General features: G+C 65.6%; 50 protein-coding genes and 1 tRNA gene (2 of these 51 running past the window's edge). 17 read left to right on the top strand and 34 right to left on the bottom strand.

The genetic code is table 11. From position 1 onward, the window contains the following. The 8 genes from ASD94_RS00780 to ASD94_RS00815 form a co-directional block, all read right to left on the bottom strand. Positions 1 to 1084 carry the 5' portion of an aldose epimerase family protein gene (locus ASD94_RS00780; protein WP_056637231.1) on the bottom strand. The gene continues 71 nt to the left of window position 1, outside the view, so the window shows 1084 of its 1155 coding nt (coding positions 1-1084); its start codon is at positions 1082 to 1084; the stop codon falls past the left edge of the window. A 10-nt stretch (positions 1085 to 1094) separates the two neighbouring features. Further along, positions 1095 to 2045 carry a DMT family transporter gene (locus ASD94_RS00785; RefSeq protein WP_056637234.1) on the bottom strand — a complete coding sequence of 317 codons (951 nt, stop codon included), beginning with the start codon at positions 2043 to 2045 and terminating at the stop codon, positions 1095 to 1097. A gap of 82 nt (positions 2046 to 2127) precedes the next feature. Further along, entirely contained in the window at positions 2128 to 3702 is a 1575-nt protein-coding gene (gene garD, locus ASD94_RS00790; protein WP_369818010.1) for a galactarate dehydratase, read from the bottom strand. Positions 3703 to 3747: 45 nt separating this feature from the next. Next, the gene (locus ASD94_RS00795; protein ID WP_056637240.1) at positions 3748 to 5040 is read right to left on the bottom strand and encodes a TRAP transporter large permease; all 1293 of its coding nucleotides are present in this window, start codon (positions 5038 to 5040) and stop codon (positions 3748 to 3750) included. Positions 5041 to 5097: 57 nt separating this feature from the next. Next, positions 5098 to 5586 (bottom strand): TRAP transporter small permease, encoded by a 489-nt coding sequence (locus ASD94_RS00800; RefSeq protein ID WP_056637243.1) that lies wholly within the window; start codon positions 5584 to 5586, stop codon positions 5098 to 5100. A 71-nt stretch (positions 5587 to 5657) separates the two neighbouring features. Next, positions 5658 to 6635: a TRAP transporter substrate-binding protein gene (locus tag ASD94_RS00805; RefSeq protein ID WP_056637245.1), complete on the bottom strand. Its 978-nt coding sequence runs from the start codon at positions 6633 to 6635 to the stop codon at positions 5658 to 5660. Positions 6636 to 6677: 42 nt separating this feature from the next. Beyond that, the gene (locus ASD94_RS00810; protein WP_056637248.1) at positions 6678 to 7559 is read right to left on the bottom strand and encodes an SMP-30/gluconolactonase/LRE family protein; all 882 of its coding nucleotides are present in this window, start codon (positions 7557 to 7559) and stop codon (positions 6678 to 6680) included. A gap of 8 nt (positions 7560 to 7567) precedes the next feature. Then, a complete protein-coding gene (locus ASD94_RS00815; RefSeq protein WP_056637251.1) occupies positions 7568 to 8386 on the bottom strand; it encodes an NAD(P)-dependent oxidoreductase in 819 nt (272 codons plus the stop codon). Positions 8387 to 8508: 122 nt separating this feature from the next. Here ASD94_RS00815 and ASD94_RS00820 point away from each other — a divergent pair, with 122 nt between their 5' ends. The 3 genes from ASD94_RS00820 (at position 8509) to ASD94_RS00830 (ending at position 13179) form a co-directional block, all read left to right on the top strand. Next, positions 8509 to 9237, top strand: coding sequence for a FadR/GntR family transcriptional regulator (locus ASD94_RS00820; protein ID WP_056637252.1), 729 nt, complete (start codon positions 8509 to 8511; stop codon positions 9235 to 9237). A gap of 280 nt (positions 9238 to 9517) precedes the next feature. Continuing rightward, positions 9518 to 10957, top strand: coding sequence for an aldehyde dehydrogenase family protein (locus tag ASD94_RS00825; RefSeq protein WP_056637255.1), 1440 nt, complete (start codon positions 9518 to 9520; stop codon positions 10955 to 10957). Positions 10958 to 11388: 431 nt separating this feature from the next. After that, a complete protein-coding gene (locus ASD94_RS00830) occupies positions 11389 to 13179 on the top strand; it encodes an ATP-binding protein (RefSeq protein ID WP_235510515.1) in 1791 nt (596 codons plus the stop codon). Positions 13180 to 13222: 43 nt separating this feature from the next. Here the strand turns inward: ASD94_RS00830 and ASD94_RS00835 are convergent, their stop codons facing one another. Next, entirely contained in the window at positions 13223 to 14860 is a 1638-nt protein-coding gene (locus ASD94_RS00835; protein ID WP_056637649.1) for an iron ABC transporter permease, read from the bottom strand. A gap of 122 nt (positions 14861 to 14982) precedes the next feature. Here ASD94_RS00835 and ASD94_RS00840 point away from each other — a divergent pair, with 122 nt between their 5' ends. Then, positions 14983 to 16047: an ABC transporter ATP-binding protein gene (locus tag ASD94_RS00840; protein ID WP_056637259.1), complete on the top strand. Its 1065-nt coding sequence runs from the start codon at positions 14983 to 14985 to the stop codon at positions 16045 to 16047. An 84-nt stretch (positions 16048 to 16131) separates the two neighbouring features. Here ASD94_RS00840 and ASD94_RS00845 read toward each other — a convergent pair whose 3' ends face one another. From ASD94_RS00845 to ASD94_RS00875, 7 genes are all read right to left on the bottom strand, one after another. Further along, complete coding sequence (locus tag ASD94_RS00845) at positions 16132 to 17364, bottom strand: Yip1 family protein (RefSeq protein WP_056637261.1); 1233 nt, start codon at positions 17362 to 17364, stop codon at positions 16132 to 16134. A 186-nt stretch (positions 17365 to 17550) separates the two neighbouring features. Continuing rightward, the gene (locus ASD94_RS00850; protein ID WP_056637263.1) at positions 17551 to 18288 is read right to left on the bottom strand and encodes a 1-acyl-sn-glycerol-3-phosphate acyltransferase; all 738 of its coding nucleotides are present in this window, start codon (positions 18286 to 18288) and stop codon (positions 17551 to 17553) included. A gap of 39 nt (positions 18289 to 18327) precedes the next feature. Beyond that, on the bottom strand, positions 18328 to 19623 hold the full coding sequence (locus ASD94_RS00855; protein WP_056637264.1) for a dihydroorotase: 1296 nt from the start codon (positions 19621 to 19623) through the stop codon (positions 18328 to 18330). 76 nt (positions 19624 to 19699) lie between these two features. After that, complete coding sequence (locus ASD94_RS00860; RefSeq protein ID WP_056637266.1) at positions 19700 to 20662, bottom strand: aspartate carbamoyltransferase catalytic subunit; 963 nt, start codon at positions 20660 to 20662, stop codon at positions 19700 to 19702. 2 nt (positions 20663 to 20664) lie between these two features. Beyond that, positions 20665 to 21186, bottom strand: coding sequence for a bifunctional pyr operon transcriptional regulator/uracil phosphoribosyltransferase PyrR (gene pyrR / locus ASD94_RS00865; RefSeq protein ID WP_056637269.1), 522 nt, complete (start codon positions 21184 to 21186; stop codon positions 20665 to 20667). Further along, a complete protein-coding gene (gene ruvX, locus ASD94_RS00870; protein ID WP_056637272.1) occupies positions 21183 to 21614 on the bottom strand; it encodes a Holliday junction resolvase RuvX in 432 nt (143 codons plus the stop codon). The genes pyrR and ruvX overlap by 4 nt, the downstream gene beginning before the upstream one ends. Continuing rightward, positions 21611 to 22210 carry a YqgE/AlgH family protein gene (locus ASD94_RS00875; protein WP_056637274.1) on the bottom strand — a complete coding sequence of 200 codons (600 nt, stop codon included), beginning with the start codon at positions 22208 to 22210 and terminating at the stop codon, positions 21611 to 21613. The genes ruvX and ASD94_RS00875 overlap by 4 nt, the downstream gene beginning before the upstream one ends. A 21-nt stretch (positions 22211 to 22231) precedes the next feature. Between ASD94_RS00875 and ASD94_RS00880 the strand changes: the two genes are divergently transcribed. Beyond that, positions 22232 to 23716, top strand: a complete 1485-nt coding sequence (locus ASD94_RS00880) for a deoxyribodipyrimidine photo-lyase (RefSeq protein ID WP_056637277.1) — start codon at positions 22232 to 22234, stop codon at positions 23714 to 23716. Positions 23717 to 23770: 54 nt separating this feature from the next. On the opposite strand, the gene ASD94_RS00885 is transcribed toward ASD94_RS00880, so the two are convergent. The 7 genes from ASD94_RS00885 to ASD94_RS22955 form a co-directional block, all read right to left on the bottom strand. Next, positions 23771 to 24943, bottom strand: coding sequence for a PilT/PilU family type 4a pilus ATPase (locus ASD94_RS00885; RefSeq protein WP_056637280.1), 1173 nt, complete (start codon positions 24941 to 24943; stop codon positions 23771 to 23773). Positions 24944 to 25052: 109 nt separating this feature from the next. Beyond that, positions 25053 to 31289, bottom strand: coding sequence for an Hpt domain-containing protein (locus ASD94_RS00890; protein WP_056637284.1), 6237 nt, complete (start codon positions 31287 to 31289; stop codon positions 25053 to 25055). A 51-nt stretch (positions 31290 to 31340) separates the two neighbouring features. Then, positions 31341 to 33629, bottom strand: a complete 2289-nt coding sequence (locus tag ASD94_RS00895) for a methyl-accepting chemotaxis protein (protein ID WP_056637286.1) — start codon at positions 33627 to 33629, stop codon at positions 31341 to 31343. Positions 33630 to 33650: 21 nt separating this feature from the next. Beyond that, entirely contained in the window at positions 33651 to 34178 is a 528-nt protein-coding gene (locus ASD94_RS00900; protein WP_056637289.1) for a chemotaxis protein CheW, read from the bottom strand. Between the two features lie 15 nt (positions 34179 to 34193). After that, positions 34194 to 34559: a PleD family two-component system response regulator gene (locus ASD94_RS00905; protein ID WP_005796104.1), complete on the bottom strand. Its 366-nt coding sequence runs from the start codon at positions 34557 to 34559 to the stop codon at positions 34194 to 34196. Further along, positions 34559 to 34957, bottom strand: a complete 399-nt coding sequence (locus ASD94_RS00910) for a PleD family two-component system response regulator (RefSeq protein ID WP_005796099.1) — start codon at positions 34955 to 34957, stop codon at positions 34559 to 34561. The genes ASD94_RS00905 and ASD94_RS00910 overlap by 1 nt, the downstream gene beginning before the upstream one ends. Positions 34958 to 35016: 59 nt before the next feature. Then, a complete protein-coding gene (locus ASD94_RS22955) occupies positions 35017 to 35190 on the bottom strand; it encodes a rubredoxin (RefSeq protein ID WP_082576697.1) in 174 nt (57 codons plus the stop codon). A gap of 94 nt (positions 35191 to 35284) precedes the next feature. Between ASD94_RS22955 and ASD94_RS00915 the strand changes: the two genes are divergently transcribed. Both ASD94_RS00915 and hemL read left to right on the top strand, forming a co-directional pair. Beyond that, complete coding sequence (locus ASD94_RS00915; RefSeq protein ID WP_056637291.1) at positions 35285 to 36241, top strand: bifunctional hydroxymethylpyrimidine kinase/phosphomethylpyrimidine kinase; 957 nt, start codon at positions 35285 to 35287, stop codon at positions 36239 to 36241. Beyond that, the gene (gene hemL / locus ASD94_RS00920; protein WP_056637294.1) at positions 36225 to 37535 is read left to right on the top strand and encodes a glutamate-1-semialdehyde 2,1-aminomutase; all 1311 of its coding nucleotides are present in this window, start codon (positions 36225 to 36227) and stop codon (positions 37533 to 37535) included. Before ASD94_RS00915 ends, hemL begins: the two co-directional genes overlap by 17 nt. 103 nt (positions 37536 to 37638) lie before the next feature. Here hemL and ASD94_RS00925 read toward each other — a convergent pair whose 3' ends face one another. Beyond that, the gene (locus ASD94_RS00925; RefSeq protein WP_056637296.1) at positions 37639 to 38418 is read right to left on the bottom strand and encodes an IclR family transcriptional regulator C-terminal domain-containing protein; all 780 of its coding nucleotides are present in this window, start codon (positions 38416 to 38418) and stop codon (positions 37639 to 37641) included. Between the two features lie 260 nt (positions 38419 to 38678). Between ASD94_RS00925 and pobA the strand changes: the two genes are divergently transcribed. Beyond that, positions 38679 to 39863, top strand: coding sequence for a 4-hydroxybenzoate 3-monooxygenase (gene pobA / locus ASD94_RS00930; RefSeq protein WP_056637299.1), 1185 nt, complete (start codon positions 38679 to 38681; stop codon positions 39861 to 39863). A 52-nt stretch (positions 39864 to 39915) separates the two neighbouring features. Here pobA and ASD94_RS00935 read toward each other — a convergent pair whose 3' ends face one another. The 5 genes from ASD94_RS00935 to ASD94_RS00955 form a co-directional block, all read right to left on the bottom strand. Beyond that, complete coding sequence (locus ASD94_RS00935) at positions 39916 to 40392, bottom strand: c-type cytochrome (protein WP_056637302.1); 477 nt, start codon at positions 40390 to 40392, stop codon at positions 39916 to 39918. Positions 40393 to 40433: 41 nt separating this feature from the next. Continuing rightward, positions 40434 to 42035 carry a bifunctional phosphoribosylaminoimidazolecarboxamide formyltransferase/IMP cyclohydrolase gene (gene purH / locus ASD94_RS00940; RefSeq protein ID WP_056637304.1) on the bottom strand — a complete coding sequence of 534 codons (1602 nt, stop codon included), beginning with the start codon at positions 42033 to 42035 and terminating at the stop codon, positions 40434 to 40436. 95 nt (positions 42036 to 42130) lie between these two features. Continuing rightward, positions 42131 to 42364, bottom strand: coding sequence for a Fis family transcriptional regulator (locus ASD94_RS00945; protein ID WP_015015597.1), 234 nt, complete (start codon positions 42362 to 42364; stop codon positions 42131 to 42133). Next, positions 42361 to 43407, bottom strand: a complete 1047-nt coding sequence (gene dusB / locus ASD94_RS00950) for a tRNA dihydrouridine synthase DusB (RefSeq protein WP_056637305.1) — start codon at positions 43405 to 43407, stop codon at positions 42361 to 42363. The genes ASD94_RS00945 and dusB overlap by 4 nt, the downstream gene beginning before the upstream one ends. A 197-nt stretch (positions 43408 to 43604) precedes the next feature. Beyond that, the gene (locus ASD94_RS00955) at positions 43605 to 44183 is read right to left on the bottom strand and encodes a M15 family metallopeptidase (protein ID WP_056637308.1); all 579 of its coding nucleotides are present in this window, start codon (positions 44181 to 44183) and stop codon (positions 43605 to 43607) included. 151 nt (positions 44184 to 44334) lie between these two features. Between ASD94_RS00955 and ASD94_RS00960 the strand changes: the two genes are divergently transcribed. Continuing rightward, positions 44335 to 44817: a YqaA family protein gene (locus ASD94_RS00960; protein ID WP_056637313.1), complete on the top strand. Its 483-nt coding sequence runs from the start codon at positions 44335 to 44337 to the stop codon at positions 44815 to 44817. Between the two features lie 21 nt (positions 44818 to 44838). Here ASD94_RS00960 and ASD94_RS23930 read toward each other — a convergent pair whose 3' ends face one another. The 5 genes from ASD94_RS23930 to ASD94_RS00980 all read right to left on the bottom strand — a co-directional run bounded on the left by ASD94_RS23930 (position 44839) and on the right by ASD94_RS00980 (position 49808). After that, the gene (locus ASD94_RS23930) at positions 44839 to 45195 is read right to left on the bottom strand and encodes an ATP-binding protein (protein WP_235510517.1); all 357 of its coding nucleotides are present in this window, start codon (positions 45193 to 45195) and stop codon (positions 44839 to 44841) included. Beyond that, entirely contained in the window at positions 45104 to 46483 is a 1380-nt protein-coding gene (locus ASD94_RS00965; protein ID WP_235510519.1) for an AAA family ATPase, read from the bottom strand. The genes ASD94_RS23930 and ASD94_RS00965 overlap by 92 nt, the downstream gene beginning before the upstream one ends. Before the next feature lie 255 nt (positions 46484 to 46738). After that, the gene (gene rarD, locus ASD94_RS00970) at positions 46739 to 47617 is read right to left on the bottom strand and encodes an EamA family transporter RarD (RefSeq protein WP_056637315.1); all 879 of its coding nucleotides are present in this window, start codon (positions 47615 to 47617) and stop codon (positions 46739 to 46741) included. 138 nt (positions 47618 to 47755) lie between these two features. After that, on the bottom strand, positions 47756 to 48850 hold the full coding sequence (gene ychF, locus ASD94_RS00975) for a redox-regulated ATPase YchF (protein WP_056637318.1): 1095 nt from the start codon (positions 48848 to 48850) through the stop codon (positions 47756 to 47758). 85 nt (positions 48851 to 48935) lie between these two features. Next, the gene (locus ASD94_RS00980; protein ID WP_056637321.1) at positions 48936 to 49808 is read right to left on the bottom strand and encodes an MOSC domain-containing protein; all 873 of its coding nucleotides are present in this window, start codon (positions 49806 to 49808) and stop codon (positions 48936 to 48938) included. Positions 49809 to 49900: 92 nt separating this feature from the next. Here ASD94_RS00980 and ASD94_RS00985 point away from each other — a divergent pair, with 92 nt between their 5' ends. The 8 genes from ASD94_RS00985 to ASD94_RS01020 form a co-directional block, all read left to right on the top strand. After that, positions 49901 to 51034 (top strand): FAD-dependent monooxygenase, encoded by a 1134-nt coding sequence (locus ASD94_RS00985; protein ID WP_056637324.1) that lies wholly within the window; start codon positions 49901 to 49903, stop codon positions 51032 to 51034. A gap of 28 nt (positions 51035 to 51062) precedes the next feature. Continuing rightward, positions 51063 to 51791 (top strand): DsbC family protein, encoded by a 729-nt coding sequence (locus tag ASD94_RS00990; RefSeq protein WP_056637652.1) that lies wholly within the window; start codon positions 51063 to 51065, stop codon positions 51789 to 51791. A 57-nt stretch (positions 51792 to 51848) separates the two neighbouring features. After that, positions 51849 to 53660: a M61 family metallopeptidase gene (locus tag ASD94_RS00995; protein WP_056637328.1), complete on the top strand. Its 1812-nt coding sequence runs from the start codon at positions 51849 to 51851 to the stop codon at positions 53658 to 53660. A 73-nt stretch (positions 53661 to 53733) separates the two neighbouring features. Then, a complete protein-coding gene (locus tag ASD94_RS01000) occupies positions 53734 to 54513 on the top strand; it encodes an enoyl-CoA hydratase (RefSeq protein WP_056637329.1) in 780 nt (259 codons plus the stop codon). 25 nt (positions 54514 to 54538) lie between these two features. Continuing rightward, positions 54539 to 54615: transfer RNA gene (locus ASD94_RS01005), tRNA-Met, on the top strand. Positions 54616 to 54783: 168 nt separating this feature from the next. Then, complete coding sequence (locus ASD94_RS01010; protein ID WP_056637330.1) at positions 54784 to 55239, top strand: hypothetical protein; 456 nt, start codon at positions 54784 to 54786, stop codon at positions 55237 to 55239. A gap of 100 nt (positions 55240 to 55339) precedes the next feature. Continuing rightward, positions 55340 to 56686, top strand: a complete 1347-nt coding sequence (gene miaB / locus ASD94_RS01015; protein WP_056637332.1) for a tRNA (N6-isopentenyl adenosine(37)-C2)-methylthiotransferase MiaB — start codon at positions 55340 to 55342, stop codon at positions 56684 to 56686. 47 nt (positions 56687 to 56733) lie between these two features. After that, positions 56734 to 57322: the 5' portion of an ATP-binding protein gene (locus tag ASD94_RS01020; RefSeq protein ID WP_056637333.1), read on the top strand. 875 nt of this gene lie beyond the right edge of the window; 589 of the gene's 1464 nt are visible here — the first part of the coding sequence; the start codon lies at positions 56734 to 56736; the stop codon falls past the right edge of the window.

Here is a 57322-nt window from a genome sequence, read left to right on the forward strand (position 1 = left end):
CGGGGTGGTTGGGCGCGTCGGGGTATTCCATCGGCTCCAGACAGAGGCCGTCGCCTGGCTGCCACTGCCAGGGCGCACCGGGTGTACCGATGGCGCTGCGCCCGCTGTCGCGCAGCGGGTCGGCCTTGAGGCCGTGGCCGGCGTACACCTGCACGCCCGGCGCGGTGGTCCACACCTGCAAGGCGCGTCTGCTGGCTGGGTCGCTGAGCAGCGCTGCCGGGCGCAGGCCTGCGGGCGTGGTGGGCAGCGCTGGTGCCAGTGGCGGCAGCGACCCGGCGGGCTGCGCACCGCGGTGCACATCGCCGCCGACATCGCCCAACACCAGATAGTGGTCCAGCCCGCCTGCGCGCTCCAGTTGTTCACTGCGTTGCGCCACCGCATCGCCCACCCGGCGGGGCTGCTGGAAGTCGAACGGCGTGCCCTGCACCGACTCCAACACGCCGGTGGGGCAAACGTCGGCCGCCAGCGGCACGTAGCGGCTGGCGGGCACCTGCAGCACATGGCCATGCGTGCTCCCCGCCCCGGCCAGGTTGAAGAAGGCGTGGCCGGTGATGTTGACCACGGTCGGCGCATCGGCCACCTCGGCGGTCCAGGCCATGTACAGCGCGTTGTCGGGCGCCACGGCCAGGTCCAGCGTCAGCCGCACCGTGCCGGGCACGCTGTCGTCCTGCGTGCGAAAGATGTGCTGCAGGCGCAGTGCATCGGGCCGCACCTCGGTCACCGTGAACACCTGGAACCGGCTGCCCAGCGGGCCGCCGTGGTGGTGGTGCGGGCCGCTGTTGGTGGGTAGTTGCAGCACCGCACCATCGGGCAGCGCAAGCTGTCCGTGGCGCAGCCGGCCGGCCCAGCGGCCGATGAGGGCGCCCATCGACAGTTGCCCATCCAGGTAGCCCTGCAGGCTGTCGTAGCCCAGCGCAACATCCACCAGGCCGCCCTGCCCGTCGGGCATCGCCACCTGCACCAGGCGGGCGCCGTAGTTGCTCACCGCCACCTGCAACCCGCCGGCGCCGCGCAGGGTGTACAGGTCGGTGGGCTGACCGTTGAGTGTTTGCCTAAAAGCGTCGCGCGAAAGGGAATAAGCCATGGCCGCCAGTTTATTTGGCGGCGGGCGATGCGGCAGGCTGAGTGGCAGGCGCATCGCGCGTCACCAGCCAGATGCCGGCGCACACCAGCACCAGGGCCAGCAGATTCTTCCACTCCCACAGCGCCTCGCCCAAAAACAGCGCCGACAGCGCGGCACCGAAGACCGGCACGGTGAAGTTGAACACCGTGATCTGGCTCACCCGGTTGTGCTTGAGCAAGATGCTCCAGAGCGAAAACGCGGCCGACGACAGCAGCGCCAGGTACACCAGCAGCACGGTCGAGCCCGGCGTGAAGCCTGTGAGCGAGCCCCCCAGCGCCCAGCCGATGGCCAGCAGCGCCACGCCGCCCAGTCCCAGCTGCCAGCCCGTCATCACTACCGAGTCCATGCGCTGTGACACCTGCTTGCCGTAGATGCTGGCCGCGGCCAGCACCAAGGCGGCGATCACCACGAAGCCCTCGCCCAGCAGCGTGAAGTCCAGGTCCAGCGTGCCACGCCCCAGGTTCACCACCATCACGCCCGCAAAACCCACCAGGCAGCCCCAGAGCTTGGCATGGCTCAGGCGGTCGTTGTGATAGACCCAGTGCGCCAGCAGCACGCTGAAGAAGGTGCCCGTGGCGTTCATGATCGAGCCCTTGACGCCCGTGGTGTGCGCCAGGCCCACGTAGAAGAAAACATACTGCAGCGTGGTCTGCGCCAGGCCTAGCACCACCAGCTGGCGCCCGGCCCCGGGCCCCAACCCCCAGATGGCCTTGCGTGTGGCCACGGCCCAGGCCAGCAGGATCAGGCCCGCGCCCAAAAAACGCCAGCCCGCAAACACCAGCTGGGTGGGGATGTCGTCGCGGGCAATGCCGAACCAGGCGTAGCCGGTCTTGATGGCGGGGTACGAGCTGCCCCAGAGCAGGCAGCACAGCAGCGCGAGCGCCACGACGACCTTGCGGTCAGAAAATCGGGAAGGTCCCATGCGAAGCAGTCTTTCAAGGACAACAGCCCTTGCAGGCAAGGGCTGTTGAAGGGGGAACACAAAGGGCGGTAGCCCCGGCGGTTCAGGTGACGGGTGCAGGGTTGAACAGCACCAGCGCGTTGTGCAGCTTCCACTGCTCGGCCCAGGTCTTCTTGCGCCCACTGGCCACATCGAGCAGTAGGTGGAACATCTCCCAGCCCAGGTCTTCAATGGTGGCCTCGCCATCGGCGATCTTGCCGGCGTTGATGTCCATGAGGTCATGCCAGCGGCGCGCCAGGTCAGTGCGCGTGGCTACCTTGACCACGGGGCATTCGGCCAGGCCGTAGGGCGTGCCCCGGCCGGTGGTGAACACGTGCAGGTTCATGCCCGCGGCCAGTTGCAGCGTGCCGCAAATGAAGTCGCTCGCGGGTGTGGCGGCGTACACCAGGCCGCGCTGGTCGCTGCGCAGCTTCTCGCCCGGTGCCAGCACGTGTGCAATGGGCGCGGTGCCGCTCTTGATGATGGAGCCCATGGCCTTTTCGGCAATGTTGGACAGCCCGCCCGCCTTGTTGCCCGGCGTGGTGTTGGCCGCGCGGTCTACGCGGCCCCGGTCCAGATAGCGGTCGTACCAGCCCAGCTCGCGCACGATAGCGTCAGCCACTTCGGGCGTGGCGGCGCGGCTGGTGAGCTGCTCCACGGCGTCGCGCACCTCGGTGTTCTCGCTGAACATCACTGTGGCCCCGGCACGCACCAGCAGGTCGGCGCAAAAGCCCACGGCCGGGTTGGCGGTGACGCCGGAGAACGCGTCGCTGCCACCGCACTGCACGCCCAGCACCAGCTCGCTGGCTGGGACTGTCTCGCGGCGGCGCGCGTTCAGGCGCTCCAGGTGGGGACGCGCGCTTTGCACGATGTGGTCGAGCATGGACATGAAGCCCACATGTTCGTCGGCCTGCAAGCACACCGTCTCGGGGCCCAGCGCCGCATCGCGCTCGTCGGTGATGGGGAAGCTGCCCGGGGGCAGCAGGCGGTCAGGCTGCAGCTTTTCGCAGCCCAGGCTGACCACCATGACCTCGCCCCCAAAGTTGGGGTTGAGACTGATGTTGCGCAGCGTGCGGATGGGAATGATGGCATCGGGCGCATCAATCGCCACGCCGCATCCGTAGGTGTGCTCCAGGCCGATCACATCGTCTACATGGGGGTACAGAGGCAGCAGCTCGGCCTTGATACGGCGCACGGCCTGCGCCACCACACCGGCCACGCACTGCACGGTGGTGGTGATGGCCAGGATGTTGCGCGTGCCCACGGAGCCGTCGGCGTTGCGGTAGCCCTCGAAGGTATAGCCCGTGAGGGGTTCGAGCACCGGTGGCTTCACGGTGGCCATGGGCAGGCCTTCGAGCGCGCGGGCTGATGGAATCTGCAGCAGGCGCTCGTGCACCCAGCTGCCGGCCGGGATGGCCTTGAGCGCATAACCGATGGGCACGTTGTAGCGTCGCACCACATCGCCCTCGGCAAGGTCCTGCAGCGCCACCTTGTGGCCCTGGGGCACCTTGTCGCGCAGCGCAATGCCTGCGCCCGGCACGCCCGGGGGCAGCACCGTGCCGGCGGGCAGGCCACCGTCGTTGGCGACGATGGCGACGTTGTCGTCCGCATGCATGCGGATGGTGAGGGGTTCTCGCATCGGATCGTTCACTTCATGTCCACTTCATGTGCTGCACGGCCGTGCTCAGCCACCCGCCTTCAGCACCAGGTCCGGCAGCCACATCGAAAACTGGGGCACGTAGGTCACCAGCATCAGTGCCACGATGAGCGCACTGTAGAACGGCCAGATGGTCTTCATCACCTCGCCCACGGAGATACCGCCGATGGTGCAGCCAATGAACTGCGTGGTGCCCACGGGCGGCGTGTTCAGGCCCAGCGCGCAGTTGATGAGCATGACGATGCCGAACTGCTCGGTGCTCATGCCGAACTGCTGGCAGATGGGCAGAAAGATGGGCGTGCAGATGAGGATGGTGGCCGCCATGTCGAGGAAGGTGCCCAGCACGAACAGGATGATGTTGACCGACAGGAAGATCACCCAGGGCGAGGTGCTCATGGACTTGAGCGCATCGCCTGTGAGCTCTGCCACGCCGTACAGGCCGATGAGGTAGCCAAACATCGACGAGATGCCGATGAGCAGCAGCACCGTGCCCGTGGTCTTGACGGCTTTGGACGCGGCCTTGAGGAACTGCTCGCGCGTGAGCTTCTTGTAGACGAACACCGAAAGGATCAACGCCCACAGCACCGCCACCGACGCCGACTCGGTGGCCGTGAACGCCCCCGACAAGATGCCCGCAATGATGATGGCCACCACGGCCAGGCCGGGGACGGAGGCGCGGAACGAGATCCACACGATCTCCCAGCCGGGGAAGGTGCCGGCGGGGTAGCCGCGCTTGACGGCCACGAAGTAGGCGGCAGCCAGGTTGCAGATGGTGAGCAGCAGGGCGGGCACGATGCCAGCGAGGATCAGCGCGGCAATGCTCACCTTGCCGCCAGCGGCCAGCGTGAAGATGATGAGGTTGTGCGAGGTGGGCATGAGCGCGCCCACCAGCGAGGCGTGGGTGGTCACGTTCACCGCGTAGTCGGCGTGGTAGCCCTCTTTCTTCATCTGCGGGATGAGCACGGCACCCATGGCCGACACGTCAGCCACGGGCGAGCCCGAGACGCCGCCGAACAGCGTGCAGGCGAGCACGTTGCTCATGCCCAGGCCGCCGCGCACATGGCCCGCCACGCTCTTGGCGAAGTTGACGATGCGGTCGGCAATGCCGCCGTACATCATGATTTCGCCGGCAAAGATGAAGAACGGAATCGCCAGGAACGAGAACGGGTTCATACCCGAAATCATCTGCTGGAAGCCCACGGCCAGCGGCAGGCCTTCGTAGAGGATGGTGGCCAGCGAGGACAGGCCGATCGAAAAGGCCACGGGCACGCCCAGCAGCAGCAGCAGCGTGAAGCTCACGCACAGGATGGTCAACGCCATGATGGTGGAATCTTTGTAAGACGTTAGGGTGCGGAAAAGAGGCTCAGGGGCTGGAAATCAATGCCAGGCAGGCTCGACTTCAACGCCACGCAGGATGGCGAGGATGTGTTCCAGCGAGAACATGGCCACCAGCACGCCGGCCATGGCGGGCGGCACGTACTTGAAGGCTTCGGAGATGCCCAGCGTGGGGATCTTGTAGGGCGCCACGGATTCAGCCAGCACGCCGCAGTTCCAGGCCATGACGATGCCGAACAGCAGCACCAGCGCATGGATCAGCAATTCGAGCTTGGTGCGCAGCCCGTCGGGCGCCAGCACCAGGAAGGATTCGAGGCCGATGTGGCCCGCGTCACGCACACCCACGGCCATGCCCAGCATGGTCACGTACAGCACCAGCAGCACGGCGCCGCTCTCGGCCCAGGTGGGGGTGTCGTTGAAGATGTAGCGGCCGATGACCTGGTAGAGCACGGCACAGACCAGCAGGACGAGCCCCCCCACGCCGAGCTGCAGGCAGGTGCGCGCGATGAAGGCGCAAAGTCGCGTGTACATAGAGAACATTCAGAGGACAAAAAATAGAACCTGCCGCAGCGCACACGGCCCTGCGGCAGGGACCGCCAGGATCACTTCACCGCGTCGATGCGCTTGACCATGTCCTGGAGCTTGGGGTCCTTCAGGAACTTGTCGTACACCGGCTTCATGGCCGCCTTGAAGGGCGCCTTGTCCACTTCCACGATGTCAGCGCCACCAGCCTTGACGACGGCCAGCGACTTCTCCTCCCGCTCGTCCCAGAGCTTGCGCATGTACACCACCGACTCCTTCGCGGCTGCGCGGATCGCCTTTTGCTCGTCGGCGCTCAGCTTGTCCCACACGCGCTTGCTGAACAACAGAATCTCGGGCGCCATGGAGTGCTCGGTCTTGTTGAAGTACTTGGCCACTTCGAAGTGACGCGAGCTTTCGTAGCTGGGGTAGTTGTTCTCGGCGGCGTCCACCAGGCCCGTCTTGAGTGCGGTGTAGACCTCACCGAACGGCATGGGGGTGGCGTTGGCGCCCATGGCTTCGAGCAGCGAGACCCACAGGTCGCTCTGCTGCACACGCACCTTCAAGCCCTTGACGTCGGCCAGGGTCTTGATGGGCTTCTTGACGGTGTAGATCGAGCGTGCGCCGGAGTCATAGAACGCCAGGCCCACAAAGCCCTGCGATTCGCAGTCCTTCAGGATCTCGTCGCCAATGGCGCCGTCCAGCACCTTGCGCATGTGCTCCTTGTCGCGGAACAGAAACGGCATGGTGGGCACCATGGTGGCGGGGCAAATGTTATTCATGGGCGCGACGTTCACGCGCGTCATGGCAATGGCGCCCAGCTTGGTCTGCTCGATAGTGTCCTTCTCAATGCCCAGCGAGCCCTTGGCGTAGACCTTGATGCTGTGCTTGCCGCCGGTGGCCTTGGACAGCGTCTCACCCATGTGGCGCACGGCCAGCACGGTGGGGTAGTCCTCGGGGTGGATGTCGGACGAGCGGAACTCGGTGGCCTGAGCGGCCAGGCTGCCGAGCAGGATGCCGGCGGCGATGGCCACGCGGCCAAAGAGGTGTGGAACGTTCATGGTGCTTTGTCTCCGGGGTTGAATGGGGTTGGCGCGCCGCGCTCACGCGGGCTGGTACGGGGCTTCTGTGAGCCCTTGGGCGCCCGGGCGGGTCACGAAGACCGCGCCACCGTGGGCTGCATCGTTGCCCTGCGGCTGGCCGGGGCGGATGGAGGTGATGAACAGCAGGTCCATGCCGGGCCCGCCAAAACTGCACATCGAGGGCTTGCTGACCGGCACGGGCAGCGAGCGGTCCAGCACGCCCGATGGCGTGAAGCGATGCACCAAGCCCGCGTCGTTGGCGCAGATCCAGTAGCAACCGTCGGTGTCGATGGCAGCGCCGTCGGGCCGGCCTGGCAGCTCGCGCATGTCCACGAACTCGCGGCGCGGCCCCAGGCTGCCGTCGTCGTGCAGGTCCAGCGACCAGATCTTCTGCACGCTGGGGTGGCTGTCGCTGAGGTACATGGTGGCGCCATCGGGGCTGAAGGCCAAGCCGTTCTGGGTGACCAGGCCCTGGACCAGCGGCGCCGAAAGGCCGCGCGCGTCCTGCCGGTACAGGCCGCCCGCAGGCTGGGCCAGCGACATGTCGCGCACCATGGTGCCGGCCCAGAAGCGCCCTTGGCGGTCACATCGCCCGTCGTTGAAGCGCATGCCGGCTTGCGGGTGCTGCACGGCAGAGATAAGGGTGCAAGCCAGGGTGCCGTCATCGGCAGGCTGCAGGTGGAAGACGCCGGTGTCCATGCCAGCAATGAGCCCGCCGCTCGCATGCAGCGCAATACAGGCCAGCCGCTCCGGGGTCGTCCAGCTCGTCAGTTGCCGGTCGGCCCAGCGCAGGCGGCGCAGCGCGCGGCCTTCAATGTCCACCCAATACAGCGCCTGCTCGGCAGGGCTCCACAGCGGGCTTTCGCCCACCTGGTCCTGGTGGTGAGACAGCAAGAGTTCCATGGACTCGGTCACTCGAACGGACCGGTGCGCACAAACGGCCCGCCCTGGTAGATCACGGCCGGGTCGGTCAGGTCGGGCTGCGGGTCTGCGGCCTCCACCTTGGCACGGAAGGGCTCGGAGCTGTCTTGCGGGCGGTAGCCGATGTGACGGGCGAGTGTGTTGTCCCACCAGGTGGTGGTGTTGTCGCCCATGCCATAGATGATGCTGTGGCCTACCACTGGTGCCGTGAGGCTGGCCACCACCAGGCGCTCCAGGTCGTCGTAGCTCATCCACGTGGCCAGCATGCGACGGTTGCGCGGCTCGGGGAAGGAGGAGCCGATGCGCAGGCACACGGTTTCGATGCCGTAGCGGTCAAAGTAGAAGCGCGAGAGGTCCTCGCCAAACGCCTTGGACAGGCCATACAGGCCATCGGGCCGCGCCGGGTCGCGCAGGCCCACCACTTCGTCCTGGCGGTAAAAGCCGGTCACATGGTTGGAGCTGGCAAACACCACGCGCTTGACGCCTTGCTTGCGAACGGCCTCATAGAGGTTGTACGCCCCCACGATGTTGGCCTGCAGGATGGGGTCCCAGGGCTGCTCGGTGGACACGCCCCCCAGGTGCACCACGGCGTCCACACCTTCGAGCAGCGGTAGCATGGCGCTGGCGTCTTCCAGCCGCGCGGGGCGCAGTTCTTCGCCGGGCGCCTCGCTGCCCAGGTCTGCGATGTCGGACAGGCGCAAGGTGGTGCAGTACGCCTTCAGGCGCGTGCGCAGCTCACGCCCCAAGCCCCCGGCGGCTCCGGTCAGTAACAAACGCTGGAAACGGATCGGTGTCGGGTGACAGGGCATGGCTTTTGTGAAGGTTCTTGGTACAGTGGCGTTACAAGCGGTTGAACGTCATCAGTTGTCATACAACGAAGAGGCAATGTACTCCTTTCAACCCCGCCAATACATAGGGATAACACCAAGAGATGAGCACCGACATCGCCCCCCGCCGCAAGCCCCGCACCCTGGCCCTGGAGCTGGTGGACTCGTTGGGCGACCGCATCCGCGACGGCCGTCTGGGGCTGGGCGACAAGCTGCCCACCGAGGCGGCCATCATGGCCGAGTTCAATGTCAGCCGCACCGTGGTGCGCGAGGCCATTTCCAAGCTGCAGGCCTCGGGACTGGTGGAGACGCGGCACGGCATCGGCACGTTTGTGCTGGGCCTGGGGCAGGCCCCGGGTTTCAAGATCACGCCCGACCAGTTCAGCACGCTGCGTGACGTGATTGCCGTGCTGGAGCTGCGCATTGGCGTCGAGACCGAGGCAGCCGCTCTGGCTGCGCTGCGCCGCACCGAGGCCAACCTGAAAGTGATGCGAGAGGCGCTGGACGCTGTGGCCGCCGCCGTGGACGCGGGGCGGGACGCCGTGGCCTCGGACTTCCAGTTCCACCTTGAAATCGCACGCGCCACGCAAAACAGCCATTTCGCCGAGCTGATGGGCACGCTGGGCAGCATGATTATTCCGCGCGCACGCCTGGCCGCCATGGACTCAGCCAACGATGAGCGGCGGCAGTATCTGCGGCGGGTCAACGGGGAGCACGAGAGCATCTACGACGCCATCGTCGGCCAAGACCCGGACGCCGCCCGCGCCGCCATGCGCACCCACCTGGCCAACAGCCGCGAGCGCCGCCGGCGCGCGCAGGCCGAGGCCAGCTGACGCAGAAGGCCCGTGCCGGTACCACCCACCCTGCGCGCCCGCCTGCTGCCCCGTGGGCCGCGCAGGCGTGCAGTGGTCCCATGAGTAATTACCCGCAGTACCCAAGATCTCACTTATGTTGTACGATGACATACAACAATGAACCTGCAGTGGCCGAACCCCGGCGCACGGCGCTTGCCTGGATGGCAGCCGTCTGCGGCGAGCAGTTCTCTCAGCGAAATGATCCCGGCACCGGGGCTTTGATTCGACTTTTCTCAACCACCCACACACCTACACAGCCATGCATGCAAACCTGATCGCCGGCAACTGGACCGAAGGCGTCCGCACCTACCAGAACACCAACCCGTCCGACACGCGCGACGTGATCGGCGACTACGCCGTGGCCAGCCGCGAGCAGGCGCTGGAGGCTGTCTCGGCCGCCCACGCGGCCTTCCCGGCCTGGAGCCTGTCCACGCCCCAGCAGCGCTTTGACATCCTCGACGCGGTGGGCAACGAAATCATCGCGCGCAAGGCCGAGCTGGGCGACCTGCTGGCCCGTGAGGAAGGCAAGACCCTGCCCGAAGCCATCGGCGAAGTGGGCCGCGCGGCCGCCATCTTCAAGTTCTTTGCGGGCGAAGCGCTGCGCCCCGGCGGCGAAATGATTCCGTCCGTGCGCCCCGGCGTGAGCATCGAGATCACACGCGAGCCCCTGGGCGTGATCGGCATCATCACGCCGTGGAACTTCCCCATCGCCATCCCGGCCTGGAAGATCGCCCCGGCCCTGGCCTACGGCAACACGGTGGTGTTCAAGCCCGCCGAAGTGGTGCCGGGCTCTGCCTGGGCACTGGCCGACATCCTGCACCGCGCGGGCCTGCCCGCCGGTGTGTTCAACCTGGTGATGGGTCGCGGCTCCGATGTGGGCGCCGTGCTGCTGGAAGACGAGCGCATTGCGGGCGTGAGCTTTACCGGCTCCGTTGGTACGGGCCAGCGCGTGGCCGCCGCCTGCGTGCCGCGCGGCGCCAAGGTGCAGCTGGAGATGGGCGGCAAGAACCCGTTTGTGGTGCTGGACGACGCCGACCTGAATGTGGCCGTGGGCGCGGCCATCAACAGCGGCTTCTTCTCCACCGGCCAGCGCTGCACGGCCAGCAGCCGCGTGATCGTGACCGAAGGCATCCACGACCGTTTCGTGGCCGCCATGGTCGAGAAGATGAAGACCCTGAAGGTGGATGATGCGCGCAAGGCCGGCACCGACATCGGCCCCGTGGTGGACGACCGCCAACTGGCGCAAGACCTGGAATACATCGGCATCGGCCAGCAGGAGGGCGCCAAGCTGGCCTTTGGCGGCGAAGCCCTGGAGAAGAACGCCGATGGTGCGCCCGGCTTCTACCTGCGCCCTGCCCTGTTCACCGAGACCACACCCGGCATGCGCATCAACCGCGAAGAGATCTTCGGCCCCGTGGTGAGCGTGCAGCGCGCCAAGAACTATGAGGAAGCGCTGGCCCTGGCCAACGACACGCCCTTTGGCCTGGCCAGCGGCATTGCCACCACCAGCCTCAAGCACGCCACGCACTTCAAACGCCACGCCCAGGCTGGCATGGTGATGGTGAACCTGCCCACGGCGGGTGTGGACTACCACGTGCCGTTTGGCGGCCGCAAGAGCAGCAGCTACGGCCCGCGCGAGCAGGGGCGCTACGCGGCGGAGTTCTACACCACGGTGAAGACCGCGTATACCCAGGCTTGATTGGTGCGGGGCTGGTCCAAGACCCTACCCCTGAGTAGCTGCCGGAGCGCGAGCGAAGCCCGGCGTTGCCGCCACGGCCTGCACGCCTCCCGCGCACAGGATTGAAGTAAAACTGGCCGAAGGCGCATGTGAATCATGCGCTTACAGCTATATTTTGTATAGCAAACACAACCACGCCGCCGTCCCCGGCAGACACAAGGGGGCTCATTGTCTGTGGGAACTGGCGGCCCCCGCCAGGGTGTCGCCCGCTGTAGGGCGTTCTGCTCGTTGGGCGGTGCCCGGGCGGGTCGGCAGTGCGCCTGACCAGCGTGGTGACGGAGTCCCGCCGGTGGGGTGCCCAGATCGGCGACTTGCCCCGTGAATCACCGGGCTGCGGTTCGCGCGAGCCGCAGGCCTATGATGGTTGCAGTTGCTTACTTAAACACTCGCCCATGACGGCCCCTGCCTCGCCTTCCGCAGCCCCCCCAGCGCATCAGCCCCCCGACGGCCCGTCCTTGCAACCCAAGCGGCCGTCGAGCCTGCCCTTGCGCACCATGGTGGCATGGGGCACGGCCCTGGTGCTGCTGCTGGCCTGGACCACGGTAGTTGTCCTGCTGAATGTGTCCTGGCGCGATGCCATGAATGCACAGGTTCGCCAGAACAGCAATCTGGCGCTGAGCCTGGGCGAACAAACCGTGCGGGTGATGGCGGCGGTGGACCAGGCCACCATCCGCATGCGCGACGCGGTCCAGGCCAACGACTTTGAAAAGGCCGATTTCACGCGGTTCGCCAATGAAACCGGGCTGGCGCCCCAGATCCTGACCCAGCTCTCTCTGGTAGGACCCGACGGCCGGTTCATCGGCAGCAACATCGACCCCACGGGCGAAAAAACCGGCCACGTCGATCTGTCGGAGCGCGAGCACGTACAGGTGCACCTGAACCCGAAAGCGCCGGAGGCTACGCGCCTGCAGCAGACACCCAACGGATTGTTTGTGGGCAAGCCGGTGGTGGGCAAGGTCTCTGGCAAAGCCACTATCCAGCTATCGCGAAAGATTCCGGATGCCAACGGCGGCATCGCGGGCCTGGTGGTGGCCTCCGTGAACCCCGGCTATTTTGAGGACGTCTATCGGGGTGTGCAGCTGGGGCGCATCGGGGTGGTGACCCTCATCGGCAACGACAGTACCGTGCGCGCCCGGGTCTTGGGCGGGCAGAGCGCGGGCATGGGCAGCGTGATCGCGCGGGCGGCCAACAACAACATGGAGGAACTGGGGAGCAACGGCAACTATGTGCGCTCCAGTGGACTGGACGGCGTCGAACGCATCTATGCCTACAGCCGTGTGGGCGAATATCCGCTGCTGGTTGTGGTGGCCACGAGCACCGACGAATCCTTGCAGGAATGGCGCGCCAGCCGCAACGTAGCCTTGTTCACCATGGCGCTCTTCAGCGTCGCGCTGGTGGGCGCCGCGATCATCTTTGTGCGCAGCGTGCGCCAGCTGGAAAGCACCAATGCTGCCCTGCGCGTCAGCGAGGCCGAAGCCCGCTCGGCCAGCCAGGCCAAGAGTGAGTTCCTGGCGGCGGTGTCGCACGAACTGCGCACGCCCCTCACCAGTATCCGGGGGTTTGCCGAGCTGATGGAACTGCGGCTGGACCAGCCACGATACAAAGAGCAGGCTGGATTGATCCGCAAGGCGGCCGAACACCTCAACGCCCTGCTCACCGAAATCCTGGACCTGGCCAAGGTGGAAGCAGGCGCCATGCCCCACACGCCCACCGAGCAGAACGTGGCAGAGATCGTCCAGTCCACGGCTGATTTCTTCGCCGTCACGGCGGCCAACAAGAACCTGGCGCTCCACGTGCGCATCGACCCCGAAGCCCCCCACACCCTGCTGTGCGACGGACTGCGGCTCAAACAGGTGCTCAACAACCTGCTCTCCAACGCCATGAAATTCACAACCGAGGGCTCGGTCGCCATCGAGGTGGACACCGCCGGTGACACCGTGCGCTTCCACGTGGTGGACACCGGCCCCGGCATCCCGGCGCACCTGCACGAAACGGTGTTTGAAAAATTCCGCCAGGGCAACGACCAGGTGAGCTATCAGCACGGCGGCACCGGCCTGGGGCTGGCGCTGTCGCGGGCCCTGGCAGCGTTGATGGGCGGCACACTCACGCTGTCCTCCGCGGAGGGCCAGGGGTCCCGCTTCACCCTCACCCTGCCCCGCAACCCAGGTACCGCGCCTCAGTAAACAACGCCGCCCAGCGCGATGCGCGCGCCACGGCGTTGTTGGGTCAGTGCCGACTGCGCAGCGTCCGGCTGAGCAGAATCACCGGAACCAGCCCCACCGCCACCAGCGCCAGCGACGGCAGGGCCGCCTCGCCCAGCCGCTCGTCACGCGCGAGCTGGTAGGCGACCACGGCCAGGGTGTCGCTGTTGAAGGGGCGCAGCACCATGGTGGCGGGCAGCTCCTTCATCACGTCCACAAACACCAGCAGCGCGGCCGCTGCGGTAGACCGCTTGAGCAGCGGCCAGTGCACGCGTGCCAGCAGGCCTGCACTGCCCACGCCCAGCATGCGGGCCGAGTCATCCAGGCTGAGCGGGATGCGCGCATAGCCACTTTGCATGGACTGCAGCGCCACGGCACAAAAGCGGACCAGGTAGGCCCACACAATGCCCAGCGCCGTGGCCGTGACCAACGCGCCCACGCCCCACTGGGGCACCGCCGCCTGCAGCCAGCCCACGGGCAGCAGCAGGCCCACCACGATCACGGCGCCCGGTACTGCGTAACCCACGCTGGCCAGTTGCACCACACCGCGCGTCACGGCATCGGGCTGGCGGCGCACGGCAAAGGCCAGGGCCAGCGCAACGGCCACAGCCAGCACAGCGGTGATGCCGCCCAGGCGCACGCTGTGCCAGGCCCATTCCATGAACCGCTCCCACGGCAGCACCGACCAGTCGGACGCGAGCGGGCGCAGCATGAACAGCACCGGCGCCACAAAGCCCATGAGCACGGGCACAGTGCACACCACCCAGGCGGCCCAGCGGCGCGCACCGCGCAGGGCCAGTGGCTGCGCCTCGGCCGAGCCCGCACGACCGCCGCCGGTGGCAAAACGCATGCGCTTTTGTGCGCGGTGCTCCAGGTGCAGCAGCGCCATCACCACCACCAGCAGCATGGTGGCCAGTTGCGCGGCGGCCAGGCGGTTGTCCATGGACAGCCAGGCCTTGTAGATACCGGTGGTGAAGGTCTGGATGCCAAAGTAGCTGGCCACGCCGAAGTCGGCCAGGGTTTCCATCAGCACTAGCGCCACCCCGGCGGCGACGGCCGGGCGCGCCAGTGGCAGGGCCACGGCACGGATGCGGCGCGGCAGCGGTGCGCCCAGCAGGCGTGCGGCCTCCATCAGGTGCGCGGCGCGTTCGCCCAGCGCCGTGCGCGCCAGCAGGTACACATAGGGGTAGAGCGAGAAGATGAACACCCACACCGCACCGCCCAGGCTGCGCACCTCGGGCAGCAGGCGGCCTTCCAGGCCAAAGGTGTTGCGCAGGCCCACCTGCAACGGGCCGCTGAACTGCAGGAAGTCGGTGTACGCATAGGCGGTGACGTAGGCGGGCATGGCCAGCGGCAGCAGCAGCAGCCATTCAAAGGTACGGCGGCCCGGAAAGTCGAACAGCGTCACGGCCGCAGCCGCCAGCGTGCCCACCACGGCGGCGCCCAGCGCCACCAGCACGCTGAGCCACAGGGTGGTCCACACGTAGCCGGGCAGAACCGTGGAAGCCATCTCGCGCAGGATGGCGCCCGCCTGCGCATCGCCCTGCCCCGTGGCCGACAGCGGCAACCACGACGCCAGCACCGCCAGCACCGGCAAGGCCAGAAAGCCTGCAAACAGGATCAGCGGGACGCTGCGAAGGACAGAAGACGGGGTGCGGCGCAAGGCGGTGGGCTCGGCAGAAGGGAAAAAGACGCACACCTGCCGAAAGGCATGGGCGCCACAGCGCCCAGGAATGCAAATGCGAATTTTAAGCATTCACTCCACCCCGCCTAAAATGCACAGATATGTTTCTTGAGGTCTCCCAACTCGAAGTGCACTACGCAGGCCGTGCACAGGCCGCCGTGCAAGGCGTCACGCTCAGCCTGAAGGCGGGCGACATCGGCGTGCTGATCGGCCCGTCCGGCTGCGGCAAAACCACCTTGCTGCGCGCCGTGGCCGGGCTGGAGCCCGTGACGGGTGGCGAGATCCGCCTCACCAAAAGCGTGGTCAGCAACGCCACCCTGAGCGTGCCGCCCGAGCTGCGTCGCATCGGCATGGTGTTCCAGGACTACGCATTGTTCCCGCACCTATCGGTGGGCCGCAATGTGGCGTTTGGCATCCACCAGCTGCCCAGGGCCGAGCAGGCCGTACGCGTGGCCGAGGTGCTGAAACTGGTGGGGCTGGAAGGCAGCGAGCACCGCTACCCGCATGAACTCTCTGGCGGCCAGCAGCAGCGTGTGGCGCTGGCCCGCGCGCTGGCTCCGCGCCCACAGCTCATGCTGCTGGACGAGCCGTTCTCCAACCTCGACGTGGACCTGCGCGAGCGCCTGGCGCACGAGGTGCGCGGCATCCTGAAAGCCGCTGGCGCCACGGCCCTGTTCGTCACCCACGACCAGTTCGAGGCGTTTGCGATTGGCGACGTGATCGGCGTGATGAACGAGGGACACCTGCACCAGTGGGACGACGCGTACACCCTGTACCACCGCCCCGCCACGCGGTTTGTGGCGGACTTCATCGGCCACGGCGTGTTTGCGCCGGCCACGCTGGTGCAGCGCGACCACAACGTGGTGGCTCAAACCCCCTTGGGCGACCTGACCGACCTGGACGAGTGCCCCCTGCCCAGCAGCTACCCCGGTGGGGAATGTGATGTGCTGCTGCGTGCCGACGACATCGTGCACGACGACCATGCGCCCGTGCAGGCGCAGATCGTGCGCAAGTCGTTCCGGGGTTCGGAGTTTCTGTACACCCTGCGCCTGGCCAGCGGCCACACGGTGCTGGCCCATGTGCCCAGCCACCACGACCATGCGCTGGGCGAGTGGATCGGCATCCGCGCCCAGGTGGACCACGTGGTGACGTTTCCGCGTGGCTGAGACCACTATGGGATCAGAATCGGCCGGATGCGCTAGTCGAGCATGCCTGAATAGCTATTGAATCAATAGCAGATACCCATCCGCTCAGGACTTGCCCTTGCGCTGCAGGCCCTCCAGGCCGTTCAGGTCCACCTGCGACATCAGGCTGCGCAGCTCTTTCACGCCGATCTTGTCCCCTTCGATGCTGACCACCAGGCCGTTCTTTAGGATGGTCTTGAACTCGGCGTGGCTGCCGTCCTTGTCGTAGCGCTGGTGCAGGGTGCGGCCACCTTCCTGCCAGGTCTTTTCGGCGCTGGTCTGGTCTTCCTTCTCGCCCTGCACCATGCCCATGGCCATCACCGCCATCTGCCCGAGGCCACCCACATCCACGATCTCCAGGCGCAGCTGCTTGTCGTCGTTGCCGTATTGGGCGCTGGCCTGGCTGGTGGGCAAGCCCAGTGCTGCACCGTCCTGCACATCAAAACCCGTGCGGGGCAGGCCCGCCAGCTTCTCCGGCAGTGCCGCCTTGAGCGACTGGGCCGCGATGGCCTGTCCCCCACCCAGCACACCGGCCGCAGCCTTGGCGGCATCGCCCGTGGCGGCGGCGATAGCGGCCGGGTCCTGGCTCTTCTGGGCCTCTTCCATCTTGCGGGCGGCCTCTTCCATCTTCTTACCCGCAGCTTCCAGGCCTGCGGTGTCGATAGACACCTTGCCGCCGGGCGTGTTCATGGTGATGGCAGGGGCGTCGGCACCGCCAAACAGGGCACCGCTGCGCGGCATGAACAGCGCGCTGACGGCACCGATGACCACACCCATCACGATGGCTGCAATGATGACTACCACCGTGTAGCCCACCGACTTCTCGGGCGCACTGCGCATGAGCACCGGCAGGCCGGTATAGAGCAGGTAGATGGAGTACAGCGCCGCCAGCAGGCCCAGCATGGCCAGCGAGGGCAACAGGCTGAAGATGCCGCCCAGCAGGGCAGCCGTGCTGGCGTACACCGCCACCTTCTGTGCCTGGATGGCATTCTTTTGCCCGCCGAAGGTGGGCGCCAGCGCATCGACGATGAAGCCGAGCACCAGCAGGCCCACCAGGCTCAGCCCGTACGACACGACCATGTTCACCAGCCCCGACACGAAAGGCATGCGGATGGTGACCCCAAAGCCGCCAAAGCCGATCAGCGACATGCCGATGAAACCGCAGACCGCCGGGATGGCTGCCAGGACCATGGCGTAGCGGGTGAACAGGGTGGCGGTGTCGGTGACTTCCGCATCGATGGTGGCCCAGGCCTCCTTGGGTTGCAGAAGAATGCTTTTGGCGCGTTCAATCAGGTTCATGGTGCCCTCCCGGCAGTGTGCAAAGGCCTGCGATGAACCGCAGGCAAATGGAAAGCGCGGACGATACGGGACATTGCGCCGGGCAGACCACCTAGACGACCACCTGCCGGGCTCAAAGCGTGGAATATGCACGCTTTTGCCGCACAAAGACAGCTCGTTGGGAACCCAGGGAACCTGTGTGCGTTCTCAGGCCTTGCGCAGTTGATCGACCGTGTCGTGCAGGTGCTGCGTCCAGGTGCGGCGGTCGCGCTCGCCTGCCAGCTCGGGCGGGCCGTAGTGCACCACGGCCTCGATGGGCGGGGCGCTGAGCGTGCGCCAGATCGAGCCCACCAGGGTTTCGTCGCCGATGTAGCTCGGCGCAAAGCTGGTGGCGCCGGTGGCCTTGTCGGCAAAGCGCAGGCCCACGGGCTGCACTGGCGCCTGCGCGGCCACAGCGGCCTGCAGCAGGTTGGCATGGAAGGGCAGCATCTCGCGCCCGTCACCCGTAGTGCCTTCGGGGAACACGGCCAGCACTTCGCCACGCTCCAGCGCCTCCTGCATCGAGCGCACCATGCGCAGCGCATCGCGGCGCGAGCTGCGCTCGATGTAGAGCGTGCCTGCGGCCGTGGCCAGGGTGCCGATCAGTGGCCAGCCCTGCACGTCGGACTTGGAGACAAAACGGCAGTGCCGCGCCGCATGCATCACGGGGATGTCAAGCCAGGAGATGTGGTTGGCCACCAGCATCACCGGCCCGGTCACCGGGGGTTCCCCCAGGATGCGCAGGCTCACGCCCGCATGGGCCAGCAGCTCCAGCGACCACACCTGCACGCGGGCGTGCTGCTGGTCGGGCGACAGCGCTGGAAAACGCAGTGCCACGATCCACAGGCCTTTGGCAATGTGGCCCAGCAGCCGCAGCAGCCGCCAGCAGGCGCGCAGGGATCTCATCACAAGGCCCGGCCCCGGGCCTGGCTGCAGCGCGCCACGTCAGCCCCGGTCAAAAGCGACCTGTCCGCCGACCAGGGTCATGCGCACACGGCCGGGCAGTTCATAGCCCGAGAACGGCGTGTGCTTGCCCTGGCTGGCGAGCGCGTCGTCCTGCACCGTCCACGCGGCCTGCGGGTCGAAGATGCAGAGGTCGCCCACGCCGCCTTCCACGATCTGGCCCACGCTGGCCTGCAAGGTGCCCAGCGCGTTGCCCAGCACGCGTGCGGGCTCTGCCGTGACCACAGCCAGCGCGCGCTGCAAAGGCACACCGCTGTCCTGCGACCACTTGAGCGCCAGCGACAGCAGCAGCTCCAGGCCCGTGGCGCCGGGTTCGGCCTCAGCGAACGGCAAGGTCTTGGCATCTTCATCGACGGGGGTGTGGTCGGACACCAGCGCGTCGATGGTGCCATCGAGCAGCGCCGCGCTCAGGGCATCGCGGTCGCGCTGCTGGCGCAGCGGCGGGGTCAGGCGCGCGCGGCTGTCGAAGAAGCCGATGTCGTTTTCGGTGAGGTGCAGCGTGTTGATGCTGATGTCGCAGGTGACCTTGAGGCCCTCGGCCTTCGCGCGGCGCACCAGCTCGACACCCGCAGCGCTGCTCAGGCGGCACAGGTGCACACGCGCGCCGGTAGTCTTGAGCAGCTCGAAGATGGTGTGCAGCGCAATGGTTTCGGCTGCCACGGGCACGCCCGACAGGCCCAGGCGGGTGGCCAGCGCACCGCTGGCGGCCACGCCCTTGCCCAGGTGCATCTCTTGCGGACGCAGCCACACGGTGTAGCCAAAGGTGGCGGCGTACTGCAGCGCGCGCTGCAGCACCTGGGTGCTGGCCAGCGGCACCTCGGCCTGGCCAAAGCCCACGCAGCCGGACTCGGTCAGCTCGGCCATCTCGGTGAGCACCTCGCCCGCCAGGTTGCGCGTAAGCGCCCCGAGCGGAAAAAGGCGCGACTGGTGCAGCTTCTCGGCGCGGAACTTGAGCATCTCCACCAGGCCGGGCTCGTCCAGCACGGGGTCGGTGTCGGGCGGGCAGACCAGGCTGGTCACGCCACCGGCCACGGCGGCGGCCATTTCGGATTCGAGCATGCCTTCGTGCTCGTGGCCGGGCTCGCGCAGGCGCGCCGCCAGATCCACCAGGCCAGGCAGCACGATGCAGCCCGTGGCATCCACCACGCGCTTGGGCGCAAAGTCGGGCGGCACGCGGTTCACGCCCACGATGCGGCCCGCCGCGATGGCAATGTCGCAGGTCTGGTCAAGGCCCGAGGCGGGGTCGATCACCCGGCCGTTCTGGATCAGGATTTTCATGATTTCAAGCCAAATTGGCTGCCAGCGCTTACTGGATAAGCGCCAGCAGCTATAAAAACAGGAGTCGCCTTCAGGGTCACGCCTCGTTCCCAGCGACTATGGACATGACAGCCATGCGCACCGCGATGCCGAAGGTCACCTGCGGCAGGATCACGCTCTGCTTGCCATCGACCACGGCGGAGTCGATCTCCACGCCGCGGTTGATGGGGCCCGGGTGCATCACGATGGCATCGGGCTTGGCCAGCTGCAGCTTTTCCTCGGTGAGGCCAAAGCTCTTGAAGTATTCCTGGCTGGACGGCAGCAGCGCGCCGCTCATGCGCTCGTTCTGCAGGCGCAGCATGATGACCACGTCGGCATCCTTGATGCCTTCTTCGAGCGTGTGGCACACGCGCACGCCCATCTGCGCCATGTCCGACGGCACCAGGGTGCGTGGGCCCACCACGCGCACTTCGGCGCAGCCCAGCGTGGTCAGGCCGTGGATGTCGGAGCGCGCCACGCGCGAGTGCAGCACGTCGCCCACGATGGCCACCGTGAGGTTGCTGAAGTCCTTCTTGTAGTGGCGGATGGTGTACATGTCCAGCAGCCCCTGCGTGGGGTGGGCATGGCGGCCGTCGCCGGCGTTGATCACGTGCACATGGGGCGCCACATGCTGCGCAATCAGGTACGGCGCGCCCGACTCGCTGTGCCGCACCACGAACAGGTCGGCAGCCATGGCCGAGAGGTTGGCGATGGTGTCGAGCAGCGACTCGCCCTTGCTGGCCGAGCTGCGCGCGATGTCCAGGTTGATCACGTCGGCCGACAGGCGCTTGGCCGCGATCTCGAAGGTGGTGCGGGTGCGCGTGCTGTTCTCAAAGAACAGATTGAACACGCTCTTGCCGCGCAGCAGGGGCACCTTTTTCACTTCGCGGTCGTTCACGCTCACGAAGTTGGCCGCCGTGTCGAGGATGTGCGTGACGATGTCGCGCGGCAGCCCTTCGATGGACAGCAGGTGGATGAGTTCGCCGTTGCCGTTGAGTTGGGGATTGCGCTTGTGCAGCACGGTCAGGCCTCTTTGACTTGGAATTGGAAGGTGCCGCTATCGTCGCGGGCCAGGGCCAGCGACTGCGCGGCAGGCAAGGCCACGCGTGCGGCGGCAAAGTCGGCTTGCACAGGCAACTCGCGCCCGCCCCGGTCCACCAGCACGGCCAGGCGCACGCTGGCGGGGCGGCCGTAGTCGAACAGCTCGTTGAGCACGGCGCGGATGGTGCGGCCGGTGTAGAGCACGTCGTCGAGCACCAGCACGTCGGCGCCGTTCACATCAAACGGCAGCGCGGTCTGTGCGCTGGCCGACAGGCCGCGCTGCGCGAAGTCGTCGCGGTGCATCACCGACGAGAGCACACCGGCAGGCCCTTCCAGGCCCAGGTCTTTTTGCAAGCGCTCGGCCAGCCAGGCACCGCCCGAGGCAATGCCCGCCAGGCGCGTGGTGGGGGTGAGCATGCTGCGCACGCCGCGCAGCAGCTCGCGGTACAACGCCTCGGCGTCGAGCACCAGGCTGCCGGACATGCCGGGGGAGGGGGTGGTCATGGGAGATTCCTCAAAAACTGTTCCAGGATGATGCAGGCCGACGCTGCGTCGGCATCCTTGGCACCACCCGCAATGGCCTCGGTGGTGCTGTAGCGTTCGTCCACCTCGAACACCTGCAAGCCAAACCGCCCGCGCAGTTGGCGGCCGAACTTGAGCGCGCGTGCAGTGTTTTCGTGGCTCGCGCCGTCGGGGTGGTAAGGCACGCCGATCACCAGCGCGTCGGGCTGCCACTCCTTGATGCGCTCGGCCACCTGGGCAAAACGGGCGTCGCCCTCGGCCTGGATGGTGCGCTGTGGTGTGGCGCTCTTGAGCATGCGGTTGCCCGAGGCCACGCCCGTGCGCTTGAGGCCAAAGTCAAAAGCAAGAAAGGTCTGGAAATGCGCAGGAACGGCTGGCGGCTGGATGGGCTGAGCGGGCGAACCGGTCATGCGTGCCCCGCCTCGGGCGACAGCATCCAGGCCTTCAGGCCCAGCAGCGACAAGGCCCGGTCGTAGCGCTCGGGCACGGGGGTGTCGAAGATCACCGACAGATCAGCCGCCACGGTGAGCCAGGCGTTCTCGGCCAGCTCGGATTCGAGCTGCCCCTCACCCCACGACGAGTAGCCCAGCGTGATGAGCACGCGGCGCGGGCCTGCCCCCGTGGACAGCGCTTCGAGCACGTCCTTGGAGGTGGTCATCTCTAGCCCGCCCGGGATGGTCATGGTGGACGCGTAGGCCGACTCGTCCGTGTCCGCGCTGTTCGTCAGCATTGGCTCGTGCAGCACGAAGCCGCGCTCGGTCTGCACCGGCCCCCCTTGGAAGACGGGCGCCGTGGTGAGGTCCTCACGGCGCAGGGACAGGTCCACCTTGTCGAACAGGCCCTTGAGGGTGATGTCGGTGGGCTTGTTGATGATGAGGCCGAGCGCACCGCGCTCGCTGTGCTCACACAGATACACGACGCTACGCGCAAAAGACTCATCTTCCAGGCCGGGCATCGCGATCAGGAAGTGATGCGTCAGGTTGATGGGCGCAGAATCGAAAGACATCTCGCAATTTTAACGGTGAACATGCCCCCCTCCCCCGAGCCCACTTACCCCCGTGGCCTGGTCTGGTTCCGCCGCGATCTGCGTGCGCACGACCAGGCAGCCCTTTACCACGCGCTGACGCGCTGCGAACAGGTGTTCTGCGCATTTGTCTTTGACAAGGACATCCTCGGCGCCCTGCCCCGCGCCGACCGGCGGGTGGAGTTCATCCGGGAGTCGCTGGTGGAACTGGACGGCACCCTGCGCACGCTTTCGGGGCAGGAACGGGGAGGCCTGATCGTTTGGCACGCCGTGGCCAGCGACGCCATTCCGGCGCTGGCCAGCACCCTGGACGTGCAGGCCGTCTTTACCAACCACGACGACGAGCCCCAGGCACTGGACCGCGACCGCCTGGTCCGCACGCGCCTGGCGGCAGCAGGCAAGGCCTTTCACACCTTCAAGGACCATACCCTGCTGGAGCGCAGCGAGGTGCTGACGCAGACGGGCAACCCGTACAGCGTGTTTACACCGTACAAGAATGCGTGGCTCAAGAAGATCGACGCGTTCCAGCTCAAGAGCTATCCGGTGGAGCGCCACGCCCACCATCTGGCGGCCCGCCCTGAGGCCCATTGCCAGCCCGTGCCCACCTTGCAGGACCTTGGGTTTGAGCCCACAGCGCTGTCCCAGCTGCGCCTGCCCACGGGCGCCCGGGGCGCACAGCAGTTGTTCGACGATTTTCTGGGCCGCATCGAGCGCTATGAGGACACGCGCAACTTTCCGGCAGTGAAAGGGCCCAGCTACCTGAGCGTGCACCTGCGGTTTGGAACCATCTCGCCGCGCTTGCTGGCGCGCACGGCGCACCGCCTGATGCTGGAGGGCAACCCCGGCGCCACGACCTGGCTCAGCGAACTGATCTGGCGGGACTTCTATTTCCAAATCCTGCACCACCACCCGCATGTGGTGGGCCAGAGCTTCAAGCCGGCCTACGACGCCATCGCCTGGGAGACCGGCCCCGAGGCCGATGCGCTGTTTGCCGCCTGGTGCGAGGGCCGTACCGGCTACCCGCTGGTGGATGCGGCCATGGCGCAGATCAACCAGACGGGCTACATGCACAACCGCCTGCGCATGGTGGTGGCCAGCTTTCTGGTCAAGGACCTCGGTATCGACTGGCGGCGGGGCGAGGCCTACTTTGCCACGCAGCTCAATGACTTCGACCTGGCGGCCAACAACGGCGGCTGGCAGTGGGCCAGCTCCAGCGGGTGCGATGCCCAGCCTTACTTCCGCATCTTCAACCCGGTCAGCCAGAGCGAGAAGTTCGACCCGGAGGGCAAGTTCATCCGTCGCTACCTGCCCCAGCTCGCTGCGCTTCCCACCAAGGCACTCCATGCCCCCTGGCTCGCGCGCCCGCTGGAGCTGCAGGAAGCTGACGTGCGCCTGGGAGACACCTACCCCCGACCCGTGGTGGAGCACGATGCCGCGCGGCAGCGCACGCTGGAGCGGTATGCGGTGGTCAAGACGCCTGCGGGCTGATGCCATGCGGCGCCTGGGGCCGGGCCCTGCGCCTGAAGCCGCACCGGGGTAAGGTCAGCGATGCCCCGGTGGTGGCGGATCACTGGGCGGGGGTTCCTCCGGCGCCATCTGCATGCCGTCGCCGCCCAGCGATGCACCCGCAGCCAGCCGCAGCCGCAGGCGCACATCGGTGCGGTTGTCAGCGTTGGCAATGGCTTCTTCGGGCGATATAGCGCCCGCCTCCACCATGCCCAGCAGTGACTGGTCAAAACTCCACATGCCCTGCTCGCCACTGCGGGTGATGGCGGTCTTGAGCTCGTCGATCTGGCCCTTCTGGATCAGTTCGGACACATAGGGTGTGAGCAGCATGATCTCGGTCGCGGGCACCAGGCGGCCCGCCAGGCCTTGTACCAGGCGCTGCGCCACCACTGCCCGGAGGTTGAGGGACAGGTCCATGAGCAGCTGGCGGTGGGCGTCCTCGGGGAAGAAATTCACGATGCGCTGCACCGCCTGATTGGCATTGTTGGCGTGCAGGGTGGACACGCACAGATGGCCGGACTCCGCATAGTGCAGCGCATGCTGCATGGTGGCCCGGTCACGGATCTCGCCGATCATGATCACGTTGGGCGCCTCGCGCATGGCACGGCGCAGTGCTTCGTCGTAGGACAGGGTATCGAGACCCACCTCGCGCTGCGTCACCAGCGATTTCTTGTGCGTGTGCAAATACTCGATGGGGTCCTCCACCGTGAGGATGTGCCCGCCGGTATGAGTATTGCGATGGTCCAGCAACGCCGCGAGGGTGGTGGTCTTGCCCGAGCCAGCGGCCCCCACCGTCAACACCAGCCCCCCTTTGAGGAACGCCAGCCGCTGGATCACGGGCGGCAGCCCCAGCTCTTCCAGCGTCGGAATCCGGGCAATCACGTGGCGGATCACCATGCCGACCTGCCCCCGCTGCATGTGCACGTTCACGCGAAAGCGCTCACCCTCGGCGGTCTGCAGCGAGAGGTCGCACTCCATCGTGGCTTCGAACTCCTTGCGTTGGGCGTCGCGCAAGATGGAATAGGCCATCTCTCGCACATCGCTGGGCGCCAGGACCTGCTGGGTAATGGGCACAAACGCGCCCTGGCGCTTGATGGTGGGCGCCGCGCCCGCCAGCAAGAACAGGTCAGACGCGCGCTCGCGTGCCACCAGCGCCAGACAGGCCAGCAGCCGGGGGTCGGAGGGAGGGGCTGGGTCCAGCGGGTCCATTGGGCAGACTCAGGCCGCAGGGGTCCACGCAGGGGGCGCGGACAAAGTTGGTAGCGGGGCACTCCCCACCCGCGCAAAACTGCCGGGCCGGGAGTAGTCCTGCATGGCGTCAGGCCTCTGCAGCTGCCGCGACGCGGGCGTAGTGCTGGATGAGGCTCAGCAACTCTTCGTCCGAATAGGGCTTGCCCAGGTAGTGGTTCACGCCCAGCTCCATCGCATGCTCGCGGTGCTTTTCAGCAATGCGCGAGGTGATCATGATGATGGGCAGATCACGCAAGGCACCATCTGCACGGATGTTGCGCGCCAGATCGAAGCCGTCCATGCGCGGCATTTCGATGTCGGACAGCACCACCGTCGGGCGCTCTTCCTGCAGACGCTCCAGCGCCTGCAGGCCATCGGCGGCCAGCGCCACACGGTAACCTTCGCGCTGCAACAGACGTTGCGTGACACGGCGCACGGTGATGGAGTCGTCCACCACCAGCACCAACGGCACCTGGCTGGTGCCCGCCAACTGGGGCGACACCACTGCCTTGGCCGTGCCAACCACACCTTGTGCATCGGGCGCCGGCGCCATGTCGGCACTGGCTGCACGCACCTGGTCGCCATACACGGTTGCCAGGGCCACAGGGTTGTAGATGAGCACCACAGCACCCGAGGCCAGCACGGACATGCCCGCCAGGCCCGGCAGACGGGACAGCTGTGGCCCCAGGTTCTTCACCACCACTTCCTGGTTGCCCAGCACTTCGTCCACGTGCATCGCAATGCGCTGTGCTGCGCTTCGGAAGATCACGACCGGCCGGGTCTTGCCTGCAGGTTCGGTGCTGCGTGCAGAGGACTGCAGCAGCGCGCCGGACCAGAAGAACGGGATTTTCTCCATGCCGTCGTCAAACACACCGGTGCGGTAGGCCTCTGCGAGGTCGGGGGCCGAGGTGCGACGGACGATCTCGACCACGTTGGCCGGAACGCCAATCGCCAGGTCGCCCGAGCGCAGCATCACCACCTGCGTCACCGCCGTGGTCAGAGGCAGCACCATGCGGAACGCCGCGCCCTTGCCCGCCTCGGTGGAGGTTTCGATGCGGCCACCGAGCGCGTTGATCTCGGCACGGACCACGTCCATGCCGATGCCGCGGCCTGCCAAGCCAGTCACTTCAGAGGCCGTCGAGAAGCCCGGCATGAAGATCAGGTTGGCAGCATCGGCATCGCTCAGTTCCACGCCAGGTTCCACGATGCCCTGGGACAGGGCCTTTTCGCGGATGCGCGGCAGGTTCAGGCCAGCACCGTCATCACGGAACTCGACCGACACGTCATTGCCTTCGTGGTGCAGGTCCACCGTGATGGTGCCCGACGCCGGCTTGCCGGCCGCCGTACGCACTTCAGGCTCTTCGATGCCGTGGGCCACGCAATTGCGCAGCAAGTGCTCGAAGGCGGGCGTCATGCGGTCCAGCACGCCACGGTCCATTTCGATGGAGCCGCCGGTGATGTCCAGCTTGATCTGTTTGCCGGTTTCCTTGGAGGCCTGGCGCACCACGGCGTACAGGCGTTCGGCAATGCCTTCGAACTCCACCATGCGTGTGCGCAGCAGGTCGCGTTGCAACTCGCGCGCCTGACGGCCCTGGGCTATCAGGTCGTCTTCGGCGCCTTCCATGGCGCGTTGCAGGTTGCGCTGCACCGTGGCCACGTCGTTGACCGATTCGGCCATCATGCGGGTCAGCTCTTGCACCCGTGTGAAGCGGTCGAACTCCAGCGGATCGAAGCCCGCTGCAGAATCCTTGGACAGCGCCAGACGCGACTGCATCTGGGACTCGGCCTGCACCTCGATGTCGCGCAATTGTTGGCGCAAGCGGTCCAGGTTGCCCGACAGATCGACAAGCGAGCTGCGGAACTGCCCCAGGCGCGCATCCAGGCGCGAGCGACTGATCATCACTTCGCCCGCCTGGTTGACCAAGCGGTCCAGAAGCTGCGCACGCACACGCACAGACTGGTTGGCAGCCACCCGCAGGGGCGCCAACTGGGACGGCCCTGGCAGGCGCACTGCCGGAGCGGTGATGGCCTGTGGGCGGACAGAAGGTGCTGCAGGTTGAGAGACCGAGGGCTCGACCGCGTCTGCCACATTGGCACGGGAGGCGGGAACCGTCTCGACCGGCAGGGCGACTACGGTGTCGGAAGGATTCTGACCAATGGCGCGCAGCGCGTCGAAGTTGGCTTGCAACCCGTCGAAACTGCCTTGCAACGGCTCGATCTGGTCGGTGGTGACGGTTTCTACGTCCAGCTGCTCAATCGCAGATTCCAGCCGGTGGGCCATTTCACCGAGGCGCATCGCACCGGCCAGACGCGAGCTACCCTTGAGCGTATGCAGGGCCCGCAACACTTCGCTGCGAGCACTGAGGTTGTCCGGACGCGAAGCCCACTGCCGCAACGCACCACCCAACTGGGGCAGCAACTCGGCCGCCTCTTCCTCGAAGATGGGGAACAGGTCGGGGTCGATGACGTCGATCGCATCAATGTCATCGTCGGCGTCAGGGATCGATGCAATGGCGTGCGCGATGGCATTGTCGATGTGCTGATCGTGGTCATGAACGACCGCAGACAGTGCAGGCGCCACATGGCCCGCCACAGGCACAGGCACAGCGGGGACCGCAGGCTCGACCTCGGGTTCTGCGTCCACCGTGAGCAAGCCAGCCTCCGGCGCTTCGGAGGCAACTTGCTCTGCGGCGTCGAGATAGGCCTGCGCATCTTCCTCGGGCGGAGACTGCGTGCTGACCACCTCGGTTTCCAGAATCTGACGCAGCTGGGCCAGCACTTCAGGGCTGGGCTCTTTGAGGAACCCAGCGGCAAACTGATGCAACAGGCGGCGGATGTCTTCCGCCGCGGCCATGAAGGCCGCTGCCTGCTCCTGGGTTCCACCCGATTGCAGCTGGACATGCTGCAGCGTGTGCTCCAGCATGCGGGCCATTTCGGACAGTGCAGTGAAGCCCACGGTGGCAGAACTGCCGGCCAGAGAATGCGACAAGGCCACGGCCACGTCGGGCAGAGGCTCATGCAGTTCCAGCGCCCACTCCTGCAGGCAGGTGACCAGGCGGCGCGACCACTCATCGGCCTCGTTCAGGTACACGTTGTACAGCGGGATACCGATACGCAGCGTATCAATGACCTTGACGGCATCGTCGCTGCCACCTTCTTCCTGCGGCAGGGCATCGAGCAGATTTGGCACCTCTGGCGCGGGCTCCACATCCGCACCGATGTCCTGTGGCAGTGCCTCGGAACTTGCTGCGGCTTCGGCGACGGGAGCCAGCAATTCGGCTGCCTCGGCCGACTCGGCCTCCAGCAGCTTCTCCAGCTCGGCAACATCCAGGGCCTCCAACCCATCCGACGGGACGTTGGCAGGGGCATCGGCACTCACCACGTCCTGCAGTTCGCCCGCATCGAGCACCAGTTCTTCTGGGAGCAACGGCGCCTCGTCCATAGCGTCCGCCGGAGCTTCCAGCGGCACATCGACGGGGTCTGCATGAGCAATCTCTTGCGCCGGTGTTGCACCCGCCACAGGCTCCAGATCAGGCAGTTCGAGATCGAGCACAAAGTCCGCACTGGACGGGTCGACCACGGGCGCGGGTTCGTGAGCAGACTCGTTCAGCGCAGCCGTGAACACCGAGAAGTCAATTTCTTCGGCCGCTTCCGGCGCTGCGGCAACGGCTTCGGCCGGCTGGTCGGACCCACGCATCGAGATCTCAGTGGCCTGGAAGTCGGGCACCGTGAGCTCGTCGTGGGGCACCTCGGCAGCCGAGGCAGCCACTGGCTCCAACGCTGTCTCGGCAATTTCCGGTTCAACCTGCGGCGCTGCAGGTTCGGGAGACACGCTGCCATCGGACGGCACCACCAGCGGTACCAGGGTGCCATCCATACGCATGGCGTCGGCGGACCGGCGGAAGGACTCGGGGTCCCAGCCGGTTGCGCGACCCGCAGCAATATCGTCCGCCCACCGGCTGAAGGCATGCAGTGCGTCCGTTGACAGTTGCAGCAAGCTGGGCTGCATGGGCTTTTGCTCGGCAAGCCACACGTTGAGCACCTGCTCCATCGACCAAGCCGCCTCACCAAAGTCATTCAGCCCCACCATCCGCGAGCTGCCTTTGAGCGTATGGAACGCGCGGCGCAGCGCGGTCTGCTCGCTCAGGTCACCGGGTTCGCCCCGCAGCTGGTCAATGGCCGCCAAGCCGTTGACCACCACTTCACGCGCCTCTTCGAGGAACACGTCAAGCAGTTCATCCTCCACATCGGGCACTGCGGCGGGCGCAGCCGCGGCCACAGGAGAAGATGCCTCGGCTGGTGCCGGCGCCGGTGCCGCCACGACAGGAGCAGGTACGTCAAAGGAGATATCCGGGGCCAGGCCGGCGGGCTCTGCCGCAGGGCTTGCATCGGCCGCAGGGGCCGATTCAAAATCAGGGAACGGAGCAAAGTCCGTGGGCTCGCTGACAGGCTCCTGCACCGGAAAGCGGGGAATCACGTCGGGCACCACGGTGGCAGAACGCTCTTCCAGCTTGGCCGGAGCTTCTTCCATGGCATCGGAGGCGCGTGCACGGGTTTTTCCCATGAGGATGCGCAGTTCGCCCAGGTCCTCGTCATACACAAAGAGCTTGCGCGCCATGGTGCGCTGGTAGCTCAGCATGTCGATCAGGAAGCCCAGTGCGCCCAGGCTGTTGCCCAGCTTTTCAAACGCGCTCTGGCGTTCCTCTTCGGGCACCTCGTTGATCAGCAGGCGCTCCACCGTGTCGCGCATACGGACCACAGCCAGCGAGGCTTGGTCCAGCCCCAGCACCGACAGCACGCCACGCATCTGCGCGAGGTGCCCGGGCACGGTAGCCAGCACACCGGTGTCCTTGGGGCTGCGGAAAAACTGGTCCATGGCCTTCTCGGCCTCACCCAGGGTCACCCGAAGCTCATCGACCACGCTGCCCATGGTCTGGTTGTCGCTGACCCGGCGGTACAGCTCTTCCATCCATTGTTCCAGGGGCTCGGGCTCAGCGCCCGCCGTGACCGCGTCCAGTCGCTCTGCGAGTCGGCTGGCGCGGGCTTCCATCTGGTCGTCTGCCGCGTCCAGCTCTTCAAAAGCCGCCTGCAGGTACAGCACCGAGGTGGCCACCTCCATCGCCAGCGCGGGCGATGGGGGCTCGCCCGATCGGGTGGTGGAGTCGAGGGCACGCGTCAACGCCTGCGCCAGGTTTTCGCTGCCTGGATGGAGCTTGCGCAGCGAATCGCACACCAGACTGAACTGGTCTGCGGCCGGCTTGAGTTTGTTGCGGTCGCCACCTGCGAGGGCCGACCAGGTTTCTGTCGCCGAAGCAATGCGCTTGCGCGCCTGCGTCAATACTGCGGGGTCAAAACGCCCGAAGCGGGCGGTTTCGTAGTCCACCGGTTTGAACCGGTCCAGCGCAAAAGCCTGGCGAACAGCACGCAGCGAGGGCGCTGCATCCTCTGCCAGATCTGCCACCCGGGCCTGCGAACAAAAGAACAGCAGATCCTGAACCAGCCGGTCGGCGATCGTCGGATCACCCTTGGCCAGCGTGGCGTACTGCATGAGCACACGGGATGCCACGCGTTTGACGTACACATCCGGCGGCAAAAGACCCGAGCCAAAGGCGTCGAAGAAACCTGCGCAGATTTTCCAGAACGCACGCGCCTGCCGATCTGTTTGCGCGGCCACAAAGCCCAGGCAGGTGTCGCGCAAGCTCAGGGCGGCCTTCAGGTCACCCGATTTGACGATGCGAAGCACCGCCGCATCCAGCCGCGCCCGGGCTTCAGGGCCGTAGGACAGCGGGGGGCGCGACACAGCACCTTCGGGTTCACGGAAACGACGCTCCACCGGCCACAGGTCGGCGGGGTGCACCCGGTCGGCTCCTGCCAATGCCTGTGCATCGCGGTATTGCGGAAACAGAGCCACCGGCGATACGGCTTTGCCCGCCAGAACGGTTTCGAGATATTCGATCAGGGCGAAACTGGCGCGCTCGATCACTGCTGCAGCGTCGTCACTGCACGTCTCGGGGCGCTGCACAAACTTCTGCACCGCCGACTCCATGGACCGCAACACCAGCGCGGGCGGTCCCATGCCCACCATTTCCAGGGCACCGCAGGCCTGGTGCAGTTGCTGGCGCGCAATGCGCAAGGGGCCAGCGTCTAGCGCCGCCAGATCGGATTCGCGCGCTACCTCGGCATCACGCACAAAGCGTCGCATTGCCTTGACAGCAGCGTCCAGCGACTTGCGAAGCTCGTCAAGCACCCAAGCCAAAGGACCCAGGTCCTGATCTCCCTGGGTCCCATCTGCGGCCGATGCATTGTTGACATCAATAGATGACATGGATTCGTCCCCGGCTGCAATGAGCCAGCTGGTTGATGACTAACTGCTGCGTCAGGCGATCTTGAACCGCGCCACCGATTGGCGCAGTTCCTCGGCCATGTGCGAAAGCTCGCGCACCTGCTGCGCAGTGGTGCGGGTACCTTCACCCGTCTGTTCGGTCACCGCAAAAATGTGCTGGATGTTGTCGGCCACTTCGTTGGCCAGAACAGCTTCCCGGGAAGTCGAAGACGAAATCTGCTCAATCAGTTCAGCCAGACGGCGCGACACGCGGTCAATCTCGGTCAGCGCGGTACCGGCGCTGTCAGACAGACGAGCCCCTTCCACCACACCCTGCGTGGAGCGCTCCATAGCGGCCACGGCATCCTGGGTGTCGGTCTGAATGGCTTTCACCAGGGCAGAAATCTGGCGCGTAGCGTCTGCGGAACGCTCAGCCAGACGCTGCACTTCTTCCGCCACCACCGAGAAGCCGCGACCAGCTTCACCGGCGGACGCTGCCTGAATGGCAGCGTTCAAGGCCAGCACGTTCGTCTGCTCGGTAATGTCGGAAATCAGCTCGGTAATTTCACCGATCTCCTGCGAGGATTCGCCCAGGCGCTTGATGCGCTTGGAGGTGTCCTGAATCTGGTCGCGGATGGAGTTCATACCGCCGATGGCGTTCTGCACGGCCTGCAGACCGGAGTCAGCCGCTTGCAGCGACTGGCGGGCCACCGTGGCGGACTCTTGCGCCTGTGTGGACACCTCGTTAATGCGGGTCGCCATGTCCAGAACGGAGCGGCCGGTTTCACGAATTTCGCGCAGCTGCTCGGTCGATGCGGCCAGCAGCTCGGTCGAGGTGTTATCCACCTGCGCGGTCGTCTGCGCCACGCGGGTGGCCGTGTTCTGCACGCTGCCCACCAGCTGGCGCAGTTCTTCCACCGTGTAGTTCACCGAGTCGGCGATGGCGCCCGTGATGTCTTCGGTCACGGTGGCTTCCTGGGTCAAGTCACCTTCAGCGACCGACTGCAGTTCGTTCATCAAACGCAAAATGGCGGCCTGGTTGGCGTCGTTGACGCGCTTGGCCTCTTGCTCCTGGCGCTTGGCGTCGCGTTGCTGATTTTCAGCCGCTGCTTGGCGACCACGGCTGTCCAGCAGCTGGACGCGCGAAATGCCGATACCGCACAGCAGCACGAACAAGCCTGCCAAGGCCAGAGCGGCGAACTGGCCTGCACCCAGACCGGTCTGCGCAGACAGCTTGGTTTGCAGCCCTTCCAGCTGGCGACGCAGTGGTTCGCTGTCGGCAATGATGGCGGACTGCGCTTCGCGGGCAGACACCAGACCTTGCAGGTTGCCCAGAATGGCACTGGCCTGGGTGCGGGTCTGTTCGTACAGCTTGATCAGGGCATCCAGTTGCTCGCGGGTCTGCGCGTCCTTGGTGGCGGACAGGCGCAGCTCGGGGCTGCCTTCGAGCAGGCCCTGTGCAATTTCCTTGAAGGAATTCAAATCCTTGCCCAGCAGGAACACCGCCTCGGGGCTCACGCCTTCCATGGTCTGGAATTCGTTGGCGGACTTGCCGATACGTTGCGTCAACATCACCAGCTGGCCCGCCGCAGAAATTTCGGCCGCAGGGGCGTTCTGTTGCAGCTTGAGCGAGGAGACCGTTTCGGCGATTTCCAGCAGGTCGGACGACTGGCGATTGATAGTGCGCAGAGCATCACCCACCTGTGTCAGGATCTTTTGCTGCCCCATCACCACGCTGGCATTGCGCTCGGCGCGTTCCATCAGGGGGTTGACGGCATCCAGATCGGGTTTGAAGGGTTCTCCCAGCGACTGAACACCCAGTTCGTTGTCACCCGCATTGAGGGCGCGCACGTTGCGGGCCAACACGCCAGAGCTTTCGACCACGTCGGGGAAGGCCTGTGGACTACCCACCAGCGCCTGTGACACCGACTTGGCCAGACGTTGCGACTGCATCAGAGACTGGCCGGTGGCAGCGAGCTGCTGCGCAGACCGGTCCGCTTGCTGCAACACCCAGCCGGCGATCAAGGCCAGCACCACCACACCCACGGCCAGCAGGGCCAGCAGACGGCGTTGGTGGCCAGCAGCGGTCGAGCGTCCCAGAAGCGGCAGGCTGATGAGATCCTCGTCAGCCTCGGGGGCAGTCAGTTCGGGGGTGTAGCCATCGGGATCGCCCTGGACACTGTTCATGCCTTCGGCCTGATAGGAGTCACGCAGTTGCGAACCGTCGAGCGCTCCCGTGGCCAGGACGTCCTGCCCATCGTCGGTCGTGCCGGTGGCTGCGCCAGCGTCAGGCGTGGCGGGTTTCCGGTTGAACAGTTTTCCAAATTGATTGACGACGGACATGGTGCAGCCTTACAGAAAAACTCAAGCACTGATGCTCAGGAAAGCGGGATGTTGGGACAGGATCTGCAAGTTCAGCTCCTGCCAGCGTGTGCCACTGGAATCGAGATAGGTGGTACCGAAGAAACTGGGCGAATCCTCGGCGGGCGGCTCGGACGACACGAACGCGTCCGTGCCACGCAGACCGGCAAGGCGGTCCACCAGCAAGGCAGCGTTGACTTCGAGCGCGGCATTGAACGCCAGCAGACTGGCTTCGGACAAGGCCTGCTCGGTGCGCGGGGCAGCAGAGCCCAGCAAACCGGCCAGATCGACCACGCCCACAAGGCCGCCGCGCAGGTTGGCCACACCCAGAAACCAGCTCTGGGTGTAAGGCACGGCCTGCACCGACACCCAGGGGAAGATCTCCCCGGACTGCCCCAGGGGCAGCAGATAGAAACTCCCGGCGGACTCTACAGCCAGCCAGGAGGACACGGACGTACCTTCGGACCTTGCCGCCTGCAAACGGCTGGCAAGTCGGGTCTGGAGCTCCCGTAGGGCTTCGCGGTTTGCCATGAGCGCGCCGCAGCCTCAGTTCAGAGCGTCGATTTTTGCCTGCAGCTCGGCGGGATCCACCGGCTTGGTGATGTAGCCGCGCGCACCTTGGCGCATGCCCCAGACACGGTCGGTTTCCTGGTTCTTGCTGGTGCACATGATGATGGGCACGTCGGCATAAAGGGGGTCGCGGGTAATGGCACGCGTGAGCTGAAAACCGTTTTGGCCAGGCATCACCACATCCATGAGGATGAGGTCAGGCTTTTCTTCGGCCAAGCGACGGAATGCCTCTTCGGCATTTTCTGCCGTACGGACTTGCATGCCTTTTTTCTGAAGCAGGTCCGTCAAAAACATCAACTCGGTCTTCGAGTCGTCGACGACCAATACTTTCTGAATGGGCATTACATGGCTCCTTGTTGGGAATTGCCAAACTGCTGCACGGCCTGCAACAGCTGGTCTTTGGTAAACGGCTTGGTGAGATATTCCTGGCAGCCGACCATGCGCCCACGCGCTTTGTCGAACACGCCGTCCTTGGAGGACAGCATCACTACCGGAGTATCTGCAAAACGGGCATTGCGCTTGATGATGGCGCAGGTCTGGTACCCGTCGAGCTTGGGCATGAGGATGTCGCAAAAAATCAGCTGAGGCTGGTAATCATTGACTTTGGCCAAAGCATCAAAGCCGTCGTCGGCCAACAAGACTTCGTGCCCCCCCTGCTTGAGAAAAATCTCGGCGCTTCGACGGATGGTGTTGCTGTCATCCACCACGAGCACTTTGAAAGATGCGCCTGTTGTAGTCAATTGTCACTGCTCCCGATGGAGAAAATAAACAACGCAGCAGCAAATGGTGCTGAAGCGCCTCAGATCTGGACCATCTCGAAATCTTCCTTGCGGGCGCCACATTCTGGGCAGGTCCAATTCATTGGAACCTGATCCCATGGCGTGCCAGGTGCAATGCCGTGCTCGGGAGAACCCTCTGCTTCGTCATAAATCCAGCCGCAAATCAAACACATCCAAGTTTTAAAGTCGGTCACAGCTTAAAGGGCCTTCACATAGAATGCAACGATTGTATCTAGCGATTTCCGCGGCCTGCAGCTTCCGTGCCACCCCTCCAGCAGGATCTGGTCCATGACCATCAAAGCCCCCCTTCCCCCCTCCGAAATTCCCGATATTGACGACGATGACGCGGAGGAAGCGAGCCCGGCTTGTGTGCTGGTATTCAACGCCAGCGACCCCAGCGGAGCCGGCGGACTGACCGCCGACATCACGACCATTGCATCGGTGGGCGGACACCCGATCGCCGTGGTCACCGGAGCCTATGCCCGCGACACCGCTCAGATTTTCGACCACTTCTGCCTCGACGACGAGGCTGTGTCCGAGCAGGCGCGCGCCGTGCTGGAAGACCTGCCCGTGCAGGCGATCAAGGTCGGCTTTGTCGGCAGCCCCGAGAACATCAGCACCATTGCCGAGATCACGACCGACTACGACGAAGTCCCCGTGATCGCCTACATGCCCAACCTGTCCTGGTGGCGGGAAGAGCTGATTGACGAGTACCTCGACGCCTTCCGCGAGCTGCTGCTGCCCCAGACCTCGGTGTTGGTTGGAAACCACAGCACGCTGTGGCGCTGGCTGCTGCCGGACTGGACGGGCGAGCGCAGCCCCACCGCGCGCGACATTGCCCGCGCAGCCTCCGAGATGGGCGTGCCTTACACATTAGTCACTGGCATCCCCTTGCCCGAGCAATTTGTGGAGAACGTGCTGGCCTCACCCCAGACCGTGCTGGGCAGTGGCAAGTTCGAGCTGTTCGACGCCACCTTCTCCGGAGCGGGAGACACCCTGTCGGCCGCCCTCACCGCCCTGGTGGCCAGCGGCAACGATCTGGGCGAAGCCACCAGCGAAGCGCTGGGCTACCTCGACCGCTGCCTGGACGCGGGCTTTCGCCCCGGCATGGGGCACATCGTGCCCGACCGCATGTTCTGGGCGCAGCCGGAAGACGACGAGAACGACAGCGAAGAAGAACCCACGATTGATGAAGCACAAGCCCTTGAGGGCTTTGTGATGCCCCCCCATGACACCAAACACTGATCTCAATATTGCCCTGTTCGAACGCGCCAAGGCGCTGATTCCCGGCGGCGTGAATTCGCCCGTGCGGGCCTTCAAGGCCGTGGGCGGCACGCCCCGCTTTGTGAAACGCGCACAAGGCGCCTACTTCTGGGACGCCAACGACCAGCGCTTCATCGACTACATCGGCTCTTGGGGCCCCATGATCCTGGGGCACGGCCACCCGGCGGTGCTGGAAGCCGTGCAGAAGGCCGCACTCGAAGGCTTCAGCTTTGGCGCACCGACCGAGCGCGAAGTGGAGCTGGCCGAAGAGATCCTGAGCCTGGTGCCCTCGATGGAGATGATCCGCCTTGTGAGCTCGGGCACCGAAGCGGGCATGAGCGCCATTCGCCTGGCCCGCGGCGCCACGGGCCGCAGCAAGTTCATCAAGTTCGAGGGCTGCTACCACGGCCATGCCGACTCGCTGCTGGTCAAGGCCGGCTCGGGCCTGGCCACGTTTGGCAATGCCACCAGCGCCGGTGTGCCGCCTGAAGTGGTGCAGCACACCTTGGTGCTCGAATACAACAACGTTGCCCAGCTCGAAGAAGCCTTTGCCCTGCACGGCAAGGAGCTGGCCTGCGTGATGATCGAACCTATTGCGGGCAACATGAACCTGGTGCGCGCCAGCGTGCCGTTCATGAAGCGCTGCCGCGAGCTGTGCACCGAATACGGTGCGCTGCTGGTGCTGGATGAAGTGATGACGGGCTTTCGCGTGGCCCTGGGCAGCGCGCAAAGCGTGTACGCCAAGAGCATCCCTGGCTTCCAACCCGACCTCACCGTGCTGGGCAAGGTGATCGGCGGCGGCATGCCGCTGGCGGCGTTTGGCGGCCCGCGCGCCATCATGGAACACCTCGCGCCGCTGGGCGGCGTGTACCAGGCAGGCACATTGTCGGGCAACCCAGTAGCCACGGCCTGCGGGCTGGCCACCCTGCGCGAGATCAAGAAGCCTGGCTTCTTCGATGCGCTGTCGGCCCGCACCCGCTCGCTGGTCGATGGGCTGCAAGCCGCCGCCACGGCAGAGGGGGTGCCGTTCTGCGGCGACTGCGAGGGCGGCATGTTCGGCTTCTTCCTGCTGCCCGAGCTGCCGCAAAACTACGCCCAGGTGCTAAAGACCGACAGTGCGCGCTTCAACCAACTGTTCCACGGCCTGCTGGACCGGGGCATCTACATTGCACCGGCCTTGTACGAAGCCGGTTTCGTGAGCGCCGCCCATACTGCCGACGACGTGGCAGCCACCGTGGCTGCGGCGCGCGAAGTGTTCAAAACGCTCTCAAAATAATAGCTGGTAGCGCATACTGCACTAGCACTTGATGCCAATTTGACACTGAATGGCCCTCACGAGGGCCATTTCTCATGGCGTCGAGGCTTGCGACGAAGGAGACTCACAGCAGTCCGCGCAACTCGCGGGCAGCGTCTTGCAGCAACGGCAGCATGTCGCGCTGCAGGCTGCCCTCGTCCATCTGCTTGGGCGATGCCACCACGTTGAGCGCCGCCACCGTGTGGCCCTGCAGGTTGCGCAGCGGCACGGCCAGCGCATGCACGCCCAGCTCGTGCTCCTCCACCGCCAGGCAATAGTCGTCGCGCCGCACCTTGGTGATCACCTGCCGCAGCGGGCCCACCTGCGTGATCGTCAGCGGCGTGAGGCGGTGCAGGGGCCGGTTCTTGAGCCAGGCCGTCAGCTCCGCCGGGGGCAGCGCCGCCAGCAACACCCGCCCGGTGGACGTAGGGTGGGCCGGCAGCCGCGCGCCCAGGTGCAAGCCATAGGCCAGCACCCGCGCCGGCGCGCCATACACGCCGCTGCGCGCCACGATCACCACCTCATCCCCATCCAGCACCACCGCCGAGAACGACTGCTGGGTTTGCGCGGCCAGCCGGTTCAGCGTGGGCTGCAGCACGCGCGGCAGCCGTGCAGACGCAAGGTAGCTGCCCGAAAACCGCAGCACCTTGGGCGCCAGCCAGAAGTAGCTGCCATCCGTCTCCAGATACCCCAGGTGCGCCAGCGTCAGCAGGTGCCGCCGCGCCGCCGCGCGCGTGAGGCCCGTGCGTTGCGCCGCCAGGGTGGCGTTCAGGCGCTGGCGCTCGGTGTCAAAACTTTCCAGCACGGCCATGCCCTTGGCCATGCCTTCAATGAAGTCTGCCTTGGCGATGGGGGTGGAGGCCATGAGAGGTGATGAGTGAATTGCAGGTGGATGGACTCGGGGGGACACCAGCGCTGGCGGAGGCCCTGCAGCGACTCAGAGCCATGGCGGCCCAGGTTGCAGACGCGGCCACCCTTGAGACTGCGCGATCATCGCACAAAGCATCGACTGATCGCACGAAATCGGCGTTGTCGGATATCGCTTTGATCTGGATCAACCTACGCTCAAGGCCATTGGTTTTCGGTATCTCCCCAGCTTCCACATCCCTTTCCCAGAGGTTTCCCATGCGCACCCAGGTTGCCATCATTGGTGCCGGCCCCGCCGGCCTGCTGCTCGGTCAGTTGCTCCACAAGTCTGGCGTTGACGCCGTCATCATCGAGCAGCGCAGCCCCGACTACGTGCTCGGCCGCATCCGCGCCGGGGTGTTGGAGAAGGTCTGCATGGACCTGCTGGACCAGGCAGGCGTGAGCGCCCGCGCCCATGCCGAGGGCCTGCCGCACGACGGCATCGAGCTGCTGTTCAAGGGCCGGCGCCACCGCATCGACCTGCACGAACTGACCGGCGGCAGCCGCGTGACGGTGTACGGCCAGACCGAAGTGACGCGCGACCTGATGGATGCGCGTGCAGCAGCAGGCCTGACCACCGTGTACGACGCGCAGAACGTGCAAGTGCACGACTTTGACGGCCAACACCCGCGCGTGACGTACGAGAAGGACGGCCAGACCCATGAGCTGGCCTGCGACTTCATCGCGGGCTGCGACGGCTACCACGGCGTGTGCCGCGCCAGCGCCCCGGCCGACCTGCTCAAAACCTACGAGCGCGTGTACCCCTTTGGCTGGCTGGGTGTGCTGGCCGACGTGCCGCCCGTGTCGCACGAACTCATCTACGCCAACACCGAGCGCGGCTTTGCGCTGTGCAGCATGCGCAGCGCCACGCGCAGCCGCTACTACGTGCAGGTGCCCACCACCGACAAGGTCGAGAACTGGACCATCGACCAGTTCTGGACCGAGCTGGGCAACCGCCTGGACCCCGAGGCCCGCGCCAACCTGGTGACCGGTCCGGCGCTGGAGATGAGCATCGCCCCGCTGCGCAGCTTTGTGGCCGAACCCATGCGCTTTGGCCGCATGTTCCTGGCCGGTGATGCCGCCCACATCGTGCCCCCCACCGGTGCCAAGGGCCTGAACCTGGCCGCCAGCGACGTGGGCTATCTGTGGACCGCCCTGTCCGAGTTCTACAACGAGAAATCGTCCGTGGGCATCGACACCTACTCCGACCGCTGCCTGCGCCGCGTGTGGCGTGCCGAGCGCTTCTCTTGGTGGTTCACCTCGCTGATGCACCGCTTTCCGGAAACCGGCGAGTTTGGCCAGAAGATCCAGGAGGCTGAGCTGGACTACCTGGTGCACTCCCGTGCGGCCTCGGTGTCGCTGGCGGAAAACTATGTGGGCCTGCCAATGAACTTTGGGGCCTGAGCCCCAGCGGGCATCTCGCCCCTCACCCCTGTAGCCCCGGTCGCCATCGCCGTCAGCGTGGCGCCGATGCGGCCTCTGAGACAGGCGCCCCGGGTGCCGCAGCAGACGGCAGCGGCAGCGACACCAGCCACTGCGCCATCTCACGCGCCTGGCTTTCCGTGACTTGCGGGTGGCGTGGCATCACGGTGCGGCCCCATTCGCCCACACTGCCGTTGCGGATCTTGCCGGCCAGGTAATCGACCACGTCGGCGCTGTCACGGTACCGCGCTGCAATCTGCTGAAACGAAGGGCCGACGTAGTGGCGCTCCATGCCATGGCAGCGCAGGCAATCGGATGCTTCCACCAGGCGAAGTCCGGCCGATGCGGAGGGCGGTGAGGCAGCGCTGCCTTGCCCGCCAGCACCTGGCCCCGGCTGCAGCATGCGCCAGCCCAGGTTGAGCATGCCCAACACCACCAGCGCCATGAACACCGCCAGGGCCCACCCCAGCCAGCGAGGCCGGGGTGGCGGGGTCTCATCGTCGCGGTGCATGCACGCGCACCGCTACAAGACCCGTTGCGATCACCGTCATCTCAATGGCGGAAGTGGCGCACGCCGCTGAAGACCATGGCCACGCCGCGCTCGTTGGCAGCGTCGATCACTTCGTTGTCGCGCATCGAACCACCGGGCTGGATCACGCAGGTCGCACCCGCATCTACCACCACGTCCAGGCCGTCGCGGAAGGGGAAGAACGCATCGCTCGCCACGACCGTGCCTTGCAAGGTCAGGCCTGCGTGGCCCGCCTTGATGCTAGCGATGCGGGCGGAGTCCAGGCGGCTCATCTGGCCGGCGCCCACGCCCATGGTCATGCCGCCCTTGCAGAAGACGATGGCATTGCTCTTGACGTACTTGGCGACCTTCCAGGCGAACAGCAGGTCTTCCATCTCTTCGAGCGTAGGCTGTTTCTTGGTCACGACCTTGAGGTCGATGAGCGACAGCTCGTGGTTGTCAGCGGTCTGCAGCAGCAGGCCCGAGCCAATGCGCTTGGCGTCCATGGCGTTGCGGCCACGCTCCCAGTCGGTGCTGCCACCGTGGGCGGGCAGCGCGATCTTGAGCAGGCGCACGTTGGCCTTGGCCTTGAAGATCTCCAGCGCCTCGGCGGTGAAGTCGGGGGCCATCAGCACTTCGACAAACTGCTTGCTGACCTGGGCTGCAGCCGGGCCGTCCACCACGCGGTTGAAGGCGATGATGCCGCCAAAGGCGCTGGTGGGGTCGGTCTGGAAGGCCTTGCTGTAGGCGCTCAGTGCGTCCAGGCCTACGGCCACGCCGCAGGGGTTGGCGTGCTTGACGATCACGCAGGCCGCGGCTTCAAAGCTCTTCACGCATTCCCACGCGGCATCGGCGTCGGCAATGTTGTTGTAGCTCAGCTCCTTGCCCTGCAGTTGCACACCGGTAACCAGCGAGCCGGGTGCGGGGTACAGGTCGCGGTACAGCGCGGCTTGCTGATGGCTGTTTTCACCGTAACGCAGGTCTTGCACCTTGGTGAAGATGCCATTGCTCTGGCCAGGGAACTGGGTACGCGTGGGCACGTAGGTTTCCGACAGCTTTTCTGCTTCGAACGTGACGGACGAGAGGTAGTCACTGATCGCGCCGTCGTACTGGGCGATGCGGTTGAACGCCGCCACCGACAGCGCAAAGCGCAGCTTGTCGCTCAATTTGCCACCGGCCTTCAGTTCGGCCAGCACGGCGTCGTACTGGTCGGCCGACGTGATCACGCCCACGTCCTTCCAGTTCTTGGCAGCGCTGCGCACCATGGCGGGGCCACCGATGTCGATGTTCTCGATGGCGTCGGCCAGCGTGCAGCCCGCCTTGGCCACGGTCGCTTCAAACGGATAGAGGTTGACCACCAGCAGGTCGATGGTGTCGATGCCGTGCTCCTTCAGCGCGGCCATGTGTTCGGGCAGCTCGCGGCGGGCCAGCAGGCCGCCGTGCACCTTGGGGTGCAGCGTCTTCACGCGGCCGTCGAGCATTTCGGGAAACTGGGTGACCTCGGCCACTTCGGTCACGGGCAGGCCCTTGTCGGCCAGCAGCTTGGCGGTGCCGCCGGTGGACAGCAGCTTGATGCCCAGTGCGTGCAGCGCTTGCGCGAATTCGACGATGCCGGTCTTGTCAGAGACGGAGAGGAGTGCGTTCATGGTGGTGGTGCGGAGGTTTTGAATAAAAACGGGCTGTAGTGCTAGTGCATCATGCGCAAACAGCTACAAAATAAATAGCAATTAGACGAACTCGGTCAGAGCAGCTTGTGCTCGACCAGCTTCTTGCGCAGGGTGTTGCGGTTCAAGCCCAGCCATTCGGCTGCGCGCGACTGGTTGTTGTCGGCCTGCTGCATCACGACTTCCAGCAGCGGCCTCTCGACCACACGTACCAGCATGTCGTACATGCCATCGGGCGTCTCGCCGCCCAGGTCGCGAAAGTAGCCCTGCAGGCTCTCGCGCACGCATTCTTCTATGTGTTTCTTGCTCATGCAGCCAATCCCTCTTGTTCTTCTGTGTCGGCATCCACGTCGGTGGCAGCAGGCAGTCGGTCCATCTGCTGGCCCAGGGCGTCCAGGTAGTCGGCCACTGCCTGCCACTGCGTGGTGCAGTCTTCGATCGTATTGATGTGTGCCCGCAGGGCCTCGCCGCCCGGCAGTGTGCGCAGGTACCAGGCAATGTGCTTGCGCGCACTGCGTACGCCGGTCAGCTCGCCGTACAGGCTGTAGTGGTCGTGCAGGTGGTCCAGTAGCAGGCGGCGCACCTCGGCCACCAGCGGTGGTGCCAGGTGTTCGCCCGTGGCCAGAAAGTGGCCGACCTCGCGGAAGATCCACGGCCGGCCTTGGGCGGCACGGCCGATCATGATCGCGTCGGCGCCGGTGGCGGCCAGCACGTCGCGCGCCTTCTCGGGCGATGTGATGTCGCCGTTGGCCACCACGGGCACCTTCACGGCCGCCTTGACGGCTGCGATGGTGTCGTACTCGGCTTGACCTTTGTAGCCCTGCTCGCGCGTGCGGCCGTGCACGGTGAGCATCTGGATGCCCACGGCCTCGAACTGGCGCGCGAGCTGCACAGCGTTCTTGTGCTCCTGGCACCAGCCGGTGCGCATCTTCAGCGTGACGGGCACGTTGAAAGGCGCGCAGGCCTCGACCACGGCAGCGGCAATTTCCACCGCCAATGCCTCGTTCTGCATCAGCGCAGAGCCCGCCCATTTGTTGCACACCTTCTTGGCCGGGCAGCCCATGTTGATGTCGATGATCTGCGCACCGCGTTCCACGTTGTAGACCGCGGCCTCGGCCATCATCGGCGCATCGGTGCCGGCGATCTGCACGGCAATGGGCCCCGGCTCCCCCTCATGGTTGGCTCGGCGCGAGGTCTTGAGGCTGTTCCACAAGTCCTTGCGCGAGGTCACCATCTCGCTCACCGCGTAACCCGCGCCCAGCGCCTTGCACAGCTGGCGGAACGGCCGGTCGGTGACGCCCGCCATCGGGGCGACGAACAACCGGTTCGCCAGTGGAATGTGGCCAATTTGCATGAGCGGGGAGGGGCAGCGAGAGGCAGCAAAAGATGCTGAAAAAGGAGGCGGGATTGTACCTGCTCAAAATTTCAGCAACTGAAATGGGGCGCACACAGTTTCTATCTGCGGTCCGGGCTCCATTGACTCAGCCCCATGGACACGCACCCTCGCCTCTCGCACCCTGTAGCCGCTCGACCCCAGGGCAGGGTCTTACCTCACCGCGCGGCCAGATCGGTGTCTGCAGGCTGTGCCGGCGGAGCGCCCCGCTGCGCGAAATGCCACCAAGCATCTGGCAGATTGTCGAACTGGTGGCGCGCCATGAGCGTGCGCAGCCACTGGCGGTTGTGCAACACATCGGGCGAGAAGCCGCTGGCCCCGGCTGCCGCGCCTGACAGCACCGCGCCCGACGGTGTACCCATGTCCACCGCCTGCCCATCGGCCAGCGGCCCGCGCACCACCTTGTGCGCCTTGGTGCCATCCAGCACCTGCACCTGCACCACCCAGCCGCCGCCGGCAGTGCAGGTAGCCTGCAACGCCATGCCTTGGGGCTGCAACTCGCGGCCAATGCGTTCCAGCGCAGGCCGCGCGGTGGGCTCTTGGTCGCAAGACGCCGTGGCGGGCTCCCACAGGGCTGGTCCCCCTTGCAGCCCCGGCGCAGGTACGGCGGCCTGAGGGCTGTGCGCACAGGCCGCCAGCAACAGCGCCACAGCCACCGACGACCACCGGGTCGCGGGGGGGCAGGGAGCAGCGGGGCGGGAGTGGTGGGGCGTGGGTGCGGCGGGCAGGACCAGCATGGGCGACCTCCTGGGGTTGTCATTCAGGGCCAATGTGCATTCACAATACAAAAGCCCCCGGCGCCCGACCATGCGCCAATGACGCGCGCCGTTGTAGGACAGAGCCCCCAGGGGCAAAAGAGGCCCACACCGCCCTCTACACTCAACGGCTATGGAAATCTGGATGCACCAGTTGCTCGAATGGCTGGCCTTGCCGCAGTTCGGCCTGAGTACGGTCTTCGTGGTGTCGTTCATCTCGGCCACGCTGCTGCCGCTGGGGTCAGAGCCCGCCGTCTTTGGCCTGATCAAGCTCAACCCCGACCTGTTCTGGCCCGCCATTCTGGTGGCCACTGTGGGCAACACCCTGGGCGGCGGCGTGAGCTGGTGGATGGGCTTGGGGGCGCACAAGGCGGTGGACAAGGCGCGGGGCAATGCCACGGAAGTGCGGGCACTGAACTGGCTCAAGCGCTTTGGCGCGCGTGCCTGCCTGCTGAGCTGGCTGCCCGTGGTGGGTGACCCGCTGTGCGCGGTGGCCGGCTGGCTCAAGCTGCCATTCTGGCCATGTATGGCCTATATGGCCATGGGCAAGTTCCTGCGCTATCTGGCAATGACCAGCGTGCTGCTGTACTTCATGCCGGGGCACCTGTCGGTGTAGCAGTACGCCGGTCGCCGGGGGTCAGGGCGGCAACAGCAGGTCCCAGTCCACGGGCGCCGTGGTGTCCACGTGCAGGGTGATGGCCTCTTCGTGGGGCTGCAGCGGGTGGGCGCGGGCCCACTGGGCGTCGAGCACCGAAACATCCGCCTCAGACGCACCGCCTTCGGCCAACGCACGCAGGCGCACACGCTCGCGCAACACCTGCAAAGGGGCCTCGAACGACAGGATGTGACACGGCACCTGCACAGACTCGGCCAGGGCCAGGGCCAGGAACAGCGCGCGGGCATCACGGTCCAGGAACGTGGCATCCACGATCACGGAGTAGCCTGCCGCCAGCACCTCGCGCGCCACCTGCGCCAGTCGCTCGTGCGTGTGCACGCGTGGCCTCGGCGGTGTAGATGCCACCCGGTATGCCATCGCTGGCAGCCTCTGGCGCCAGTCCAAACAGGCGCTTGCGCTCCACATCGGCCCGCACGCGCACCATTCCACGCTGGCACGCCAGGGTCAACGCATGGGTACTTTTGCCTGCACCGGAAAAGCCCTGGGCCAGCCACAACGCGGCAGGACGTGCTACCGGCCAGCGCGCAGCCGGTTGCCCCGTCCACCACGCCGCCAGTTCCAGATACCTCTCCACGGCTGGCACAGCCTGCGCGCCGCTGGCACCCCCCGGTGGATGGCGCCTCAGGGCGGCAACCCGCGCCCGCACCAGGGCACGGTAGCAACCGTAGTAACGCAACACCAAGAGGCCTGAATAGTCGCCCGTGTGCTCCAGCCACCGGTTCACAAAGCGCCAGGCGAGATCCGTCCGGCCATGGGCCGCGAGATCCATCACCACAAAGGCAATGTCAGCCACGCAGTCGATCCAGCGCAAGGCAGCGTTGAACTCGAGGGCGTCGAACAGCTGCGCCTGGCCGTCGATGAGCGCAATGTTGGCCAGATGCAAATCGCCATGGCATTCGCGCACCCGGCCGCCCGCCCGCCGTACCTCGAACACGGGGGCCAGCGCCTGCGCTTGCTGCTGGCACCAGTCGGCCACCTGCTCCAGCAACGGGCCCAGACCGGGCAGTGTGGCTGCCACCGGGGCGCGCAGGGCGGCCAGGCAGTCGTCCACCGGCGCACGCACAGCCGCCGCCGAGCCCCAAACCTCAGCGCCTGTAGCGACCGCGGCAGCGGCATGGAGCTGCGCCACATGGCGTGCCAGCTGATCGATCTGCGCGGGCGCCACGCTATGCTCGTCCACAGCCGTAGCAAGCAGTGCATCCTGGGAAAACCGCCGCATCCACACAGCGGGTTCGGCGCCAGGCGGAGCGTCTTGCCAGGGCACCAGCCGGAGCGTGGCGGGCGCGTCCTCTGCCGCAACGACGACCAAGCCCACCAGGCCCAGGTACAGGCCTGGTGCCGTGCGGCGGTTGATGCGCAGTTCTTCCTCGCAGGCTGCGTGCCGCAGCGCCTGGGTGCTGAAGTCCAGAAAATCCAGCTGCAATGGCTTCTTGAACTTGTAGGCAAAGTCACCAGCCAGCAGCACCCAGGAGATATGGGTCTCTATGCACTCCACCGCTCCCTGCGAATCAGCCGGAGGGGGAAAAGCCTGTGGCTGGTGCTGCAAGAGGTGCACGTGCCGCCGGGCAATAGCGAATGCAGCCGTCAGGTCGGTGGATGAGGGCATGGGCTGGACACCGGGGCACCAACGCGCAACCGCGAGGAAGGCGCCAAGCACCCGGTGCAAGGGGATAGGAAATGGAACCAGGCACCCAGTGTGGGCATTGCAGTCCGCATGTCAACCCGGCGCGTACAAACAAGGTATCCGACGGCGGCAACAGGTTTTTTTCAAACAGTTCGCGGACTGTGGCGTGCGGTGGCAAAGAACGAACAGCGCGTTTCCCCCGCATCCCAGCGGCAGCAGCGATCCGTCTCTGCCGGATCAGGCAACCGCCACGCGCTGACGCGTCCACCAGCCCTCCACGCTGTACACCACCAGCGCGGCCCAGATCAACACGAAACCGACCAGACGCGCGGGCTGAAAGGTCTCGTGGTACACCCACACCCCCAGCCCGAACTGCAGGCTGGGAGAGATGTACTGCAGGATGCCGAGTGTGGACATGGGGATGCGTCGCGCGCCAGCGGCAAACAGCAGCAAGGGGATGGCGGTCATGGGCCCGGCCAACAGCAGCCACCCCACGGTGGACAGGTCCCCGTGCACCAGCGCGCCCTGCCCTTGCCAGCTCCACCACGCCAGCACCACAGCAGCCACCGGCGCCAGCATCAGCGTCTCCAGGGTGAGCCCCTCCAGCGCGCCCAGCACTGCCACCTTGCGCAGCAGGCCATAAAAGCCAAAGGTCAGCGCCAGCACCAGCGCGATCCAGGGCAGGCGCCCTGCCTGCACTGCCAGCCACAGCACACCGGCTGCGGCTACCGCCACCGCCAGCCATTGGCCTGGCCGGGGGCGCTCGCGCAAAAACACGAAGCCCAGCGCCACGTTCACCAGCGGCAAGATGAAATACCCCAGGCTGGCATCGACCACGTGGTGGTTCTGCACCGCCCACACGTAGGTCAGCCAGTTGCCCGACAACAGCACCGCCGACAGCGCAAAGGCGCCCAGCACCCTGGGCTGGCGCAGCACGGCCCCCATCCACGCCCATTGCCTGCGGACGGCCAGCAACCCCAGCACCACCACCAGCGACCACAGCGTGCGGTGCATCACCACCTCCAGCGATGGCACATCGGCCACCTGCTTGAAGTACAGGGGGAATAAGCCCCATGCGACATAGGCGAGGGCGGCGTAGAGGATTCCGGTATTCATGCGCAAAACCCCACAACGGGTAAATGGGTGGACGGCCGCGGGATCGATCGGCGGCATCGCCAGAAAAAATCCCTGCCAGCCCAAGGGCAGACAGGGATGGCGGGGAGCACGGCAGACCCACACGGGTCTGCGGGGTGGTCACACGTTGAAGAGGAAATTCAGAACGTCGCCATCCTTGACCACGTATTCCTTGCCTTCGGCGCGCATCTTGCCCGCATCCTTGGCTCCCTGCTCGCCCTTGTAGGCAATGAAGTCCTCAAAGGCAATGGTCTGCGCACGGATGAAGCCGCGCTCGAAGTCGCCGTGGATCACGCCAGCCGCCTGGGGCGCGGTATCGCCGATGTGGATGGTCCAGGCGCGCACCTCCTTCACGCCGGCGGTGAAGTACGTCTGCAGGCCCAGCAGCTTGAAAGCGCCACGGATCAGGCGCGCGAGGCCTGGTTCGGTCTGGCCCATCTCGGCCAGGAACATGTCGCGATCTTCATCGCTCATCTCGGCCATTTCGGCTTCCATCTTGGCGCAGATGGCCACCACGGGGGCGTTCTGGCTGGCGGCGTATTCCTTGAGGCGGTCCAGGAACGGATTGTTTTCGAAACCGTCTTCGCTCACGTTGCCCACAAACATGGCGGGCTTGGCCGTGATGAGGCACAGGGACTTGAGCAGGGGCTGCTCTTCCTTGGTGATCTCGACCGAGCGGGCAGGCTTGCCTTCGTTGAGCGCGGCCTGGATGCGTGTGAGCAGCGCCACCAGCTTGGCGGCGTCCTTGTCGTTGCCCGACTTGGCGGCCTTGGTATAGCGGTTGAGCGCCTTTTCCACGGTGCCCATGTCCGCCAGGCACAGCTCGGTCTGGATCACTTCGATGTCCGAGATGGGGTCCACACGGCCAGCCACGTGGATCACGTTGTCGTCTTCAAAGCAGCGCACCACGTTCACGATGGCGTCGGTTTCACGGATGTGGGCCAGGAACTGGTTGCCCAGGCCTTCGCCCTGGCTGGCACCAGCCACCAGGCCGGCAATGTCCACAAATTCGACGATGGCGGGAACGATGCGTTCGGGCGAGATGATCCCGGCCAGTTGCTGCAGGCGGGGGTCCGGCACTTCCACTACGCCGACATTGGGCTCGATGGTGCAGAAGGGATAGTTCTCGGCGGCAATGCCAGCCTTGGTCAGCGCGTTGAAAAGGGTGGACTTGCCGACGTTGGGCAGGCCCACGATGCCGCATTGGAGGCTCATGGCAGGGCTTTCTGGTGTTCTGGAGACAAACCGCCGATTTTACGGGCCCGCCCGGCACTCGCTACAGACTGCCCGGATCAGGCTCTCAATCGAACCGCAGATCGCCCGCGATGCGCTGCCCCACGCGCAGCCACTGGCCCGCCCCCTCGCGCACGATGGCATTCATGCCAAAGGTGATGGCGCCGTCCAGTCGCTTGTCCTGGCGGTAACTGCGCAATGTGTCACCTACTGACGGGTTGCTCTCGGCGGTGGCCGGGTCAATGTTCGGGATAGGGCACCGCGCACAGGGTTTGACGGGTTGCAGGCGGACACCAGTGGCATCGTCTGCCTGCACATGCAGCCCATCCACACGGTCTTCATCATGGGCTTCCACGCCAGCGAGGACCAGATTGGGGCGAAACCGCTCCATGCCCACGGCAGCGTGACCACCGGCAGTGAGCCGGGCATTGAGCTCCTGCAGGGACGCCTCGCTGGTCACGAGCAACGGAAACCCGTCCGCGAACTGATTGGGTGCCTCAACCCCGTCAGTCCACTCCAGGCTGGACAGACGCCGGTGTTCGGGATCAAACCGGACCAGACGGCAAGGCTGGCCCAGAAAATCAGAAAACCACTGGGCCGCCACGGGCCCCATGTCCCACGCAGGGACCGTGTCGCGCCAGACGGTCACCGTGGCCGGGGCCTCCACTGCATCGATCGCCACATGCAGCGCCAGCATGCCAGGGGCGCGCAGCACCATTTCGTCGCTCTTGAGTTGCGGCCGGATCAGCGCCATGCGTGGCAGGCTGCGCTGGGTAAGAAACAGGCCTTGCGCATCCACCACCATCCAGGCACGGTCCAGATCCAGGCCGGTCTCTGTCAGCAATGCCTGCTGCACCTCGATGCCCGCGCAGGATTTGACGGGATACACAAACAGCCGCGCAATGGTGCCGGACAGATCGGACTCGGAAGGGAAACTCACGCCAGGTGCTCCTGAAAAAGGGGGCCAGATAGGCCGGACCGCAATTCTGCCCTGTCCAGGAAGTGGGTAAGACCCCTCCTACAATGCCCCTCATGGCCCCAACCTTTGATATCTGTATTCGTGGCACCGGAATCGTGGGCCGAACCCTGGCGTTGTTGCTGGCGCGAGAACGGCTGAAGGTGGCTCTGGTGCCAGCCCCTGCCCCGCGCAGTGCTGCGGCCACCGACGTGCGTGCCTACGCACTGAATGCAGCGTCGCGCAGCCTGCTGGAGTCGCTGCGTAGCTGGCCCGACACCGAACACGCCACCGCCGTCAAGCACATGCAGGTGCAGGGCGATCAGGATGGCCGCGTTCATTTTGATGCCGCCCCCCAGGGGGTGGAGGCGCTGGCGTGGATCGTGGATGTGCCGGCCCTCGAAGAACGCCTGGCTCAGGCCGTGCGGTTTCAGCCGCTGGTAGAAGTGGTGGACAGCCCCGTGGCAGCCCCCCTGACCGTCGTATGCGAAGGCCGTTCCAGCACCACCCGTGCCGAATTTGGCGTTCAATTTGACGTGACGCCCTATCCCCAGCACGCCATTGCCACCCGGGTGCGCTGCGAACACCCACATGGACAGGTGGCGCGCCAGTGGTTTTTGCCGCAGGGCATCCTGGCTTTTTTGCCGCTGGAGGGACCTCAGGGGAACTCTGTCGCCGTGGTGTGGTCCGTCCCTGAGGAGCAAGCCGCGGCGCTGATGGCGTTGCCTGCCGAGGCTTTTGCGCAGGAATTGCAAACAGCCAGCCAACAGGCACTCGGAAACCTCGAACTCATAGCAGAACGCGCCACATGGCCTCTGCAGCTGGCCAAGGCAGATCGCTGGTGCGGCGCCGGGTCAGCCGCGGGCGTCGGTGCCCGCAGCTGGGTGCTGGCAGGTGATGCAGCCCACAACGTGCATCCACTGGCAGGGCAAGGATTGAACCTGGGTCTGGCTGATGTGGCGGCGCTGGCAGACGTGCTGCGTACCCGTGACTACTGGCGCAGCGTGGCCGACCTGCGGCTGCTGCGGCGCTATGAACGGCAGCGCAAGGCGGCCCTGGTGGCGATGGGCCTGGCGACTGATGGACTGCAGCAGCTGTTTGCGCGCCAGGAAGCGCCCTGGCAGGCGCTGCGCAACTGGGGCATGAAGGGCTTTGAGCACAGTGACTGGCTGAAGAATTTTGTGGCACGCCAGGCCATGGGGATGCGCTGATCACGCAAGTTGATTGAACGGAAACATGATGAAACTGACCACCGCTTTGCTGACCGTCGCGGCAGCTACCCTGAGCCTGAGCGCCACCGCGCAGGAAGACGCCATCCGCAAGGCCCTGGCCGAGCGCATCCCTCAGATGGACAAGATTGATGAAGTGCGCGCTACGCCCATGAAGGGGCTGTACGAAGTGCGCATCGGCACCGACCTGTTCTACACGGACGCCAAGGGCGACTACGTGATTCAGGGGGAACTCATCGACTCCAAGGCACGCCGCAATCTGACCGAAGACCGCATCAACAAGCTGACTGCGGTCAGCTTCTCGGCCCTGCCCTTGAAAGACGCCGTGACCATTGTGCGTGGCGACGGCAAGCGCAAGGTGGCGGTTTTTGAAGACCCCAACTGCGGCTACTGCAAGCGCTTCGAGCGCGATCTGCAGCAGATCAGCAATGTGACGGTGTACCTGTTCCTGTACCCTATCCTGAGCCCCGACTCGGCAGAAAAGTCGCGCAACATCTGGTGCTCCAAGGAACAAGCCACCGCCTGGCAAGACCACATGGTGCGTGACAAGCCTGCGCCAGCCGCCAGTTGCGATACCAGCGCGCTGCAGCGCAACCTGGCGTTCGGCAAGAAGCACAAGATCACGGGTACCCCCACCTTGATTTTTGCCAACGGCACCCGGGTGCCCGGCGCCATTGGAGCCCAGGAAGTGGAAAAGCGCCTGGCAGAAGCCGCCAGCGATACGTCATCCGCCAACTGACCCCCGCTGAAAGTCCCTCGACCGACGACCCCGCGCGGCCCTCCCGCGGCACATGCCATGCCCCTCTCCCGCAAAGCCTCTGCAGCGGACATCCACTACCGCATCGAACCCACGGACCTGCACGCACATCTGTTCACGGTGACATTGACGGTGCAGCGGCCTTCGGCATCGCAAGAACTGTCATTGCCGGTCTGGATTCCGGGCAGCTACCTTGTGCGGGAGTTCTCCAAAAATCTGCAGGCTCTGGCGGCACGGCAAGGCCAACGCGCTTTGCAACCGGCCCAACTGGACAAGCACCGCTGGCAAGTGCAATGCGCGGAGGGCAAGCCCTTGGTGCTGACCTACCAGTTCTGCGCCTACGACAGCTCCGTACGCACCGCCTGGCTGGACACCTCACGCGGCTTTTTTAACGGCACCAGCTTATGCCTGCGCGTGCATGGCCAAGAGAAACAGCCCCACACACTGGAGCTGGCACGCACGGCTGCCACGGCGACCTGGGCTGCTGCCACAGGTCTGCGGCCGCTGGAGGCAGACAACCAAGGCTTCGGCCTGTACACGGCGACCGACTACGATGAACTGGTGGACTGCCCGGTGGAGCTGGGCAATTTCTGGGTGGGACGCTTCAAGGCCTGCGGCATTGCCCACCAGTTCGTGGTGGCTGGTGCGGCACCGTCGTTCGATGGCAAGCGCCTGCTGGCGGACACGCAGAAAATTTGTGAAACCGCCATCCGCTTCTGGCACCGCGAAGGCAAGGCGCCTTTCAAAAGCTATGTCTTCATGCTCAACGCCGTGGGAGACGGCTATGGCGGGCTGGAACACCGCAATTCCACGGCGCTGATTTGCGGACGGCGTGACCTGCCGCGCCAGGGTGAGGCGCGGGCCAGTGAGGGCTACACCACGCTGCTGGGCCTCATCAGCCACGAATACTTTCACACTTGGAACGTCAAGCGCTTGCGGCCCGCTGAGTTCGTCCGCTACGACTACGCGCAGGAGAACTACACCGAGCTGCTGTGGTTCTTCGAAGGCTTTACCAGCTACTACGACGACCTGCTGCTGCGCCGCGCAGGGCTGCTGGACGACGCGACCTACCTCAAGCTCGTCACCAAGACCATCAACCAGGTGCTGCAAACCCCGGGCCGGGCGGTGCAAACCGTCGCCCAGGCCAGTTTCGACGCCTGGGTGAAGTACTACCGGCAGGACGAGAACACACCCAACGCCACCGTGAGCTACTACACCAAGGGCTCGATGGTGGCTTTGTGCCTGGACCTGGCGTTGCGGCGCGAAGGCAAAGCCACGCTGGACGATGTGATGCGCACGTTATGGCAGCGCTGCGCGGGTGGCCCGATGACCGAAGCGGATCTGCGCGCCGTAATCCACGACCTCACGGGCCGCCCCTTCGACAAGGAGCTGGCGCACTGGGTGCACAGTACCGTGGACCTGCCACTGGAGGAGCTGCTGGCCGCCCACGGCGTGGCGCTCAAGGCCGACCGGCCGCAACTGGCCCAGCGCCTGGGCCTGCGCGTGGCCGAGAACCACAGCGTGCAGCTCAAGACCGTGCTGCGGGGAGGTGCCGCAGAAAACGCTGGGATGTCCGCAGGCGACGAATGGTTGGGTGTAGAGGTGCAAGGCCAGGGCTGGCGTATCAGCAAGCTCGACGACGTGAGCTTCTACGCGGGCAACAACACCCGCCTGCACGCATTGGTTGCCCGCGACGGGCGACTGTTGCGCCTACCGCTGGAACTGCCACCGGCCCAGCCGGCCAACACCCCGACCAAGGGCCGACGCAATGCCGCCGCGACATCCATGGCACCAGACACCATCAGCCTGGCGGTGGCAGATGCTGCGGCGCTGGGACGCTGGCTGGCCTGACGACCACAAGGCCCTACCGGCTTGGGTATATTGCTGCAGCTTGCATAACCAACCACAACCCCCAGGAGATTTCATGGCTTACGAAACCATCGAGGTCCGCGTTGAAGCGGACAAGGTCGGCATCATCACGCTCAATCGGCCCAAGCAGCTCAACGCGCTGAACGACCAGCTCATGAATGAACTGGGCGCTGCCCTCAAGGCGTTCGATACGGACGAGAAGATTGGCTGCATGATCGTCACCGGCAGCGAAAAGGCTTTCGCTGCGGGTGCGGACATTGGCGCCATGGCCAAGTACAGCTTTGCCGACACCTACAAGGGCGACTACATCACCCGCAACTGGGAGACCATCCGCTCTATCCGCAAGCCCGTCATCGCTGCCGTCAGCGGCTTTGCACTGGGCGGCGGCTGCGAGCTGGCCATGATGTGCGACTTCATCATCGCCGCCGACAACGCCAGATTCGGCCAACCCGAGATCAAGCTGGGCGTGATCCCAGGTGCTGGCGGTACGCAGCGCCTGCCCCGCGCCGTGGGCAAGTCCAAGGCCATGGACATGGCCCTGACCGGCCGCATGATGGACGCCACCGAAGCCGAGCGCGCCGGACTGGTCAGCCGCGTAGTGCCTTACGACAAGCTCATGGACGAAGCGCTGGGCGCTGCCATCCTCATTGCCGGCTTCTCGCAGATTGCTGTCATGGCGGCCAAGGAATCTGTCAACCGTGCCTTCGAGGGCACACTCGCCGACGGGGTGATGTTCGAGCGCCGCCTGTTCCACGCGCTGTTTGCCACCCAGGACCAGAAGGAAGGCATGGACGCGTTCATGAACAAACGCCCTGCAAACTTCACACACCAATAATTTTTGTTCTATAATCTTGGTCTGCGGTCGTATAGCTCAGTTGGTTAGAGCGCAGCATTCATAATGCTGATGTCGGTGGTTCAAGTCCACCTACGACCACCAAATACAAAAACCCACAGTGAGGCAACCCACTGTGGGTTTTTTCTTTCAGGCGAGCCCCAAAACCCGCTCCATTGCCCATCGATGCACGGGGCCGCTTGACTTGCCCAAGGGATGTGCCACTCTGGCAACCCCTTCTAAAATTGTGCCTTCAGCCCCTGGATGTAAACCATGAACCGCTGCACCACACCCTCTTCCTGCCACCCCCCAGCCCATCGGGTGTCCCGCTTTCGGCAGGCCGCACTGTTGGCAGCGGTGGCCTGCACAGCGCTCTGCGCCGTGGCACCTGCCTCGGCTCAGACCCAGCCCGGCCTGGGCCTTTCGCGCCCCTTCCCCGAAGCCGCTTTGCGTGGAACGTTGAGCATCAACACCGCGTCCGAAGCCACACTCAACGGCAAGACCATCCGCATGGCCCCTGGCATGCGGCTGTTCAGCCCACAAAACACCTTGGTCATGGCACACACGGTGCTGGGCCAGACCTTCAAGGTCAACTACGTGCAGGAGAACAGCACCGGCATGCTGCATGCCGCCTGGATCCTGACCGAAGGCGAGGCCGCGCAGCCCCGCAAAGGCAGCGACGCCATCATCACCAACATCACGACCGGCTCAGGCGCCGCTCTGAAGTAACCCCTTCCCTGCGCCGCCGCGAAGCCGCTGCGCCGTTGTGACATTCACAGTCTCCGCGCCATGTCGGGCGCGGTGTTTGCTTGCTATTTGCGAAATTGCCATGGCCAAAAAAGTCTTTATCAAAACCTTCGGCTGCCAGATGAACGAGTACGACTCGGACAAGATGGCCGACGTGCTCAACGCCGCCCAAGGCTACGAGCCCACGCAGAACGTGGACGAGGCCGACCTCATCCTCTTCAACACCTGCTCGGTGCGCGAGAAGGCGCAAGAGAAAGTCTTCAGCGACCTGGGCCGCATCAAGCACCTGAAAGCGCGCGGCGTAAAGATTGGCGTGGGTGGCTGCGTGGCCAGCCAGGAAGGCGCAGAGATCATCAAGCGCGCACCCTATGTGGACGTGGTGTTTGGCCCCCAGACCCTGCACCGCCTGCCCGAGATGCTCAACCAGCGTGAACGGTTGGACAAACCGCAGGTGGACATCAGCTTCCCCGAGATTGAAAAGTTCGACCACCTGCCGCCCGCCCGCGTCGAAGGCGCCTCGGCCTTTGTGTCGATCATGGAAGGCTGCAGCAAGTACTGCAGCTACTGCGTGGTGCCCTACACCCGGGGCGAAGAAGTGAGCCGCCCGTTTGACGACGTGCTGGTGGAAGTGGCGGGCCTGGCCGACCAAGGCGTGAAGGAAATCACCCTGCTGGGCCAGAACGTGAACGCCTACCTGGGCAAGATGGGTGGCACGGCCGAGATTGCCGACTTTGCGCTGCTGCTCGAATACGTGTCGGACATTCCCGGCATCGAACGTATCCGCTACACCACCAGCCACCCCAACGAATTCACGCCCCGGCTGATCGAGGCCTATGCCAAGCTGCCCAAGCTGGCCAGCCACCTGCACCTGCCCGTGCAGCACGGCAGCGACCGCATCCTGATGGCCATGAAGCGCGGCTACACCGCCATGGAATACAAGAGCACGGTGCGCAAGCTGCGCGCCATCCGCCCCGACCTGGCCATGAGCAGTGACTTCATCGTGGGCTTCCCCGGCGAGACCGAGGACGACTTCAACAAGATGATGAAGCTGATCGACGATATCCACTTCGACAACAGCTTCAGTTTCATCTTCAGCCCCCGCCCCGGCACGCCCGCTGCGGGCCTGCACGACGACACGCCGCACGATGTGAAGCTGCGCCGCCTGCAGCACCTGCAGGGCGTCATCAACGCCAACATCAAGTCCATCAGCGAAAGCCGCGTGGGCTCGGTGCAGCGCATCTTGGTAGAAGGCACCTCCAAGCGCGACGCCACCGAGCTGATGGGCCGCACCGAGTGCAACCGCGTGGTCAACTTTGTGGGCCAGCCTCGCTTGGTGGGGCAGATGGTGGATGTGACCATCACCGAGGCCAAGGCCTACACCCTGCGGGGAGAGGTGCTGACGCACGAAACCGCCGCACTGGCCGGCTGACGCGCGGGTACCGACACCCCGCACGCCCCGGGCCCTTTTTGGCCGCAATGCCCACCCCCAGCACACCGCCCACGGCACCGCCACCCGCCGAAGGCCTGTTGCATGGCCTCTCCTTTCAGCAACTGCTGCTGCTGGCGTTCGTGCTGATTGCCGGCTTGCTGGGGGTCAGCTCGCTGCGGGCTTTGCACACGCTGGAGCAGCTCATGGTGCTCAGCCGCCACGGCACGGCCGAGGCCACTGCGCTGACAACAGCCGCCCAAGGCCTGAACCAGCGCGGGCAGGCCCTGGAGCGTGCGGCACGGCAGTCCCTGGTGCTGCGGGATGCGCCCCTGCGCCGCAGCTTCGATGACATGGCCGTCGAGGCCCTCACCGTGCTCGACCATCTGCAGGCCGCAGGCCTTCCAACTACGCAGGCCCAGGCGTGGCGCACCCACCTCGATGCCGTCAAAGCCCTGCTGGACGCACCGCCGGACCGCGCACTGGACAACGAACGCCTGGTTGCCGAAGAGTTTGTGGCCCTGGAGACCTTGCACGGCACCATGGCGCAGACGGTGCAGGACATCAACACCCAACGCAATAACGCGCTGCAGGACGAGGTGGAGCAAAGCCGCCGCAGCGTGACGCACCAGGTGGTGG

Source organism: Acidovorax sp. Root70 (genome assembly GCF_001428225.1).
Classification (GTDB): Bacteria; Pseudomonadota; Gammaproteobacteria; order Burkholderiales; family Burkholderiaceae_C; genus Acidovorax.

Coding starts and splice junctions, on each gene's coding strand:
- ASD94_RS00785 (WP_056637234.1), bottom strand. CDS start 2,045: ATGGGACCTTCCCGATTTTCTGACCGCAAGGTCGTCGTGGCGCTCGCG.
- garD (WP_369818010.1), bottom strand. CDS start 3,702: ATGCGAGAACCCCTCACCATCCGCATGCATGCGGACGACAACGTCGCC.
- ASD94_RS00795 (WP_056637240.1), bottom strand. CDS start 5,040: ATGGCGTTGACCATCCTGTGCGTGAGCTTCACGCTGCTGCTGCTGCTG.
- ASD94_RS00800 (WP_056637243.1), bottom strand. CDS start 5,586: ATGTACACGCGACTTTGCGCCTTCATCGCGCGCACCTGCCTGCAGCTC.
- ASD94_RS00805 (WP_056637245.1), bottom strand. CDS start 6,635: ATGAACGTTCCACACCTCTTTGGCCGCGTGGCCATCGCCGCCGGCATC.
- ASD94_RS00810 (WP_056637248.1), bottom strand. CDS start 7,559: ATGGAACTCTTGCTGTCTCACCACCAGGACCAGGTGGGCGAAAGCCCG.
- ASD94_RS00815 (WP_056637251.1), bottom strand. CDS start 8,386: ATGCCCTGTCACCCGACACCGATCCGTTTCCAGCGTTTGTTACTGACC.
- ASD94_RS00820 (WP_056637252.1), top strand. CDS start 8,509: ATGAGCACCGACATCGCCCCCCGCCGCAAGCCCCGCACCCTGGCCCTG.
- ASD94_RS00825 (WP_056637255.1), top strand. CDS start 9,518: ATGCATGCAAACCTGATCGCCGGCAACTGGACCGAAGGCGTCCGCACC.
- ASD94_RS00830 (WP_235510515.1), top strand. CDS start 11,389: ATGACGGCCCCTGCCTCGCCTTCCGCAGCCCCCCCAGCGCATCAGCCC.
- ASD94_RS00840 (WP_056637259.1), top strand. CDS start 14,983: ATGTTTCTTGAGGTCTCCCAACTCGAAGTGCACTACGCAGGCCGTGCA.
- ASD94_RS00845 (WP_056637261.1), bottom strand. CDS start 17,364: ATGAACCTGATTGAACGCGCCAAAAGCATTCTTCTGCAACCCAAGGAG.
- ASD94_RS00850 (WP_056637263.1), bottom strand. CDS start 18,288: ATGAGATCCCTGCGCGCCTGCTGGCGGCTGCTGCGGCTGCTGGGCCAC.
- ASD94_RS00855 (WP_056637264.1), bottom strand. CDS start 19,623: ATGAAAATCCTGATCCAGAACGGCCGGGTGATCGACCCCGCCTCGGGC.
- pyrR (WP_056637269.1), bottom strand. CDS start 21,186: ATGACCACCCCCTCCCCCGGCATGTCCGGCAGCCTGGTGCTCGACGCC.
- ruvX (WP_056637272.1), bottom strand. CDS start 21,614: ATGACCGGTTCGCCCGCTCAGCCCATCCAGCCGCCAGCCGTTCCTGCG.
- ASD94_RS00875 (WP_056637274.1), bottom strand. CDS start 22,210: ATGTCTTTCGATTCTGCGCCCATCAACCTGACGCATCACTTCCTGATC.
- ASD94_RS00880 (WP_056637277.1), top strand. CDS start 22,232: ATGCCCCCCTCCCCCGAGCCCACTTACCCCCGTGGCCTGGTCTGGTTC.
- ASD94_RS00885 (WP_056637280.1), bottom strand. CDS start 24,943: ATGGACCCGCTGGACCCAGCCCCTCCCTCCGACCCCCGGCTGCTGGCC.
- ASD94_RS00890 (WP_056637284.1), bottom strand. CDS start 31,289: ATGTCATCTATTGATGTCAACAATGCATCGGCCGCAGATGGGACCCAG.
- ASD94_RS00895 (WP_056637286.1), bottom strand. CDS start 33,629: ATGTCCGTCGTCAATCAATTTGGAAAACTGTTCAACCGGAAACCCGCC.
- ASD94_RS00900 (WP_056637289.1), bottom strand. CDS start 34,178: ATGGCAAACCGCGAAGCCCTACGGGAGCTCCAGACCCGACTTGCCAGC.
- ASD94_RS00905 (WP_005796104.1), bottom strand. CDS start 34,559: ATGCCCATTCAGAAAGTATTGGTCGTCGACGACTCGAAGACCGAGTTG.
- ASD94_RS00915 (WP_056637291.1), top strand. CDS start 35,285: ATGACCATCAAAGCCCCCCTTCCCCCCTCCGAAATTCCCGATATTGAC.
- hemL (WP_056637294.1), top strand. CDS start 36,225: ATGACACCAAACACTGATCTCAATATTGCCCTGTTCGAACGCGCCAAG.
- ASD94_RS00925 (WP_056637296.1), bottom strand. CDS start 38,418: ATGGCCTCCACCCCCATCGCCAAGGCAGACTTCATTGAAGGCATGGCC.
- pobA (WP_056637299.1), top strand. CDS start 38,679: ATGCGCACCCAGGTTGCCATCATTGGTGCCGGCCCCGCCGGCCTGCTG.
- ASD94_RS00935 (WP_056637302.1), bottom strand. CDS start 40,392: ATGCACCGCGACGATGAGACCCCGCCACCCCGGCCTCGCTGGCTGGGG.
- purH (WP_056637304.1), bottom strand. CDS start 42,035: ATGAACGCACTCCTCTCCGTCTCTGACAAGACCGGCATCGTCGAATTC.
- ASD94_RS00945 (WP_015015597.1), bottom strand. CDS start 42,364: ATGAGCAAGAAACACATAGAAGAATGCGTGCGCGAGAGCCTGCAGGGC.
- dusB (WP_056637305.1), bottom strand. CDS start 43,407: ATGCAAATTGGCCACATTCCACTGGCGAACCGGTTGTTCGTCGCCCCG.
- ASD94_RS00955 (WP_056637308.1), bottom strand. CDS start 44,183: ATGCTGGTCCTGCCCGCCGCACCCACGCCCCACCACTCCCGCCCCGCT.
- ASD94_RS00960 (WP_056637313.1), top strand. CDS start 44,335: ATGGAAATCTGGATGCACCAGTTGCTCGAATGGCTGGCCTTGCCGCAG.
- ASD94_RS00965 (WP_235510519.1), bottom strand. CDS start 46,483: ATGCCCTCATCCACCGACCTGACGGCTGCATTCGCTATTGCCCGGCGG.
- rarD (WP_056637315.1), bottom strand. CDS start 47,617: ATGAATACCGGAATCCTCTACGCCGCCCTCGCCTATGTCGCATGGGGC.
- ychF (WP_056637318.1), bottom strand. CDS start 48,850: ATGAGCCTCCAATGCGGCATCGTGGGCCTGCCCAACGTCGGCAAGTCC.
- ASD94_RS00985 (WP_056637324.1), top strand. CDS start 49,901: ATGGCCCCAACCTTTGATATCTGTATTCGTGGCACCGGAATCGTGGGC.
- ASD94_RS00990 (WP_056637652.1), top strand. CDS start 51,063: ATGAAACTGACCACCGCTTTGCTGACCGTCGCGGCAGCTACCCTGAGC.
- ASD94_RS00995 (WP_056637328.1), top strand. CDS start 51,849: ATGCCCCTCTCCCGCAAAGCCTCTGCAGCGGACATCCACTACCGCATC.
- ASD94_RS01000 (WP_056637329.1), top strand. CDS start 53,734: ATGGCTTACGAAACCATCGAGGTCCGCGTTGAAGCGGACAAGGTCGGC.
- ASD94_RS01010 (WP_056637330.1), top strand. CDS start 54,784: ATGAACCGCTGCACCACACCCTCTTCCTGCCACCCCCCAGCCCATCGG.
- miaB (WP_056637332.1), top strand. CDS start 55,340: ATGGCCAAAAAAGTCTTTATCAAAACCTTCGGCTGCCAGATGAACGAG.